Genomic DNA, 57,671 nt, shown 5'->3' with positions numbered 1-57,671 from the left:
AACATAGCACATTACTACCCCCGATTGGGGTGGATCATAGCCATAGTGGCGCTGGTTGGCGCCGCTATCTGGACTTACACAGACCGCGATAAACGCATCTCTTATGATCGCCTTTATTACTGGATCCGTGTAGCCGTAAGATACCGGCTGGCCATTGCATTATTTGCCTATGGCTTTCTTAAATTCTATCCGCTGCAGGCGCCATATCCTTCACTCAGTAACCTGAATACCTACTACGGTGATTATACAAGGTGGAAGTTATTCTCACTGAGCCTTGGCATTGTACCGGACTACCAGTCTTTCCTGGGCCTGGTGGAGATCATTACAGGCGGTTTACTATTATACAGGAGAACCGCGAGCGTAGGCGCCTTCATTGTATTGATCTTTACAGGAAATGTGTTCGTATCCAACATCGCTTATGAAGGTGGCGAACAGGTATACAGTTTATACCTGATCACATTGGCGCTCTTTGTGCTCAGCTTCGATCTTAAACGTTTGGTGCAGCTGCTCATCCTGCAAAAACCTGCTTTCCCCAACCGCTTCCATGTAACGCTTACTAAGAACTGGCAGCGTTATGGCAGGTTAGCCTTGAAATCGTTCGTGATCTTTTTCTTTGTACTCGCTTATGCCTTTAAGCTCTCCATGAGTCAAACCTACCAGTTCCCCAGCACCGCTGGTTTAGCAGGTGCTGAAGGCATCTACAATGTTACACAGTTCAGCAGGAACCAGGATACGCTGCCCTATTCCAAAACAGATCCCGTTCGCTGGCAGGATGTGGTGTTTGAAAAATGGGCCACCATCAGCATTCGTTCCAACCGCCCCGTGATCATTGATTCCAACAATACAGAAAGAGTATCCGCTGTGGAAAACGACAGGACCTATGAACTGGAAGGCACGGCAGGCAGGCACTATTACAGTTATGATGTGGACACGCTCAAACAGGTACTCACACTTCATAATAAAAACAAACACTATAAGGGAGAACAACTGGTATTGCATTACAGCAGGCTGAATGATTCAAAACTACTGCTCAGCAATGATTCACTTTATGTAGTGCTGGACAAGATCCCTAAAAAATGGTTGCTGGAAGAAGTGGCCCGCGAAGGCCGCAGAAAATCTATCAAACTATAAATCTATTACTATGTCAGTTATTGAAACTGTCCTTCAACAGGATGCCCGTACTACCACTGCACCAAACCCGGTGGATGCCTGGAAACCATGGCACAAAGTGCTCTTCCGGATAGCATTTATATTCTTCATTGCCATCTGCATACCTAACAGTACAGAATGGTATAAACTGGTACTGAATATAGACTGGACGCATCTGCATTACCGCGATCTTTATGACATCGCCCGCTTTGGTTCCGGCATCAACTTATTTGGCGACAGCATCTTTGGCAGCAATCTCCTGGGTTATGCCAACTGGATCACCACTGCCATCATTGCCATAGCCGGCGGATTCCTCTGGACGGCTATTGTGCAATGGCGGAAAACAGAACGGGAAGAATATAATGTAATGTACTACTGGTTAAGAGCGATCGTACGTTACAGGGCAGGCATAGGTATCATCGGTTTCGGTTTCACCAAATTACTGCCGGTACAAATGCCCTACCCTTCTCTCGGTATCCTCAACACCAACTTTGGCGATCTCACCGCACAGAAAATATACTGGCTGTCTGTTGGCATTGTGCCCTGGTACCAGATCTTTGCCGGTGTTGTTGAAATAACCGCAGGTTCCTTATTACTCTTCAGAAAAACCACCACACTCGGTGCCATCCTGTTATTCGCAGCACTGGGAGATATTGTGTATGTGAACTTTGCATATGACGGTGGTGTACATGTATACAGCAGTTACTTTGTATTACTGGCTGCCTTCCTGCTGGTAAATGACCTGCCCAAATTATACAACCTGCTCATCCTGGAACGTTACACCGTTCCCGTTAACTTCTACCCTGACTTTTCCGGATGGAAAAAGTACACCCGCTTTGGGATCAAAGCAGCAACCCTCTTTGTTTTCCTCGGCTGGTTCTTCTACCTGCAATTGATCAACTTCCTGTATGACCCCTACAAACAACCATCCGTTGCAGGAGAAAAAGAATTGCGTGGCAATTATACCGTAACGGAATTCCGGCTCAATAACCAGGTGATCCCTTATTCTCCCCTGGATTCTGTGCGCTGGCAGGAAGCCACCTTTGAAGACTGGACCACTTTCACTTTCCGTGTGAACCGCCCGGTATTCCTGGACCTCTCTAACGGTGGTGGTGATCCGCAAAGAGACCTTAACAGAACATTTGAAGTGGCTGGTGTAGGTGGAGGGCAAAGGGTTTTCCATTACTATGCAGATCCAAAGAACCATGTATTATACCTCCAGGATAAATTCAAAGCAAACCCTGAACGCAGGAACCGCGCAGCAGGTGTTGGCGGAGATGGCGGAACAGCCCGGAACCTGAAAACAGATAGCAGTCTTGCTGCTACTGCTGCATTACCGGATAACTGGATCCCCAAGGAAATATGGCAGGATGAAGTGAACAGGATAGATCCGCGTGCCGCTTCCACCCGCAGGAACAGAGAGTTTGCCACTGCAAAGAACAACGAGAAAAGGAACCGCATGATCCTGCAATACGATACGAAGGATGGCAACAGGATCATCCTGCATGGTATCAATGAAAACAAAGATTCCATTTATGTGGTGCTGGATAAAGTGCAAAGGAAATATGCGCTCTCTGAAAGCAGTTTAAAAGCCGGAAAATATTGAGATACTTATTGATCGTTTTTGCATTGCTGGCATGTAAGCAACCTGTACGTTTTAATTTAGGCAGAGCAGCTACTGCCTCAGAGATCAAAGCATGGGATATAGATGTCCGGCCGGATGGAACTGGTTTACCTGAGGGCAGCGGCACTGTTGGCAGGGGCAGGGAGATCTATGCTGCAAAATGTGCAATCTGCCATGGCAAAACAGGTACTGAAGGTCCCTACAACATACTGGTAGGTGCTATAGATGATACCACCAAAGCAAAAACCATCGGCAATTACTGGCCCTATGCCACTACCCTGTTCGATTATACGCGCAGGGCCATGCCGTATAACCTGCCTGGCTCTTTAACGGATAATGAAGTATACAGCATTACCGCTTTTTTATTGCATGCCAACAAGATCATTGATTCCACTACGGAGATGAATAAACGCAGCCTGCCTGCTATCGTAATGCCTGCACGTAAACATTTTGTGGATGACGACAGGCAGGGCGGGCCGGAGGTAAAGTAAGCACACATGGAAGAAAAGAAGATCAAACGCCGTACACTGTTAGCAGGAGCCGCAGCAGCAGCTTCGCTGGCCTTTATGAAAATAGCTTCCGGGCAATTGGTGCCCGTACAAACTGCCGACCCTACAAAAACACTCGGACCGCCTCCCGGAGAAATAGGTACACGCTCTCCTTTTGAGAAGCCGCTGAAGATCACTTCAGATACTTCTTCCCGCACACCGCTGCAGGACCTCTTCGGCACCATCACGCCTTCAGACCTTCATTTTGAACGGCATCACGGAGGGGTACCTGCCATTGATCCGCATCGCTATGAATTATTGATCCATGGCATGGTGGACAAACCCATGATCTTTACACTGGCAGACCTGAAAAGATTTCCTTCTGTATCACGCATTGCTTTTCTGGAATGTTCCGGTAACTTCAGATCGGGGAAAGAGAAAATGACGCCCCAGGAAATCTGTGGTTTGACCAGCCAGAGTGAATGGACGGGCGTAATGCTTTCCACCCTTTTCCGGGAAGTAGGTATACATCCAAAAGCCACCTGGTTTCTGGCAGAAGGATCGGATGCCGCTGTGATGACGCGCAGCATTCCTGTAAAGAAAGGCTGGGACGATGCCATGATCGCTTACGGCCAGAATGGAGAAGCCCTCCGCCCGCAGCAGGGATATCCTGCAAGGTTGTTCCTGCCTGGCTGGGAAGGGAACACCAATGTGAAATGGCTCAGGCGCATAGAGTTGTCAGACCAGCCGTTTATGACCCGTGAAGAAACATCCAAATACACAGAAGAGATCAAAGATGGCAAGATCCGCCAGTTCAGTTTTGATATGGACGCCCGTTCCATCATTACCTTCCCCGCCTACCCGGTACAACTGGAAAAAGGATGGGTAGAGATAAGAGGAATTGCCTGGAGCGGCCGCGGTAAAATAACAACCGTGGAGATCAGTACAGATGCCGGAAAGAACTGGTACCCTGCAAAATTACAGGAGCCGGTACTGGATAAAGCACATGTAGCTTTCCGGTATCTTTGGCAATGGGATGGCAGTGAAACAGCGATCATGAGCAGGGCTGTAGATGAAACAGGATACAGCCAGCCTACTTTAAAACAACTCGTAACCGCAAGGGGTAACGATATGGGAGGTTATCACCTCAACCCCGTAACGGCCTGGATCATAAAAAGAGACGGACAGGTATTATTCAAACCTGAAAAATGGAAATAGTATGGAGAAAAGGGATTATGACGCAATTGTTGTAGGCGCAGGACCAAATGGGCTTGCTGCTGCTATTACTTTACAACAGGCCGGCCTGGCCGTTCTGCTGATAGAAGCGAAAAGCACCATCGGCGGCGGTTTACGCTCCAAAGAGCTGACCCTGCCGGGTTTTGTACATGATGTTTGTTCCGCCATCCATCCCATGGCGCTCAGCTCTCCATTCTTCTCCGCCCTTCCCCTGAAAGATCACGGATTACAATTCATACATTCGCCTGTTGATGCTGCCCATCCTTTTGATGATGGAACAGCCGCAGTATTAAAGCATTCTATTGAAGACACTGCGCGCTTGCTGGGTGAGGATGCACAAAGCTATAAGCAACTGATCAGCCCACTGGTGAAAGACTGGCCGCTGATAGCAGACGATGCATTAGGTCCGCTTCATTTCCCTAAACATCCATTTGCCATGGCCCGTTTTGGCCTGAAAGCATTAACCTCCGCCACCTACCTGGCCCAACGTTTCAAAACACAAAAAGCCCGGGGCCTATGGGCAGGCATGGCAGCACATGCCATACAACCTTTAACCAATACTTCCACTTCCGCCATTGCACTGGCTTTAATGATCGCAGGGCACCGGCAGGGATGGCCCATTCCAAAAGGAGGGGCACAATCCATCGCCAATGCACTGGCCTCCTATTTCCTGTCCATCGGCGGCAGGATTGAAGTGGACCAATACATACGTTCTTTAGATCAGCTACCTTCTTCCCATACTATATTGTTTGATGTAACTCCCAAACAACTCCTGCAGATTGCAGGGCACCGCTTCTCTTCCATTTATAAATGGCAGCTGGAAAAATACCGCTACGGTATGGGTGTATTTAAAATAGACTGGGCGCTGGATCAGCCTATTCCTTTTACAGCTCCCGAATGCAGAGAGGCCGGCACGGTACACCTGGGCAGTACCCTGGAAGAGATCAGATTATCTGAACAGCAATCTTCCAATGGTCAACATGCAGAGAAACCATTTGTACTGCTGGCACAACAAAGCCGCTTTGATACTTCCCGCGCTCCCTCAGGCAAACAGGTAGCCTGGGCTTATTGCCATGTGCCTAATGGCTCTACTAAAGACATGACGAGCATTATCGAAAACCAGGTAGAGCGTTATGCTCCCGGCTTCAGGGATACCATCTTATCCAAACATGTGATGAACACCGCAGATATGGAAGCCTATAATGCCAATTACATCGGCGGAGACATCAATGGCGGGATCATGGACCTTGCCCAGCTTTTCACCCGGCCTGCCTTACGTTCCTCTCCTTACCGGACATCCGCCAAAGGCCTTTATATATGTTCCTCTTCTACTCCTCCCGGTGGCGGTGTACATGGCATGTGTGGTTATCATGCTGCCAAACGTGCCCTGAAAGATGTGTTCGGTAAATAATGTAATTTGCCGGCATGATTACCATCAGACCCATTCAGCCGGAAGACGATGCTACCATTGCACATATCGTTAGAAGTACGCTCACAGAATTCGGTGCCAATAAACCCGGTACTGCATTCGCGGATGCAGCTACTGATCACTTGTCTGTCGTGTTTGCCAAACCACGCGCTATTTACTTTGTAGCCCTGGTAGATGGTGTGATTGCGGGAGGCGCAGGGATCCATCCATTGGACGGAGGCCCGGATCATGTTTGTGAATTGCAGAAAATGTACCTGCTACCTGCTACCAGGGGGAAAGGTATTGCCCGCACCCTGATTGCCCAATGCCTTGATTTTGCCCGTGAGAACGGCTATACCCAATGTTACCTTGAAACAATGCCTGCACTGGAAAAGGCCCGGAAGTTATATGAACACCTTGGCTTCATTTACCTGGACGGCCCTATGGGGAATACAGGGCATTTTAGCTGTGATAACTGGATGCTGAAGGACTTATAATGCTAAAAAAGCCTCTTTTTCGTTCATTTTTGCAAATAAGTGTCCGCTTTTGAGAATGCCTTTTCCCACTCTCCCCTTAAATACACCCATTTTCAGCCCTCAACTACCCCTTTTTTGTCCGCTTTTGAGAATACGTGTCCGATTTCGAAAATCCCGTTTTTAGCATAACCAACCGTCCGTAACAACATAACATCCCCATCACTTTTCCAATCCCTCACAAACCTTTACCAGTAAGGCATTCAAAGCATTTCAACACCCCTTCGTGATGGAACCATTCCTAACTATTAGCTTGTTGCCCCCTTCATCGCGGATTACTTTTACATCATCAACAACAACACAAAATTTAAAACTCTAAAAACAAAATATTATGAAAAAGATCATCACTATCCTCGCTATCATGTTCACCGCAGGTGCAGCTTTTGCAAGTAATGACAACGTTACTGAAAACAAAAAAGCCATGAATACTTTCAAGAGGGAATTCGCAGGTGCTTCCGATGTTGCATGGTATCATTCAGAAGAAAGCACTATTGCCAAATTCAATCTGAAAAACTCCAAGGTAACTGCACACTTCAATAAAGCAGGTGAATTGCTCGCTACCTCCCGTTATATTACAGATACAGAGTTACCGGTAAATGTGATCAATAAGCTGATCAAACATTTCCCTGATCAAAATATCAGAACTATTGTTGAATACAATGTTGAAGGAGAAAATACTTACGTGATCACCCTGGAAAGCAAAACCCAATGGACCATCATAAAGGCTCAGAACGGTATTCCGCTGACCACACTCAAGAAACTGCAAAAAGCATAGGTTCTATCACGCCATTTTAACTTAGCACAGCTGTCTCTCTTTGCAGAGACAGCTGTTTTTTTTAACTTTAAGTATGACTAAAACCCGCATCACTGACCTGCTGATCTTCACGCACCCCACGTACAAGATATTGATAAGCCTTGGGCTGGCGCTGCTCACCTTCTTTTTTGTCAGGAATGCTGAACTGAATCCCCTGTTATTATACACCCTGCTTTGGGATGTGTTTGCCCTTACTTACATCATTATCAGCTGGACGGTCTTTTTCTACCGCCCGCCGGAACAGATCAGGAAAGTGGCCAGGGAAGATGATGGCAGCATGTTGTACGTATTCCTGATCATATTGATCGCCGCCTTTTCCAGCATGTTCACGGTATTGCTGCTGATGCTCTCAGAAGATACCAGTAATACAGCCAAAGCGCTTTATATACCCGTAGCCGTTGGAGGGATGTTACTTTCCTGGGCAATGGTACATACCACCTTCACTGTACACTACGCGCATTTATATTATGATGATGCCATCGGCGATAATACAAAACATGCAGAAGGACTTAATTTCCCTAAAGAGAAAAAACCGGACTACCTGGATTTTGCTTACTTCTCTTTTGTGATCGGCATGACCTTCCAGGTATCTGATGTACAGATAGAATCCCGCATTATCAGGCGGATGTCCCTTGTTCACGCCCTTTTGTCTTTTATCCTGAACACCTTTGTAGTAGCGCTTACCATCAACCTGATCGCCGGATTGAAGAAATAAAAAAGGCCCCGATATGATCGGGGCCTTTGAGATTATTTGATCAGTTTGTTTAGTGTTTCCTGTGCTATAGGATGGTAATTCTGTTTGTATTTTGAATAGATCCTCTTCGCCATCTCCTGCCCTTTCGGCGTTTTCATCATCTCTGTATATAAAGGCGTCAGGAATTTACGGCGCCCCACCGTACTCAGGAAGGTTTCCATATTCCTGAATGCAGGTGTGTAATCCGCCGCTACGGACATAATGAACCAAAGGTCCGCCACCTCACTATTGCCCGTTTGGGTAAAATGATATGCTTTATCCAGCTGCTCCATCTGTGCTACTGTTAAAGGTTTAGGCATTTTACGCAGGAAGTGCAGCCATTCGTGAGAAGTCCAGCCTTCCGTTGCTACCGGCGCTCCTTCCAGGAAGTGTTTGCGTTCAGCATCTACCTTTTCAAAACGTTTCTGCGGTACACGCGGGCAGTTAGCAGGTATGCCAGGTCCATATACCCAGGCATCGATATTGATCTTATTAGCTAAAGCCGTATCTCCTTTCAGGAGGTGCTCATTTAAATATTGCAGGAACTGTGCCGTGTGCATGGTTTTAAATGCATGGGTATCGAAGTAATTGCGCAGGAAAGAATCCAGCCTGGTACGGCCGGTAGTTTCTTCTGCCAGTCGCAGGAAGTGTGCACCCTTCTCATAGGCGATATCCGTTAAACCATCATCCGGGTTGCGGTTGGTAAGGTCCAGTTTTAACCAGGTATCCCTGCTGTTCTTACCCAGTTCATTCACAGTTTCTTCCAGGTCCTGGTAACCCAGTTCCCATAACATATCCGCATAATCCGCTCCCATCATGGCTTCCATAATGCGGCGTTCAAAGTAAACAGTGAAGCCTTCATTGAGCCAGAAATCTTCCCAGGTGGCATTGGTCACCAGGTTGCCACTCCAGCTATGCGCGAGTTCGTGTGCAATGAGGCTTACCAGTGAACGGTCTCCTGCTATGATGGTAGGTGTACAGAAAGTGAGGCGTGGGTTTTCCATACCCCCCAGCGGGAAACCGGGAGGTAATACCAGTACATCATAACGCCCCCATCTGTATGGGCCGTACAAAGATTCTGCCGTAGTCACCATCTTACCCACTTCAGCAAATTCGTAATGCGCTTTTTCCAGCATAGCCGGTTCTGCGTATACACCTGTCCGTTGGTCGATGGACTTAAAGCCAATATCCCCTACTGCCAGTGCCATCAGGTAGGCAGGCACGGGTTGTTCCATCTTAAAATGATATACACCGCTATCATTCTTCTGCTGTGCGTTCTCTGCACTCATTAAAGCCATCAGGCCTTTAGGTACCGTCACGCGGGCATTGTAAGTAAAACGGATACCGGGCCCGTCTGCACAGGGGATCCAGGTGCGGGCATAAATGGATTCAGATTGTGTATAAAGGAAGGGTTGTTTTTTACCCAGTGTTTGTGAAGGTTCCAGCCATTGCAGGGCTGTTGCTTTACTGCTTGTGCCATACCAGATCACCACCTGGTGCGAAGCCGCTTCCACAGGAATGTTCAACCTGCTGCCCAGGTTAGGTAATACAGCATCAAGGCTATGTGTTACTTTCTTTCCGTCTACCGTAACACTGTCAATCGTTAATCCATCCGTGTCCAGGTGTAGTGTGTCAGCCTTGGCTTTATTCTCGATCGTCCAGGCAGCGCTGCCGCTGATCAGGTGTTTATCAAAGTTCACGGCAATATCCAGGTCCAGGTGTTGCACGCTGATACTGTCCGCATTGGACAAAGTATGCCTGTCTTTTACATTTACAGCAGAGTCCTGGGCTGCCTGGGTTGCAGGAGGTTGATTACAGGCAGCTGCAGTGAAGAGCAGGGCCACCGGTATTGCGTATTTCATGAAGCAGATTTTGTTAAGTATCCGAAGATATTACAATTCAGGTATTAAAAAAGCCCCGATCGTACGATCGGGGCTTTACTTATTTTACTGGTTCCGGTGTTAGCTTAGAATTCTCAAAATAATAGATTCCCCGGGCTTTCAGCAAGGGTAGTGCTGTTTTAAGCCGCTTTTGAAATTGTACAAAATCCTTCTTAGCCGGTTGGGTCCATGCAGCTTCTGCCAATGCAATCAACCTGGGGAAAGTAAGGTAATACATCCGCTCCCTGGAAGCAATTGTTTCCGTCCAGAGATTAGCCTGTATACCTTCTATCAGCGGGCTGTTCCTGTTAACGTTATCGGGTAAACTATTCAGGGAAAAATCATACACGCTTTTCAGTTCATTGAACTGGTTACCCGGCCATCTGCGGCCAACCGTAGCGGCACTATCCTGCACAAAATCAAAATAGAAAGGAAGGCGCGGGCAAAGCACTACTTTATATCCTTTCTCCAAAGCATTCTTTAGTTCATCCTTTTTTTCATGGCGCCACCAGAAAACGATGGTTTTACCGGGAGGCAAAGCAGAAGCAGTTACTTCATCCCAGCCCAGGATGCTGTTGTTTAGCTTCACAACCGTATCGGCCATCCTTTTAAGGAAATAATGCTCTACATCCAGGAGGGAGTTCAATTTCTGGCGTTTCATCAGGTCCTGCACAGCGGGATCTGTTTTCCATTTCTCGTTTCCAAAACTTACTTCATCACCACCAATATGGATCATCTGGGAAGGAAAGAGCACATCCACTTCCTTCAGGATATTACTGAGGTACTGGTATGTTTCCTCCTTTCCGGGATTGAACGTGAATTCAGGATGTTTTACAGAGCCACCGCCACTGAATTGCGGATAAGCCCTGTTAGCGGCAGTTGCATGGCCCGGCATATCAATTTCAGGAATAACGGAAATGTGCAGTGCAGCCGCATAAGCAACAATCTCTGCTACATCCTGCTGGGTATAATATTGAGCAGGCGCAATGGAATCGTGGTAATTACCGATGCCGCCCACAAGGGCAAGACGGGGATATTGTTTGATCTCTATCCTCCAGCCCGGCTGATCTGTAAGATGCCAGTGGAAACGGTTCAGTTTATAGAAAGCCATTTCATCCAGGATCTTTTTCACTTCTTCTTTTCCGAAGAACTGGCGGGATTCATCCAACATAAAACCTCTCCACTTGTACAGCGGTGCATCCTTGATATTCCAGCAGGGAATGGGTTTACCGGGAAACTTCCTTGCGAGCTGTAAAAAAGAGATCGCACCGTAAAAAAGACCGGTTTCATTTCCTGCACTGATCACAACCGCCTTTTTACTCATCTGCAGGTTATACCCTTCCAGATTGCTTACTTTCTCCAGCTGAAAAATAATGGCAGGCTGCTCACTCTTATCCTGAATGGCAGTGCGAACACCTGTGTAACGCAGTAATAATTTTTGAAGGGAATGTGCAGTGCCCTGTAATGCAGGGTCATTGGCGATGATAGGGGTATTATCCTGCAATAAGAAATGATCCTGGGCAAAAGTGGCTTGGTCTGGCATAGGGATCACCGGGCAACTCTGCTCCTGTGCAACCACCACCCGGCTTGCGAAAATGCATACCAGTATTAGCAATAATGATTTTTTCATGTAGATTACTTCCTTGTTGATAAAGCATTAAAGATAATAATCTTCATGAAAAATTTCTATCGGACCTGCGACTGTGGAGTGGACTGCAATGATTGTACATATTGCTTCTCATCTTTCAGCCAGTTGAGCATCCGTGTTCTGATAGAAGATTGCATCTCACTTAATACAATGTCTCTCTCCGGCAGGCCCTTCAGTTCTTTTTCATGCCAGTTAAGGCAGGCTCTTTTTTCGCGGATAGTATGGAATCCTTTTAATTTTTTGCGCATCAGGTTTGTACAGTAAATAAAGTACTCCGGTGAGTTGAAATTGTATTCGTACAGGATGTAATGCAGCTGATCAATGTATTCTTCATTGGATAAGCTGCCGTGATCATTCAGCAGGAACAGTAATCTCCTGTAGTACATCACCATTCTGAAAGAAAGATTTCCTCTATGGTTCAGCATAGGACTGAACATGATATCCAGTAAAGGTTCTTCTACATTACGTTTACGCAGGAACGCTTTCATATCTGCAATACGTTCTTCCATCTGGCGGCTAACGATCACCACATAACTTTGCGGTAACTGGTAATCAATGGCGAGATATTCGGAGAAATGCTGTTCCAGGCCCATTAAGATACCATGCAGCATCCCTTCCAGCTCCAGATAAAAAGCAATCAGCGAATCATCCGAATGTTGTTGGTATTTATGCAGTATCTCCAGCCAGAGGATCATTTGAAACTGGCATTCCTGCACATCCTTTGTGATATGTTCTTTCTTACTGTCGTCATCAGAAAGTTCTTTTAAATTGGCTGTAATGGCCAGTTTCTGCGCTCTGACCTCTTCCAGCAGAATAGGCATTTGTTCTTTGGTACTGATCAATATGCCGGGGCATACTTTTTCTAAAATGATCTGTTGTAAGGTGTGCATACGGGTTCAGGTTAATTCAATCTGATTAAAAAAATGGCTGATAAAACAGCCAGTATTAATAAAAGACTGATACAAAATATTAACACAGGAACATTAGAGGCTGCGTTTTTTGTATTGGCTTTTTCACAAGCGTTTCCTTTACTTCGGGTTGCTTCCAGGTTGTTGACTGAAAGTAGTATAATGTTATGTTCTCGTATTTTTTATAGGTCAGATGCCTGATCTTACTTCTCGATGTACTCATGCATACCGGATATTTGAGGGCTACCAAACCGTTTAATCAAAAGGTAAGCCAGACCAGGAATAATCCGGCGCTACTCTTTATTAACCATAATAAATCTAAATCAAAACTCTATTGATTATAAGATGATCAAATTGAAAGTTAGGGGGAAGGTGTTTTTGTTAATGCCGGGAAAATTAACGTGAGGTGAATATGCATGATCTACCATAAGCGAACGAGGCAAACCAGTGCCGCGAGATTAATAAGGGTATCTATTCTTTTCCTGAAATAGCTTTTCCCTATACTAAGATGTGTTTTGATACTTTCTTTGGAAACGCCCATGATCTTCCCTGCTTCTACATAGGATTTATCTTCCATATAAACGAGTTCCAGCGCTCTTCTGCATTGGCGGCCCAGGTTGGATAGTAATGGTGTCATAACACGGCTGCGGGACTCTTCATTCATTTGCCGGAGCACCTCCGGAAGTTCGTTTTCATGACCGGCAACGAGATACTGGCCATATAGTTGTTCTTTCTTTGATTTGGACTCATGTGCAGAAAGTTCATGGAGGCAGGCATTGTTCACCATCCTGTAAAGGTAAGGACGCAGATCTGTGATACGTGCCCAGATGCCTTCATTGGTGAGTAGTACCAGGAAACGCTCCTGCACAATATCTTCAGCATCCTGAATATTTCCCATTTTTGTATAGGCAAAGGCAAATAGCGGCTTATAGTATTTGTCATACAAGTGATTGAAAGCGGCCGTATTACCTTTTTTCATTTCTGCTATGATGCATTTGTCGTCCATATGGTTTAAAATAGTACGTCTGGTTAATAAAGCAGTATGCGTGCTGTACAGAGAAGTTGGTTGATATTGTTGTGCTGTTATTTAGACAAAGATGTATGCTTTGATAGTCTCATCAAGTCGCAATTTTTATCAAAAAAACAAATTTGAACGTTAAATGCCCGTTAATGAAGACTAAAATAGGGATAAGCGGAAATATATTACACTTAAATTCACCCTGATATTTGGTAAATGGAATCTTATAAGCAGCATGGAGAATGAACTGTACATACGGGAATTAATCATAAAGGAACACTTCGGGATCATTTCCGAAGAGGAACAGCTTGAATTGGACGGCATACTGGCCACCAGTGAGGAAGCAAGGAAGATCCGCGAAGAAGTTCAGCAGGTTCCGGCAGATGATGCACGTGAATACCTGGAAAATGTGAACCTCCGGGCCGGCCTGGATAATGTTTATGAACGATATAATGCCCAAAGGGCCAGGCGGCGCAATCGTACCCGCTGGGTTTCTGCCGCTGCATTGCTGGCAGCAGTGGCTGTAGGCGCCTATATCTGGATGCCCGGTAAAAAAGCTAACCTGCAGCCACAGCAAATAGCCCAGGCAGCAGAAGGCTCCGCTACCCTGCAACTGGCAAACGGACAGGTGATCACCATGAGCGATTCCGGCCAGCAGAACATCAACCTGCAGAATACCAATGTTCAGAATAATAACCGCGTCCTGAAATTTGACGTACAGGATAATGAAGGCGCCACCGGCTGGAACACGCTTACTGTTCCTCCTACGCTGGACTACCAGGTAGTACTGTCAGACGGTACCCAGGTATGGCTGAACAGCACTTCCAAGATCCGTTTTCCTTTTAAATTCCCGGGTAATCAAAGGGAAGTGTTCATAGAAGGGGAAGCCTACTTCACCGTGAAACAGGACGCTGCCCGCCCTTTTATTGTACATGCAGGGCAGGCAGATATCCAGGTATTAGGTACTTCCTTCAACGTGAATGCTTACAGGGCCACACAAGTGATCACTTCACTGGTACAGGGTAAAGTGGCCGTTCAGTCTGGCTCCGGCAAACTGCTCCTGGATCCGGGTAAAGAAGTGGTGGTAGCTACCGGCGAACCACTGGTGATGCGTGATTTTGACCAGCAAACCACCCTTGCATGGCGCCAGGGCGAACATTACTTCAGGGATGCTTCTATCCGCGAGATAGGAGAAATGATGAGCCGCTGGTATGATGTAGACCTGGTGATTGATAACCCGGAAGCTGGTAATATGCGGCTGCGTGGTAAGTTATACCGGCACCGTCCCCTGCAAAACTTCCTGGACCAGTTGAACAGCCTTGGCCTGGTGCAGTTCTACTGGAAGAATAACGTTTTACATTGTAAATAGTCATCGTACAAAAAAAAGCCCCCCGATTTGGACTAGCCCCCAATAGTTGGACTTTTTTAATTTTTTAAGTATTGAGCTCGGTATTGTACCGGGCTCTTTCCTTTTAGGTTAATTCTAATCCTGGTATGATTGTAATAATGAATGTATTCTTTGATGTCACTGGCTAACTCCTGGATGGATTGATACTTTTTCAGGTAAAACATTTCTGCTTTGATTGTGCCGAAAAAGTTCTCAATGATGGCATTGTCCAGGCAATTACCTTTCCTGGACATGCTGGGAGAGATGTTGTTTTCCAGCAATATTTGCTGGTATTGTTTCATTTGGTATTGCCATCCCTGATCAGAATGCAGAATGGGTTTAAGATCGCTGGTAAGCCGCCTGATAGTGCCTTTTAACATCTGTGTTATTTGCTCGAAGTTAGGACGCTCAGATAGCTTATAGCTAATGATCTCACCATTAAACAGGTCGATTACCGGGGAAAGATATAGTTTCTGATCTTTTACTTTGAACTCGGTAATGTCGGTAGCCAATTTTTGCATAGGCCGGTCTGCTTTAAACTTCCGCTGCAGCAAATTCGGCGTAGTTTTCCCTACTTCCCCTTTGTATGACCGGTATTTCTTCCGTCGGATCACGCTTTTAAGCCGGAGCTGTTGCATGAGCTTTAGTACCGTTTTGTGATTGATCTTAAGTCCTTTTGAGCGTAAGGCCAGCAGTATCCGCCGGTAGCCCAAAAGCCCTTTATGACGTTGATAGAGTTGGACAATCCGGCATTTTATAACCTCATACCGGTCTGCAACGGGCTTGTGGTTGATGTAATAGTAGAAAGAACTGCGGGCCATGGAGGCTATATGCAGTAGTTGCGCTAAATTCCCTTTTTGCCTTAATTCAAGCACTATGAGCGCTTTTTCTCTTTGGCTTTCTCCTCCTGTTTCTTTTGAATTAAGGCCTGAAGCTTTTTTAGGTATTGATTTTCAAGCCGAAGATAAGCAAGCTCTTCTTCCAGTTCCTGTTCCCTTGTTTTAACTTTTGCGCCTTTTGTTGCAGGCTTCTTCGGTGCCATAGACTTACGTTTACCTCTTTTCTCCTGCTTTAACCCTACATTACCTTCCTGTTCGTATATACGAAGCCATCTGCTCAGTACAGCCGTACAAGGAATATGGAAACGTAGGCAGGTTGCTTTTAAAGATAAGCTTTCCTGCAAATAAGTCCTTATCACCTCCATTTTAAAAGAAGCAGGGTAACGGTTGTTCTGCCGCTCAAGCCCGGCTGTGCCGAATGCCCGGTAGTAGCTGACCCACCTGCGTAGCATATCAATATTGATCTGCAGCAGATCTGCCTTTTGGCGTACTGATGATCTACCTGCGACCACCTGCCTGACCGCATCAAGCTTATAGGCCAAACTATACTTTTGTTGTCTACTCATAAAAATGCCCCCAATAGTGTCTAACTTTTTGGGGGCACTCCAATTGTATCGGGGGGCTTTAATATTTTTATACAATATTCTTATGCTGTAGCGGCTACTGGTTTCATCCCCAGCATACGCATAAACCGGAAATGCGATCTTACTGCACTCATCATAGTAGGCATAGAATTATACTGCAAACCAAATTCTTTACACTTTGCTTCAACGATCTTGCTCAGTGCAGGATAATGCACATGGCTGATCCTAGGAAACAGGTGATGCTCTACCTGGTAATTCAGGCCACCTACAAACCATGATACCACTTTATCTTCCGGTGCAAAATTCGCAGTGGTTTTGATCTGATGAATAGCCCATTCGTTTTCTATCACCATATCATCTTCTCCAACTACTTCAAATGTGGTTTCTTCTACCACGTGTGCCAATTGGAATACGATAGCCAGCGTAAAGCCCATTACAAGGTGCATGGAAATAAATCCGATCAGCCAGGACTGAACACCTACCACCCAGATAGGCAATGCGATGTAAAATACCACGTATAATACTTTGCTACCCCAGAATACAAGATGGTCGCTCGCCTTCATGTTCTGCAATGGCGTTTTATATACTTTACGGCTCAGGTACTTTACAAAATCCATGATAAACACCCATGCAAAAGAAGAGATGCCATATACCAGCACTACATAAATATGCTGGATCCTGTGCATCGGCACCCATGTTTGGGTACTGCACTGGCGCATGATCGGGCTTTTTGCAATATCGTCATCTATACCATCCACATTTGTGTAAGTGTGATGGATAATGTTATGTTTCTGTTTCCAGATAAAGGCGTTACCGCCCAGTGCATTTAAAGTAAGCCCCAGCGTATCGTTCACCCAGCCTTTGGTAGAATAACTTCCATGGCAGGCATCGTGCATCACGTTAAACCCGATGCAGGCTAATACAAAGCCAAGCAGTGCACTCAGCGCTATCCCCGCTGCAGCATGAAAAGGAAATACCAGCAGGCTGACATAGAGCAAAACTGCTGCAGGCAACAGCACAATCGTTTTAAGATAGAGCTGGAAATTACCTGTTTTCTTCAGATTGTTGGTTTGGAAATACTCTTCCACAGACGCTTTTAACGAAGGAAAAAAAAGCGCGTTCTTGTTGTTGAATGATACTTTGGCCATAATTGTAACAGAAGGTAGGTATGATCAAAATGACGAATGAGTTTCATCATCCTTAAATAATATTTACCCTTTCTGTAAAACTAGCGAAAATATCCTCATAAAAGCAATATATAGCTGATTGAAAACCTATATATATTGTTAAATATTAGTCCCTCCGTCTATTACAAAACCGGCACCGGTTACATAACTACTCTCAGGACCAGCGAGATACGAAACCATACCTGCAATATCATCCGCAGTACCAAACGCTGAAAGTGCCATCAGAGAGCGTTGAAAATCAGCATGTGGGCCATTGGCCGGATTCATATCTGTATCGATCGGTCCGGGATGAACAGCATTCACCGTAATGCCTTTTTTACCCAGGTCTCGCGCCATACCTTTTGTGAGGCCGATCAATGCACTTTTACTCATTGCATATAAAGTGCCACCGGGGGTGGGCATCCTTTCCGCCTGGCAACTGCCGATATTGATGATCCTTCCACCTTTTTTCAGATAAGGCAGGGCAGCATGAGATCCGGCAAATACAGCACGGATGTTCACGGCAGTGATCAGGTCAAAATCCTCGATCGTCATTTCAGACACATCTTTGTAAGCTGCAATCCCTGCATTATTTACCAGGATATCCAAACCTCCCAATTCCTTAGCAGTCTGGTCCACTGCTTTTTTCACTGCCAGGGGATCTGCACTGTCTGCCTGAATGGCGATACTTTTCACTCCCAGTTGTTCTATTTCTTTCACCAGGGCGGTTGCTTTTTCTGCAGAAGCCTGATAGGTAATGGCTACATTGGCTCCCTCACGGGCAAGTCTTTTTGCTATGGCCGCACCAATACCGCGGCTTCCTCCTGTTACCAGGGCTGTTTTGTTGGCTAAATTTTTCATACCCCAAAAGTAAAATGGAATGATTAAATTTGCAGGTACAGCTAAAATTGTTAAGTACTAACAAAAAAGTAAGTATGCGGAAGGAAGAGTCTACCAATGCACAGAATGAGGCTGCACTGATCAGGAATTGTGGAATGGCTTATGCCCTTTCCGTGATCGGCGGCCGCTGGAAACCTAATATCCTGTATTGCCTGCTGAAAGGCAAAATGCGGTATAATGAATTACGCAAAGCCATTGATGGGGTTTCTGAACGAATGCTGGTAGCACAGTTAAGAGAACTGGAAGAATTTGGCCTGGTGAAAAGGATCATCTATCCTGAAGTTCCGCCAAAGGTGGAATATGAGTTAACCGAGCTGGGGTATTCTACAGAACCTATGCTAAACATGATGTCCGACTGGGGTAATAAGAACCGGGAAGTAGCCATCCTTTCCTAAGCTTCCGAGTTATTTCAAATATTTTTGGATTTATAAAGATTTCTCTTACCTTTGCCATCCCAAAAACGGCAAATGCCGCGTTGGTCAAGCGGTTAAGACGCCTCCCTTTCACGGAGGAATGACGGGTTCGATTCCCGTACGCGGTACCAGGGAAAGGTTGTTCTAAAAAGGACAACCTTTTTTATTATCCCTCTGTCCGTTTGGCAAAGTTTGCGAACAGCGCAGAATAGCCCCAAAATCGAAATACTATTGCGGAAAATTGTCTGGGTTTGTATTTTAGAATTATGATAAGATCAAAAACCTTGCTCGTTTCAGTTTTACTCCTATTTACATCTGTTGTAACAAACGCACAGCATGCCGATAAAGGGCTCAAAGACTATTACAAAAATTACTTCCCGGTTGGTGTAGCTATCACACCACGCCATCTACAGGACTCGGCCACGAGTGCTTTCATACGCAGGCATTTCAATAGCCTAACGGCCGAAAACGTGATGAAAATGGAGCCCATACATCCGCAGGAAGATCGGTACAACTGGTCTGGCGCTGATGCAATCGTTCATTTTGCAACGGAAAACGGTTTGAAGGTCAGGGGGCATACCCTCTGCTGGCATAATCAGGCTCCGAAATGGATGTTTTATGATTCCGAAGGCAAAATGGTAAGCAAAGATACCTTGTTGCACAGATTGCGCAAACACATCCATAATGTTGTGGGCCGTTATAAAGGTAAAATATATGCTTGGGACGTAGTAAATGAAGCCGTATCAGACAACCACAACGAGTTTCTCCGCAACTCCCTGTGGCACCAGATCTGCGGGGAAGACTTTATTGCTCAGGCATTTCTGTATGCGCATGAAGCTGACCCGGATGCGGTACTATTCTACAATGATTATAATACAGAAAGCCCGGCAAAAAGAGAAAAGATATATCGCCTGCTTAAAAAGCTGCGCGATGCAAACATCCCAGTTCATGCCATAGGCCTGCAAGGCCACTGGTCCATCAAAAATCCTTCCAGGGAATTGCTGGCGTCCACGATCGATCAATATGCATCGCTTGGCATAAAAATACAGATCACTGAGCTGGACGTATCCGTTTTCTCCAACGATAAAATGCCGGAGCATCACAATTTCACACCAGAACAGGAGCAGCTGCAGGAACAGCAATATGCCATGCTTTTCGATACATTCAGGAAATATCGTGACGTAATCAGCGGCGTTACTTTCTGGAACCTCTCAGATCGTTCGAGCTGGCTGGATAATTTTCCGGTAAAGGGCCGGAAGAACTATCCACTGTTATTCGATGAAAACCTGCAGCCTAAAAAAGCTTACCGGAAGGTTATCGACTTTTAAACTTCGCGGGCATATTGCAGCGTTCGCGGAAGTAAGAGCGTTTTCATCGTATTATCCGTTACTTTCTGCTTCTGATCACCAGGGCAATAAGCGCTGAGAAAACCGCGCCGGTAACTAACCCGCCAATAATGCTTTGCACAATAAAAGCCCCGGTGTTCAGCCTTGATGCTGCTTCCTCCGCTGACATTTGTTGTTTGGACACCGCAAATTCCCGCATATTCTCAAAATACTCCGGGGCAATAAGCCCCTGTGTGATGAGTTGGTTCACCGGACTAAGGATAACGATGAACAAGGTCAGCAACAGGCCGCTTTTAAAGGCCTGCCTGAAGGTGATTGCTCCCTGGAAGGCCTTCATTTTCTTTTCGCGTATGGCGAACACATAGATCAATAATGATGGCAAAAGAATAAACGTTGATACCAGCTGCTGGTACTGGATATGGCGCCCATGCAATCCACATAAATGCTCTGTAAACATCCAGGCCAGGTACATCAGAGAGAAAATCCCTGCCCATTTAAGTTCAGTTCGAATGTTTTTCATGGCTTATGATTTGTTCATGAGTTTAATCCATTGCTTAATAATAGCCTGGAGGTCTTTGCTTTTAGCCTTTACTTCTGCCATACTTTTGAATCTGGCATACGCTTTACCTTTGGGCGCCGGCTCCAGCACAGCGCCCGGCGTCAACCCTTCTGCCTGGTGAAAGACCAGTGTTGCTGCATCTTTCACCCGCGGGCTAAAAGTGGCAATGTCGCCTTTGTAATAGAAGCTGGGGCCACCCCATTTTACATCTTCTGTAATTTCAGGGTGGGTCTTCATAATTATCTCCCGCAGTGCTGCGAGCTCTTCTCTTAATGGATGGTCCAGTTTTGCCAGGAACTCATCTACTTTTTTTGAACGCATATTTTATAGTATTTGTAAATGCTAAATTCACAAACCCGGCCCGGAAAAACATTTACATATGTTGAGAAACGAAAAAAGGGCTCTCCGTTATAGAGAAGCCCTTTTTTCTATTATAATAATATAACGTTATCAGGGATGAATGATCAGAAATATAAACGCTGCTAAATTCACCAGCAATACTGCTCCATACACAATATTCGTCCGCCCGCTGGCGAGTGACAGCATCACCGTGAACACTGAAAGTCCCAGTAAGATCATGGACTTGATATCCAACCCTAAAATGATATTCATATTATACAGCGTGCTCACGATGGAAACACAGGGAATGGTCAACCCGATACTCGCCAGTGCAGATCCCAATGCCAGGTTCAGGCTTGTCTGCAGTTTGTTCTTCCTGGCTGCGTTGATCGCCGCAATCCCTTCCGGCAAAAGTATTACTGCCGCAATGATCACACCTACCAGCGTTTTCGGAAGATTGTAACCGATCACGATCTTCTCGATCGTTGGGGAAAGGGTTTTAGCCAGCAATACCACAATGCCCAGGCTGAGCAACAGGAACACAAGACTAACGATCATCTTCTTACCGGAAACCACTATTGCATGGGCGTTATCTGCGCCATCTTCCGCCAGGAAATATTCACGATGCCTGCGGGTTTGCGCCAGCAGGAAAAAGGAATAGATGACCAGGCAGGCGATGGAAACGAAAATGAGCTGCGGCGTTGAATAATAAGGTCCTTCTACACTAGTCGTAAACGTAGGGAACACCAGCGTGAGGATCACGATGGCAATCAGCGAAACGAGTGCAATGGTGGCGGAATGTTTAGTGAAGATCTGTTCCCGGAATTTCAGGCCGCCTAAGAATAGACAAAGGCCCACAATACCGTTAAGGATCAACATGGTTGCAGAAAAGATGGTATCGCGTGCAAGGGAAGCCGCTTCGTTGCCCCCGGCCACCATCAGTGAAATAATGATAGATACCTCGATGACGGTAATTGCCACCGCGAGAATAATCGTACCGTAAGGTTCCCCTACCCGGTGCGCGATCACTTCAGAGTGATGTACTGCAGACATCACACTGCCGATCAATAACACGCTTGCAATGATCTGAAAAATACTGCTGTCGTAGACCAGTCCTGTAAAGAATAAGGCCCAGGCCAGTATTGGTGTAATAGCCGTCCATTGTAATAATAATCTCATCTGCTGGGTTTTATGCCGTTTGTAAATGTGGTTACTGTCTGATAGGGCGACAACTACAGCTTGTAGCACTGTCCGGGTAAAAATAGCCAAATAAACAGGAAATCGTTGCCGGAATTAATTCCCGGGCACACAAAGAGGTCACTCCAAACGGAGTGACCTCTTACCTTTTAAAATCTTTATTGCAGGGCGCAGAGTCCGTCTGATCCTATTCCCAGCGCAAGGTTCATGGTATTATAGTATACTTCGGATGCCATGAGAAAAGTGATATAGATGATCTGTTCCTCATTGAAATGTTTCTGTAGCTCCCGGAAAACAGCATCCGGCACCTGTTTGTGCAGTGTCGCTTCCTTTACATAGTTCAGGCAGGCGCGTTCTGCAGGTGAGAACAACTCACTGGTGGCAAAATTGTGGATCTCGCCCAATTTCTTCATAGAACTTCCTTTGCGCATGGCATATGCCTGTGTAATATCGATGCAGAAGGTGCAATTGTTCAGATCAGATACCATTGCCTTTAACATAATTTTCAGGTCGTCACTCAGCGGTGCCTGCTCGCTGACCTTATAGAAAAGGGAGGCTACTTTCATAAGTTTGGGCACTCTCGCATATACAACCTTGGCGGGCGTGATCACTTTGCCGATCATTTTCTTAAGATACCAGTATCCCAGTTTCATGTATAGTCCTTTGGGCTTCTCGATGGGCTGCAGTCTTAATTGATGTTCCATTGTAAACAGTATTTTACAGGAAGACAAGCCCTAACCCATTTCGTGACAATTTTTATCCCTGGTAGCGGATATTTTTTAATTTATCCGGGTTCCGGATAAAATAGAAGCTAACGATCGCCTCACCTTCATGCTCAAAACACATACAGGTAATAGGTTCCCTGGTAATGGCATCGAAGAGCGCCAGTGCCGGCAATCCATTCACCATCAATACGTTATATAAAGGAGTAGGTACCGGAACTTTACTGAAAAGCCCCAGTACCATGCGGGACACCACATCCCGGCCAAACAGCGGTTTGGTAGCGGAACTAACTTTGCCCCCACCGTCTCCATAAAAGCTGATATCTTCTTTCAGCAGGGAGATCAGTTTATCCTGATCCTGGTTCATGCAGGCCACGATGAAGGCCTCCAGCAATTGCTGGTGACGGGGCACATCTGATTCAAAGCGCTTTTTATCCTTTTGGAGTTTTTCTTTCGCGCGATGCAGGTGCTGGCGGCAGGTACTTTCGGGAATATCGAGGATAGCCTCCAGCTCTTTATAGGATAGATCAAAGCTTTCCCGTAGCAGGAAGACGGCCCTTTCCAGCGGGTTCAGCTTTTCCAGGAGAAAGAGGAAGCCAATAGAGAGATCATTACCGGTATCCGGGAAGATCTCTGGTAATGCTGTATCCGTTATCGGCTCAGGCACCCAGGGGCCTATGTACAACTCTCTTTGCCGTTGCAGTACCTTGAGGCGGTTAATGGAACGGTTGGTGACAGCCCGCATCAGATAATGACGGGGTTGCTCCACCCGGTTGGTATCCATTTCCAGCCAGCTGGTATATACATCCTGTACAATATCTTCCGCTTCCTGCTGCTCTCCTATCATACGGTAAGCAATGGCGAAAAGCAGGGGACGGTGTTCAAAAATATCGGAGAGCTGTGTAGTCATACCTGTTAGTGTTGTAAAGATAGCGGCTCTTACATAAAAATAACAAAGCGGGAAAGAATAAAGATTCCTCCCCGCTTTGTTATTTTTCCGCTACCTGATCAAGCATCCGGTATTTCAGGCTCAACCAGTCTCATCAGCTTATCCAGCGATTCCTGCCAGCCTAAATAACAAAATGCTTCGGGGATAGCATCAGGAATTCCTTCCTGCTTGATCTTTATATCCGTACCTGCTATGGTTTTCTCAAGCCAGATAGAAGTAACGATCTGACCCGGTAAATTAGGATCATCAAATTGATCCGTATACTTCAGAAATTCGTTCGGTTTGATCTCTAAATACTCCCCGCCAAATGAATGGCTATTGCCTGTAGAAAAATTCTGAAAAGACATCTTATATGTACCGCCTTGCTTCACATTCATTTCATGAACAACGCAAAGAAAGCCGTACGGTGGTATCCATGAAGCAATTGCCGTAGCTTCAGTAAATGCGCGATATATCTTTTCGGGTGATGCTTTAAGCATTCTGTGTAATGAAACAGTACCTGGCATAAAATCATTTTTTTGTTCCCTACTCATCTGGCTTTTCGGTTTCGCCCGTTTTTTGCAGTGGTTGCTGCTCCACTTGTAATGATCAATTGACACTACAAATGTGGCAGTAAAATTTGATTCTGACGGGGGCCGCGTACGACAATTTATGGGGTTAATTGCGACCAGCCCCATGGTTGTTGCTACGGCTGATAATCAGCGTTCCGCTCTTATTAGTAGCAGGAAGGGTGATCTGCAGCACACCTTTCTCCAATCGTTTGAGAACAACCAGCTCTCCATTGAACTGCGCCTGGTAGTCAAACGCCGGATTCATTCCTGCCAGTATAGCGCGTTTATGCGGAAGGGTTGCTTCATCAAAAGAAATATTCGCTTTATACGCGCTATAATCATCATTAAATGACTGTTCGTTGATCCAGATCTCAAATCCCGGAGTGATGGTTCCTGTTTTATAATATGCGTCAAACCAGGCCAGCACGGGTGTTGACAAACCGGAGAACTGATGCCAGCCTGCACCTCTGCCGGATGCTGCCAGAAAGTGTTCAAAGGTATAATAGGAGGCATCTGTTTCTTTTTTATAAACATCCAGGCCCTTCGCAGCTACTTTATAGGCAAGATCACTTCTATCCATATCCAGCATGCTCTTCCACACAAACCACTGATGCGGCATCCATACAGCTCCGTTCCAGTAACCATCTATCCGGTAATACGGAGCCGACTGGTCCACAACCGTAATCCCGGAAGGGCTCCACAAGTGTTGGGGTGAAAAGATCTTATCTATTAAAATTCCCTGTTGATCCTGCGTACACATCCCTGATATTATTGGGTAAGCGCCATCCAGGCCCATATTGAAGTTAACTCCGGATACAGGGTCTTTATAAAAGCCTGCGGCACGCCCGGTAGCATCGTGCATCACATATGAATAGTAACCACTCTTTGCATCCCAGGAATGCTTTTGCAACGCCGCGCTAAACCGGTTGATGTCTTTGTCGTATTCTTTAAGATCAGCACCCTTATTGAGTGCCCTGGCTGCCATCCTCAGTATCTTAGCTACACGGATCACATGTGCTGTAGTCACTACCGGGGTTACCTGTTTCTCCAAACGCTGACTATGAACGCCCACTTGCGGCGGATAATCATCCCAGCCTCCGGAATTGTAAAAATAGTCCCAGGTTTTCAGCAGATCTGATGACAGTACATTGGTGGAAGAACTTCCGTAACGCCCCGCCAGGAATTGATAATATTGTTTAAGCCGGGGATAAAAGTAACTGAGTAATTCCCTGGATTGCGTTTTATTCCACAGCTCCAGGAACACATAGATCTGAACAGGCAATGGAGATCCGTGGTGAATGAATGCAGATTGGCTGCCCGGTGGTGTTACATAAGTATTGATACATTCAGCAGCAAGTGCCGGGTTAAATGTTGAAAGACCAAGAGCAACAAAACCAAGGTCCCAGGTATAAAGGCTGTTCCACCACTTACCCGGTGTAAAATGTTTGATATACTGATTTTGTGTATAAGTGGGATATACCACATTTGAAAGCAAGGTACTTTTCAGCATCTTATGGCTGAACTGGTATTTCTTTCCCTCTTCCAGTATTCCCTTTTCTTCCGTGATGGTATCTTTCAGTTGAATATTTCTTTTCAATGCAGTCAGCACCCCATCATGTGTTCCGCATGCAAGCAGCGCCGTACAGGTTTGCGAGGAAAATGGCGCCAGTTCTACAGGCCTGATAAAAACATTGGCATAATCTCCTTTCGTGTTTCCGTTCAGCACCTTAGCCACATGGTTATGTGTTTCATTCCGGAAAAAGATATCCAGTTCATCATTCCTGATACTACGGATCTTAAAAGGTTCTTTATCCCATGTGATCCCGTAATGCACCGGTACATCCTGATATTTCAGCAGTAGCGTGCGGGCTTTGAGATCTTCTTCCGTTACAGGTGTTTTAAGCAATGGTGCCGGAACGATCTTAAAAGGTGTGCCGGACAGCGTTGTGGTGACAACAAAGCCATTCAACAATATCTCCTCACCACCAAGTGATGTAAGGGTTAAACGCCGGTTATTGTTGCCTGTTACTTCAAACGGAATGTCCAGTACAGTAAGTGTATCTCCTGGCAAAAAAGTAACTTTCTGATTGATCAGCCCTGAGAGTTGCACGGCTGATCCCTTTCCGCCTTTCATTGTGTAAATAAAAAGAAGCCTGGCCTTTTTGGTACCGGGTGATATGTCTACATCGTACTCGATCTTATCACCTGGCTGCCGGCCAAATTCTTTTCCAACGCCGCGGCCATTTATAAGCCGGGAATCCCGTACTTCTCCACGCATCCACCCATCGTAAACAAGATCGGTAGCAGGTTTTTTGGTAGCAAACGAAAGGGAACGATAGTCCACTGCGTTATACCACTTCGTTCCTTCACCAAATTTTAATTGCTGCATCCCGTAATTATCAGGGTATTCTATGGATGCCACCAGGTTCAGGGAAAGGTTTTGTGGAAGCGCTGTATTATTAACACAATGCATAGACACCAATACGGAAGCTGTATCGATCAACATATACGTAACATCTGTATACACCTGGTCCTTCCATTCCAGTTCATACCGGTAAGTAATAGCACTCCCGTCATTTTTCACATTCCAGGGAAAATACAAAGATTCAAACCGTACGTTTGGAACGAGGAGTTTATTGCGGTAATAACCAGGCAAAACGGAGAAATCGAACCGCATGCCGGATGCAACATCCGGAATATGGGAAATGCCCGCATAATGTTTGGAGTAAGGTCCCCAGGCAGGTAACTGAAGGTCATGCGTGCCATTCAGCTTTGTGGTATCGGGAAGTTTTATCTGTGCAGCACTGTCTGTAGCCAGTAAGAATACCAGGCAGAAAGCGAACCCTGCTATTAGTTTCATGGTGGAAGTTTTGAGAGAATGCCTGTCAACGGGAGATCGACAGGCATTCTTTTATTTTAGTTGGACCCTTCGTTCTGGGTGATCTTTGTTTTATTGATGTCTATCTGACTTTGTGGGATAGGGAATACCTGGTTCTGCGGGGTAACCGGATTTACAAGGTTGATCTGCGCAGATTTTCCGTTGAGTACGGTAATGGCGCGGTCTGTTCTCACAAGATCATACCAGCGCAGGTTCTCAAAGGCAAACTCCACTCTCCTTTCATGTTCCATAACCAGTCGGAATGCTGCCTGGCTGGGCACTTCCACAGCAGTGAGATTACCAAGTCCTGCACGCCTGCGCACCTCATTCAGATAAGCGAAGGCATCTCCGTTGGCAACAAAACCAGCTTCATTCAAACATTCTGCATACATCAGCAACACATCTGCATAACGGATAATGGGAATATTATTCCCATTATCATTATTGACAGTCGGAACATCGTAATATTTCTTAACGAAATTGCCCGGAATGGTAGCTCCATTGGCATTCACATAGGAAGTGGCAATGGTGGCAGCCTTTCGCTGATCACCCGCTTCATAGTCATTTATGAGATCATCTGTTGGCACATTATTACCGCCGCCACCAAACATGATGACAGCATTTCCTGAATTCTGCGGCGCAAATGAATTGGGCCAGGGATTTCCCTGCCCTATACCGCCGGATTTGTATTGCACATCAAAGATGGCTTCTTTGTTGTTTTTGTTGCTCACCTTGAAGAAATCTGCATATGCCGTGGTCACCAGCGCATACTGGTTCAGGTCAATCACTGCCTTCAGTTGCACAGCAGCCGGGGCGTATTTCTTCTGCGTCAGCAACACGCGGCCAAGAATGGCTTTGGCAGCTCCCTTTGTGGCCCGGCCAACATCTGCACCGGTATAAGAGGGAGGCAGTGCCTCTGCAGCTTCTGTAAGATCTTTTTCTATTTGCGCATACACATCCGCCTTGGGGTTTCTGCCGTATTCATATCCTTCATCCGGGTTGCTGATCTCTTTTAACACCAGTGGCACATCGCCAAATGTGCGTACAAGGTTGAAATAAAAGAGGGCACGAAGGAATTTAGCTTCCCCTATGTACCGGTTCTTCAATGCATCACTTATTGCAATAGGCGTGATACGGTCCAGAATAGCGTTGCACCTGGCTATGGATGTGTAACTATTACTCCAGCGGCTATTAATAAACGGATTGGTGGTACGGATATAGAAGCGGTCAAACTCATCCTGGTCCGTCACGGAACCAGAAGCTACAGGAAAGGAATTATCAGACCTGATCTCTCCAAAAATATAGCTATCAACGCCATAAGTACCACCAGTTCTGAGTGCATTATAAGCACCACTGATGGCATTCCTGAAATCTTCTTCCGTCTGGTAGAAATTATCAGTAGTAATGGTAGATATAGGCTTCAGATCTATAAAGCCTTTACCGCAGGAAGACAGCAAAAGCGTAACTAAAGCGGCCTTGTATATAAAGTGGTTATTGAATTTCATGAGATGTCAATTTTGAAGTTTAACCTGAACATTAGAACCCTACATTGATGCCAAAAGTGACTGTTCTTGCCAGCGGATAGCTGCCATAGTCAACTCCGCCTGTAAGCGCCCCTTCATAGTTACTTACTTCCGGATTGAAATTCGTATAGTTCGTCCAGGTATAAAGGTTCTGCGCAGAAGCATAGATCCTTACCTGCTCTAATTTAAGCCGGTTGATAAGCGACTTTGGCAGTTTATAACCCAGGCTTATGTTCTGAATACGGAGGTAGGAACCATCTTCCACCCAGCGTGATGAAACGGCATTATTATTACCTGTTGTACGTGCATTGGCTCTCGGCACTTTACCATTGCCAGGGTTTTGCGGGGAACGCCAGCGATCCAGTGCTATGCTAAGATTGTTACCTCCGCCTTCCAGGTTATCAAAAAAGCGGCGGCTGAGATTGAGTATCTGCCCTCCCTGTGTACCCTGTATGGAAATGTTGAGATCAATGTTTTTATAAGAGAAGGAGTTGTTCATACCATAAATGAAATCAGGCTGGTTATTACCAATGAGGGTTCTATCCCGGGCATCAATTATCTTATCTCCGTTCACATCTTCATATTTCACATCTCCCGGCCTGGTGGTATTATCATGAGGATTAGTATTCAGGTCTGCTGCATCTTTGAATATCCCTATTTGCTTGTATCCGAAAAAGCTGCCGATAGGCTCCCCGATCATCGTAACATTTGTTTCGCCAACACCGCTGCCGCTGAGGATACGGTCACCTGTTGGCCCGAGTGCCAGTACTTTATTTCTGTTAAAAGAAAGGTTGGCACTTGTATTCCAGGTAAAAGCCCCGGTAAGGTTATAACTGTTCACTCCAAACTCGAAACCTTTGTTGCTCATTCTGCCAATGTTCTTGTTGGCGGAACTAAAACCGGTAAGCGTGGGCACATTTACGGAAAGTAACAGGTCTTTGGTGGTGCGATCGTAATAATCAATAGTAAGAGAGATCCTGTTTTTTAACAGTCCAATGTCCACACCAAGGTCCAGTTGCTGGTTGAGTTCCCAGCTCAGAGCGGGATTACTGAGTGTGCTGATGGCAAGGCCGGTGGACACGTTATTATAAAAACTATAGTTGGTAGTGCCTACATTTCCTGCATAGGGATAGTTACCGAATGCATTATTACCGGAAAGACCATAGCTAGCGCGTAGTTTCAATTCTGACAACACAGGCAGGTTTTGCATGAAGGGTTCTTCCGTTACCCTCCAACCGGCAGAGGCAGCCGGGAAGGTACCAAACCTGTTATCAGGCCCGAAAACAGAAGAACCGTCACGGCGAACCGATACGTTAAACAGGTATTTACCTTTATAATTATACCCTACCCTTGCAAAGTAAGAAACTGTTGCATTTTCTGTTTTCTGGGAAGTAACAGATGCTGGTTGCCCTGCGGCATTCAGCGTTTGTACAATATCGTTGGCAAAAGTATTGCCCGCAGCGTTGGAAGACTGGTATTGTACTTTATTGGATTCTGTACCCACCAGCGCTTCTATATTGTGTACATCTTTGAAAGATACATTGTACGTCAATACCTGGTTAACCAGCCAGCTTAAACCCTGCTCTGAAAATGCGCTTCCTGCTGCTGCTGTAGGTGGCAATTGCTGGTTAAGCGGCATCTTTGAAGTGGTATAAGCGTTTCTCCTGTTCTGATAAAGATTGGCATTACCGGAAACCCTGTATTTGAGATTAGGAAGGAATGCGTATTCTGCGTATGCGTTGGACAGCAGGTTGGTTTGATTAAACTCGCCGTTGTATTCCGTGATATTGGCAACAGGATTGGTGATGCCCGGCAGGTTGTATGGGGCTGCCAGTTCCGCCATGGAAGAATAACTGCCGTCTGCTTTGTAAATAGGGGCCATGGGCATGGTATTGAGCGCGGCATTGATGATACCGTTATCCGCCCAGTGCCCATCTGTTCTTACTTCCTGTGTTACTATATAAGATGGATTGATGTTAATGCCGATAGTCAGTTTCGGCGCAGCTTTAATCGCTACGTTTGCCCGCAGGGTATAACGGTCCATCGCTGATTTTTTGATGATACCATCCTGCGTCAGATAACCTGCACTAACAGAATACTGCGCATTTTCAGAGCCGCCGCCAACAGAGAACTGATAGTTCTGGATAGGTGCTGTACGGAAAATGAGGTCCTGGTAATTGTGGTCTGGCAGTGCCGCTACTTTTGCCGGATCATCAAAGTTAAGCCAGGCATAAAGATCCCCGCGTGGATACCGGTAACGCAGGAAATTGGAAGGCCTTGCACTGTTGGGATCTGATATCTGTGCACCGGCCACATTGTCCAGGTAAGCATTGTTGGCCGCATCTTTGGCAAACTCCGCATACTCTTGTGAACTCAGTACATCCAGCTTTTTAGTCACCTGCTGAAAGCCGGTGTATACATTCAGGTTCATGCGTGTTTTGCCGCTGCGGCCTTTTTTTGTTGTGACCATGATCACACCATTGGAACCACGGGAACCATAAATAGCTGCTGAAGAAGCGTCTTTCAATACATCTATCTTGTCAATCTCTTCTGCATCCAGTAAACCAAATACAGAGGCTGAAACAATGTTACCATCCACCACTATCAGCGGGCTTGTTCCTGCTGTAATAGAACCAAAACCTCTCACCTTGATGGCTGGTGTTCTGCCAGGGCTTCCGGAATTCTGTTGTACTACCACACCGGCTATTTTACCCTGCAGGGCGGTAGCGACATTGGAAACCGGCATATCACCGATCTCATGCATGGGAACAGAAGTAATGGCGCCGGTCACATTTTGTTTCTTTTGCGTGCCATACCCTACCACTACTACATCGTTGAGGTTACTGGAAACCGCCAGCAGTGTTACGTTGAGCGTTGTTCTGCCAGCCAGGGCCTGCTGTTGTGACGCAAACCCGATATAGGAAAATACCAGCGTATCATTGGCTGATGGAACATTGAGCGAGTAACGCCCGTCCACACCAGAAGCGGTGCCGATTGAAGTTCCTTTTACATTAATGCTCACGCCGGGCAGCGCTTCATTCTTATCATCCGTTACCAGCCCGGTAATAGTAACCTGGGCATTGCCGGCAGCGCCCCAGCTCTTTTCAGGCGAAATAACGATCAGGTTATTCCCCATATCGTGATACCGGAGACCTGAGTTCTCCAGTAACTTACTGAGGGCCTCAGTAACCTTCGCATTCTTCACAGAGAAATCCATTTTTTTGGACAGCCCGCTGAGATCGTAATTATAGAGAAATCTGATTTTGGCTTTTTTCTCGATTGCATTCAAAACTGTGCGCAGTTCAACCTGTTCAAAACTGACCGTTATGGTCTGGCTGAATACTTTCGATGCATTGACCTGGGAAGCCGTAAAAAGAATAATGAACAAGGAAAGCTTCATACATAGAAGGAATTTAAGCAGACGTGGCGTCATAACTCCCCTGCCAGGAGGTATGTTTTTTTTCATAACTTTGGATTTACGGTTTAAAAAGAAAGAAACCCCTTGATTTTGCCGATCGGAAGGTTTCTGGAACATTAGACTTTTCGGGGAATGTTTCCGCATTTCCCGATTTTTTTTGCTGTTACTTGTAGATGTTTACCTCATTATTGTTGATTTTAAATGTGAAAGGCAGCGATAGCCGCAGGGCTGACAGCACTTCGGAGATACTTTCGTTTTCAAATTTTGCGTGGAACCTGTACCCCGCTACCGTTGAATCATTGATAACTATTTTTACATTATACCATCTTTCTATTTCGGCGGACATCTCCCGGAAATCCTCTCCGTCAAAAACCAGCTTATTGTATACCCAGGCTATTTCTGCCATGGAGGTATCCTGGGTGCTTTCTTTCAGCTGTTTTATGATCATATTATTCGGGGCAATAACCCCGGTATTGGAGGAAACGCTCTCCAACGTTCTCCCTATCACTACTTTTTCATGTGGATGAAGCAACAGCGGTTCCTGATGGCTGCCGCCTGTTTTTGATATCTGTACCAGGCCCCTGACCAGGGTAGCCTCCGTTTTATTGTCTTCCGGATAACATTTCACATTGAAAACGGTACCCAGCACCTTTATATTAATGTCGCGTGTAAGCACAACAAAAGGACGTTTGGCATCTTTAGCCACATCAAAATAGGCCTCTCCCTCCAGCTCCACTTCCCGCAGGGAATCCGTAAAATTCGCAGGGTAGCTGATCCGGCTCCCTGAATTAAGCCATACAACGCTGCCATCCGGGAGTAACAACCTCGACTTGGCACCTGGTTTTGCGATAGTTTCTATCCGGGATAATGCTGGTACACCGGGCTGGCTTCTCATGTACAACCAGGAAAAAAAGATCACCCCTGCCAGCACAGCGGCCATGGCAAGGATATTACGTAAATAAAGCGGGCGGCGGCTATATACAGGTTCAAATACAGGTTCCGGTTCGGACCCGGACTCCGCTGTTTCGCTGGCTGCGGAGTTCAGTATATGGCGGAAATGGGCTTCCGGGTCTGCATCTTCATCAGCAATAGAGGAAACGGGGCTGGTCCAGTAATCCGTTAGAATGGAAAGAAAATAGGCGTCCTCCGGATACTCCTTAAAAAGGGCATCCAGTTCCTTTATTTCTTCGGGAGACGCTTCTCCGGATAATTTTCTGGCAATTAATTGCGCAATCCTTTCTTTATGCATTGAACCTCGGTTAATGATAAAGACAGGAAAAAGGAAGGATGACCTTAAAAGAGAAGGAAATTATTTTTTGGCCGTTTTTCTGGGGAAGGCGGTAAAATGTGCCTGTACTTTTTCAGAAATACGTTTAACAGCAATTACCATCTGGGCATCTACCGTATTTACAGTGAGGTTCAGGATTTCGGCCACGTCCTTATAGCGGAGGCCATCTTCACGTACCAGCTTAAAGATCATCTTGCACCTGGGTGGCAGGGATTCAATGGCGGACGTGATCTTTGCCTGTAATTCAGCGCTGATCATTTTTTCATCTGGCGCCTGCTCGCGGCTTAAGGCTATATCAAAATGGTTGAAGGGCTCCGTAATTTGCCGGTGGGCCTTGGAAGAAAGATAATTCAGGGAGCTGTTTTTTACCGCCACATAGAGGTAAACACGGATATTGGAAATGGAAGGCACATTTTCCCTCTGTTTCCAGAGCTTGATAAATACATCATCCACTATTTCTGTGGCTGCCTCCTTTATTTTAACGATGGAATAGGCGAACTGGTTGAGCCGGGGGCTATAGTATTGAAACAACTGGCGGAATGCCTGTTCATCACCATCCCCGATGCGCTGAAGCTCTACTGGCGGCTCCTCACTTATATGGTGTGAAGTATTTCGCAAGTAATCGATTATTGAATTTTGATTGATAATAGAAAATCGCCGGACTCCTGGAAAACAGGAAATACAGCGCATGATGTTAGGTCAATAAATAATACTATCCAAACCCCAAAGTACACTTTTTTTGTAAAACAATGATGTTGCCCCGAATAAGACAATCATCTATTTCTTCAAATACGGCAAAGCAGTATTCAGCACCTCATCTTCCCCCCCTCTGATCGTCCATCATAAAAAACATCCAATCTTCCGTATATTGGTGGTATGCGGTATCTAATCATACTAATTCCACTATTCGGCCTTCTCTCAGCAAATGCCCAGGAAATGTCCAAACTGGACTCTTTGGCCCGCAGCCTGGAAACCTATTCGGACAGCACAGAACGTATATCCCTATATATAAGGACCAGCAAGGATACCTATGAATCTATGGAAGACCTTTGGTTCAAAGCCTATGCGGTAAACGCACAGCATCAGCTGCTCTCTGCTATTGATCAGACCCTTTACGTACAACTGATCCATGAGAAAAAGGACAGCATTGTATGGCAGGAAAAATACCCCATTGAAGACGGCATTACCAGCGGGCATATTTATCTTGATGATCTGCTACCTGAAGGAAATTATTGGTTATGCGCTTATTCCGCTCATTCCCTGACCGCGAAGGCGACACGAAGAATAAGAATAGTAAAGAATGTAACAGAACTGCTGCGGAAGAAAACATACACCGATAGCATGCCCAGAAAATTGCAGTTCAACCTTCTGCCCGAAGGCGGTCACCTGCTATCTGGCGTAACCAACCGTATTGCCTTTAAAGCGGTGGCTGAAAACGGCTTGCCTTGCCCTGTTTCAGGAACCCTGCTTGATGGTGATAAGATCATCGCACATTTTAAGAGCACGCATGCAGGCATGGGCAGTTTCCGCCTTAGGCCAGCATCCGGCAACACCTATTACGTTCGTTTGGATGCTCCTTTTGCAGATACCCTTTATCCCTTGCCCGAAATCAGGAAACAGGGAATGTCCTTCCGGCTGCTGAACAATAACCAAGACAGTATCACCTTCCGGATCTATCACCAGGGAACAGAAAAACAACTCTTCTATTTCAGGTTGCAAACAAGAGGCATAACCCAGTTAATGGCCTCGGCTGAAATAAAAGACAGCATGGATATTAAACTGCCTTTACAGGAAGTAGCAAGCGGCATAGCTGAAGCAACCCTTTTCGACCATCGTGCGGTACCCGTAGCGGAAAGGCTACTCTATATAAAGCAGGATAACCGCTTATCCATTACCGCAAAACTTTCCCAGGAAAGCTATGGCACAAAAAGGAAAATTGCCCTGCAAATACACGCAGCCGATGAACAAGGCAAACCGGTGATTGCCCAAATAGGAGCAACAGCATACGACCGGATCTACCACCGGCCAACAGAACCGAACGATATACAAACACATTACCTGCTGTTCACCCAACTAAAAGGCAATATTTACGATCCGGGGTATTATTTCGATACTACAAATACAGACCGTAAACAGGCGCTGGACCTGTTATTGCTCACGCAGGGCTGGCGCTCCTATTCATGGAGTGAGGAAGCATTAAAAAGAATGGATAACCTGGCATTATCCGACAGTACGGTTGTGGAACTCATTGCGCTTAAAAAGAAAACAAGATCTTCCCAACAGGCTGTTATGCTTTTTGATGCGGAACAGCAACGCAGTCAGCTAAGCACATTGGATACCAGGGGATCGTTACTGCTTTCGCCGGAAATCCTAAGTCTATCCGGCAATATCTATATCAGGCACTATGGTGAAAAACGGGATTTTGAATGGAAGGTATACGATCCTTTTGAACAGATCAATAAAATAAAGCCCTGGCAAAAAATAAACTATCCTTTGGAAGGACCACCCAAACAAGCAACAGCAGAAGATCAACCGCTACTGGCACGTGGAAGTATTAAACTCAAAGCTGTGGAAATACAAGGGAAAACAGCCACCGTGTTCCGGGATAAATACATAGGCCACCTGGACAGTATGGCGAAATACGATGGCCTTACAGACAGGGCACACGGAAGTTGGTTAAATTGTCCTGTTGCAGGCTGCAGCAAGGAACTTCCCATCGAAGGAAAGCGATATATCACATGGAGTGGGCCCAATCCCCCGGTTTCTCACCCCTTCTCTTTCAATTCAACGAATACCAAATACGTTGTCTATCATTATCCTCAATACACAGAGGAGGAATTATTAAAAATGAATGGTCTGGCCAGGGTAAAAGGTTATTATCCGAAAAAGGAATTCTATCAACCCGATTACGATAAAGAACAGGATCCCCTGCCGGATTACCGGAATACCCTGTTATGGGCACCCAATATCATAACGGATGAGAACGGAAATGCCAGCCTGGAATTCTTTACCTCAGATATCAATTCCGCTTTTTATGGTTTAGTAGAAGGTATCAGTGCCAATGGCATGTTAGGTAAAGCTACTTTCCAGTTTATTGTAGCAAAATAAGTTAATAACTAATCTCCACCTTCACCCCCTCAGGACTATTATCAAACTGTAAAAAAACGGTTTTGGAGGATTCATCCCAGGAGGTAGAGACAGGCGTTATCTTCTCACCACCCGATCCATGCAGCACTGTTTCTTTTGGTGCAGCCGGTAACAGGATGCGCATGGCATTCACCGTTTTAGCCGGGCTCTTTGCAACGAAGCTATATGCCCCCGCTTTTCTCTCTTCATTATAAATGCGTGATGCGGCCGCAAGCACCTGGGGCTTGCCAGGTTCCTTCACCCTCGCCACATTCAACAAAAGTGCCTGTTTGCCCGGTGTTACAGATTTGCTCGCCAGCACAGGAAGGGTAGGATCAAAAAGATCGATCACGGGCCCCTTCACAACAAAAGCATTCTGATCATTATTTTCATCCATCACTGCTACCACATCATACATCCCCCTGGACACATAAAGACTATTCCTGAACAACAGCTTACCGGCTTTGGCACTTTCTTCATAAGCCTTTTTGATCAGCGCCACATAAGACTTCTCCCCGGCTTCATTCATTACAAACTCTTTAGGATGCTGCCGCACAATATATACATATCCTTTCCCTACCTGGGCTTGTGACTGATCCGGTTTTACTCCCAGCAGGCGGAATAAATGTTCTGAAGGTGCCCTGAAGGTATTACCTTTTGTATTCCACCATTCCTGCACAGATTGATAAGGATCATCGTCACGCCCGCAATAGATAAGCACACCACCTTTTTTCACCCATGCTGCCAGATGTTGATGCACTTCTGCTGACATCGGCTTCATATTAGAGTAACTCATCACCAGCACTTTGATATCTTTCAACGTTGCTTCAAAAGGCAGATTTTCCATATGCACAGTCTGCACAGGAACGCCCAGTTTAACCAAAGGCAGCGTTTGCCCGTAGAAGTTGGAGAACTGCGGATCTTCAAATCCCTGGTGGGTCGGGAAACGCTGGAACATCATGGAATTACCCATCAGCACACCAATACCATTCACGCCAGACACCCTGTTTTCGGTTTCAGGCATACTGTTCAACGCATTCACCATGATCTGCATCTGGGTTGAATAATACTTCGGGATCAGAATACTTGAATCACTATTAGGCAATTTATAAGGACGGGTGTAGATCCTTTCCGGCCAGGGCATTACTTCATAATTTGCTACCATTGGGTACAACAGTTTAGCAGTAAAGGTAGCTTCGTAATTACGTTTGTAATCTCCCCAGTCACGCGGCCAGTCTTCGATCGGATCGGTGAGCAGGAATATCTTACGGCCGGTAGGTGCCGTCATGGAGATCATGGAACCATATTCCAGGAATGCATTTTCAAATACACGTTCCTTACGCAGTCCATTGAAATAAGTTGGTTCACGCGAGGTACCTGTCCATACCTGTGCAATGTAACCATCAATACTTGGAAGAGAAGCCAGGCTTGCCTCCGGACTAACAATCCTCCAGGAAGAATAATTCACCAGTGAATGCGTGGGAATATACACCTTCACATCCATCCCTTTCTGCTTACCGTAGGCCTTCGCGTATTCGGACACTTCTTTAATGGCATTGTAATACAGGTGATACTTCAGCTTGCTGGACAGGTAAGTATTCTCCGGTGAAGTATGCTGCGGCTGCCAGGGAAACCCATAATACCGCTGCCATTCCTTTTTAAAAACCTCGCTGTAACCAGCACGCGCCCAAAACTCAGGCTCTTCCAGGTGAATGTGACTGATACCGGCATCAATCACTTTCTTGATGATTGCTTCCTTCATGTAAGCAATGAAAGTACTTTCCGGCACTACATAAGGCACGTTCCTGCCATGCCAGATCGTATCTCCATCCTGCTCTACCTGCCCGATGCCGAAGTGATTCTTACCATCCCATTTACCGGTGAAGTAATCTTCGTAATTACCCCAGGCAATGCCTGTCATAAAATGAGTCTGATACCCTCTTTCCCTCCACGACTTCACGCGCGCTTCGAAGGTCATGCCGCGACGGTCGCCGGCACCATAAACGATTGCGATATCCGAACGGACATCTATTTCCGGGGTCCACGCACTGCTGGTCTGAAAGGCCGTTTTCTCCTGTGCCATAGCGGCTGCAGAAAGGCATAAGCTGCAAACAAAAATGAGCGTTCTTCTCATCATGGTATATTGATGGTTTTAACCGTTGTATAGTTGTAATACTTTAAACCATAATCTATACGTGCTCCCACCCGCAGGAAAAATGAGCGGGAACCCGGGAGTACATCTTTTGTAGTGAGCGTAACGGTTTGCCCCAGCTGATCATTCCCGGATGTTCCACCGTAATTCACCTGCACGGAATACTTGTTATCGTAGTTATTATTGCCCACGTAATTATTAGGACTTACAAAAAGGAATACATCCGTCACATTCTTGTGAAAGGCAGCATTGGCCGTACCACGTGTAAACCTTACCTGAACGGAAATAGTCTTGTTTGTAGCATTATAGGCAGGTTCTCCCACCCATTCTACATTCAGGAAGGGTTCCACTTCAAAGTCCACATTGGTGGTTCCGGCAATATCCATGGTCTTCCGTTTATCCACAGTTACCTGGCCGGAGCCATCGTATTGTACAAGCGGCACAAAGGGGCCTTCCACCGAAATTCGGTAATTGCCTTTGAAGATCTTGGTATTGCGGAAAGAGCCATCCTGCATGGCGAAGAAATAATAAGGTGTTGGTGTACTGCTCCAGCTCAACTCCTCCAGTACAAGACGCATTCCCCTGTCTCCAGCTTCAGATTGCAGGTTGTTTTTGGAACCTGCATCTTTTATATTCCCGGCGAGCGTTTCAGCCGGTTCCGGATAGTCATCATATTTCTTAGTGCAGGCACTGGCCAGCAATATCAATATACAAAAACTTATATGGCAGATCTTATTTTTCATGACGTTAAATTTTTACAAACATTAATAGCCTGGGTTCTGGATCAGGTTCTGGCTTTTGGAGATCTCCGAGCCGGGGATCTCCTGGTAATACCATCTGGTGTCGAACGTATAACGTGAATTGCGTTCATCCAGCCGCGCATCAAAGAAATATTTGCCGGCTTCTGCTGAGTAGAACGCCATGAGTGTACGGTAAACAGTACCATTCTGCTCCTTATCCAGGATACGCCATCTTTTAAGGTCCCACCAGATCTTATTCTCAAACGCCAGTTCCTTTCTTCTTTCATTGCGAACAATATCAATAGTGTTGAGGGCAGCAGTAGAAGCCAATAATACAGCTCCCGCCCTTTCGCGGATCTGGTTGATAATGTTGAATGCATCCTGCAGGTAACTGCCTCCCTGCCCTGCTGCATGTAATTCATAAGCAGCTTCCGCACGGTTCAACATTACTTCTGCATAGCGCATTTCTATCCAGGTCTGGTCTGAACGATTTTCCAATACTTCAGCAGTAGGCCTGTTCGGATCGAGGTATTTCCTCACAGAAAAGCCTGATACGGCTCCTGTTCCATCAGCCGTAAATACACCACTCCTGCCGGCAGGGTTTTTCTTTGATCCATCAGGTAATGTGAAAGGCGTTTGCTGTGCGTTAGGAGAAGATACAATGTTAGCAGAGGGATAAGGCGCAGTAGATCCTTCCGGCAACAAGCGGCTGATACCACCTGCTGTACTGCCTGTATAAATACCACGATAGATCTCAATACTCTCATTCTTGAAAATGTCTCCCGGAACAATCACTGTAGCACGCAGCCTGGGTTCTGCATTTGCAAAGAGATCGAGTGTATTTGTGTAGAGGATATATTTACCGCCGGCATCCAGTGTTTGAATGGTGCCATCAGGGTTCTTAGGAATACCATCATACAGTTCCACCAGGTTCAGTGTAGGGTTCACTTCAGCAGAGTATCCATTTCCACCCATCAACTGGCGGGGAACATTGTAAGCATCATAGCCATGCACTGTTTCAGGATATTTGTATCCTTTTATCAGGATGTTCTCCGGGCTTGTTGCATCAAAGAACAGGTTGATGTAATTCTGCATCTGCGCCTGCTTGTCTCCGGCAGCCCAACTCTTTTTATACAGGCTGTAATGACCATCCACCAGACCTGCTGCATCGTAGGCCGCTTTGAAATAATCATTTGCTTTGTTAGCAGGTATCCCTACCAGCCGGTTTTGATTACCATCGAACAACTGCGTCTGGTTGTATTTTGCAATTGAACCCGCATACAACATGGCACGCGACTTAAAGGCTGCTGCTGCATATTTATTAGCACGGCCGGATTCACTGGAAGCCTTCATATTGTTATAGGCAAAGTCAAGATCCGCCGCAATAGAATCATACACTGCCTGTTCTGATGCCCTTGGTATCTTCAGCTCCTCTATGCTTTGTTCCGGGTAGTTCAACACTTTATTGATGATCGGCACACCACCATATCTTTTCACCAGTGCCATATACGTTACCGCACGGATGAACCGGGCTTCTCCCAGCCAGTGATTCACATCCGCCGGCTGGAAATTACCTGCATACGTTGGCAGGGTTTGCAGGAAATAATTCGCTTCCCTTATCAGTGGATAGGCGCGTTCCCAAAAGTTGAATCCCTCAGTAGTAGAACCATTCAGATCACGGCTCAATGCTTCGCCGGTATTGGCAGGTTGAGGATTGATGATCCAGAAGTGATTGGTACCCCTGGTAGGTGAATACCGGAAATCTTCAAATGGCAGCTCGCTGTAACAGCGGGCCATATATATTCTGATCCCACCCTCTGTGGTAAACACATCTTTATCCTGGATCACGTTCATGGGTGGAATATCCAGATCGGTGCAGGCAGTCTGCCCAATGAAGCATACAATGGAAAGTAAGAATATCTTCAGTTTCATAACATTAAAATTTAACGTTCAGACCTACGGAGAAAGTCCTGTTGAGTGGATACAGGTAGCTGTACAAAGTAGCAGGATGCTCAGGGTCCACATACTTGATATCAGTGATGGTGATCAGGTTGTACCCGTTCACAAAAGCCCGCACACCTTTAAGCCCTATCCTTGTAGCTATTCTTTCCGGAAGGGAATAACCGATCTCAGCACTTTTAAGCCTTAAATAGGCGGCGTTCTGCACATTGAATGCGGAATTCTCATCAGGCACTGTACCTGTATAACCATACTTCCCTGGCACCCATTGCGTATTGGGATCATAAGGATCTGCTTTAGGATCTGCCGGATGCCATCTGTCCAGGAATAAAGCCAGACCACTGCCACCGCCCCATAACGATTCACGCAGTTGTTCATTATATCCAACATTCACCATACCGGAACCCTGGAAAAGGAAATTGAAGTCCACACCTTTCCAGGAGCCGCCCAGCATAATACCGTAATTGACAAGCGGAATGCCGTTATAAGCAATGGGATGTACATCCAAATCACTGATCATACCATCACCGTTCCAGTCTTCATACGCATAGTCACCAGGCAGTGTACCTCTTCCTACATAATTCTTGCTGTCCAGGATACTTTGCCAGGATTCAAAACGGCCACCGGCACCAAGTCCCCAGCGCGCATTATTAAACCGGTTGTTGGAATTCTGCCGCCAGTTTTCGTAAGAATTACCAGCCCCGGAACGTTCTACAAAACGGTTGCGGGTACGGGTGTAAGAATAGATGGCTTTGGCGTAGTACTCAAAGTCTCCTATTTTATTGCCATGGTTGAGCTCCAGTTCTATACCCTGTGAGCGATTGCTGTTGAGGTTTTCCTGGGGGAGGTTGGCACCTACAACTCCAGGCAGGCTTTGCGCACGGGTGGTCAGCAAACCTGTTCCATCTCTGCGGAATATATCCACTGTAAGGCCGAGCATTCCTCTCCATGCATTGATATCGATACCAAAGTTGGTGGTTTTGGCTACGAACCAGGTAATGAAAGGATTGGGGATACCTTTACTTTGCAGCCCGTTGATGAATTCATCATCGAAGATATGGCCCGGAGGCAGTTGGTTATTACTACCGGAAGCAGGGTAAGTATATCCTGTGATAAACTGGTAAGCAGCAGCCCCATCATCCCCCAATTCACCATAAGACGCGCGGATCTTCAGGTTATCGATCATGCGTAACGCCTGCGTATTCTTCCAGAATCCTTCTTCTGATACCCTCCATCCAACAGATACGCCGGGAAAGAAACCAAACTGTTTATCTCCCGGGAATTTAGATGATCCATCACGGCGGAAACTTGCTTCCAGCAGGTATTTAGATTTGAATGCATAATTTATCCTGCCTACCAGTGCACGGTTGGCATTGCGGTAAAGATCATTGAGGGAAGACGACATATTCCCCTGCTGATTAGTACTGTTGCCTGCCATCAATTGGTCCACTGCCAGGGAAAGCTCCCGCATAGCATAAAAGTTATCTCCTGAACGCACACTGTTCTCATACAACAGCAATGCACTTACATCATGCACTGAGTTGAACTTTTGATCGTAGCTGGCGGATAATTGAAACAAAGTATTAGGTCTTTCATAGTACTCCCTCCGTAAACTGGAAGGCGACTGTTGTGGCCTCGCGGTATAAGCATCCGAAGCTCCATCGTAAGTATATTGATTGTATTCTCTTTGATAAAGTTTATTGGTATAGCTGTTATAATCGTAGCTATACATCCCTTTAAACTTTAACCCTGTAAGAAAAGGTGCCTGATAAGTAGCTGATACGGATGACTGGAACCACCTGTTCAGGAATTGCTTATACCCTGCGATGTCTTTATTTGACATAGCTACAGGGTTGGTACCATCTACAGGGGTATGTGCTAAATAGTCTGGATTATTATTGGCATAAACAGGTTCCAGCGGATTCTGGCGCCAGAAGGAACGGATGATCCACCAGGTATCCTGGTAGGGCTGGTTCTTCTGATCGAAGATGCCATTTACGTTAAGGTCTACAGTGATGTCCCTTGTTACCTTACCGGTAATATTGGAGCGTACATTATAGCGTTTATAGTTAAGGTCACCGCTTCTGAGAAAGCCCTGCTGCTCTGTGTACCCGAGGCTCACATAATAACTGATGTCTTCACTGCCACCTGAAGCATTGAGGTTGTGTTGCATCTGCGGAACCACATCCTTTATGGTGGGCGTGTACCAGTCTGTGCTTTGTTTGGAACCATTACGGTAAGCTTCAAAATCAGCATCGGTATATGCCAGGCGGCCACCATTTACATTATGCATCAGTTTCTCATTCACAAGGGTCATATAACCGATCGCATCCAGAGAGCGTGGCAGGCCGGAAGGTTTTTGCCAGGTATAACTTCCATTGTAAGTTAGCTGGCGCCCTATCTTTCCACGTTTGGTGGTCACCAGTATCACACCATTTGCTGCGCGTACACCATATACAGCAGCTGATGCATCTTTCAGCACCGAAATATTTTCAATATCGTTAGGATCCAGCCGGGCAATGTTATCGCGGGGAATACCATCTATGATCATGAGTGGTGCACCAAAACCGCGGATATCGAAGTTGTTGTCGAAAGAGCCGGGTTCACTGCTGTTCTGCACAATGCGGAGGCCGGGTACTTTACCTGTTAGCATATTCAGCACGCTTTCATTTTTGGTGGTATTGATCTCTGCATTCGTAACCGCTGCCACAGATCCGGTGAGGGTGGCTTTCTTTTGCACACCATATCCCACTACCACCAATGTGGTCAGTGCTTTGTTTTCCACCGCTAATTTCACATCAACGGTAGTCCGCTTTTGAATAGGTACTTCCTGGCTGATGTATCCGATGAAGGAGAACACAAGTGTTTCAGTTCCCAGCGGCACTGATAGTACATAACTTCCATCCTCACGGGTAACCGTACCTTTGGAAGTTCCTTTCACCGCTATATTCACACCCGGCAGTGGCTCCTGGTTCTCTCCCACCACTTTTCCCTTTACGGAGAAAACCTGCTGAGCACTATTGCTCCTGGGCTTCACCACAATCGTATTTTCACGGATGGCATAATCCAGCGGCTGGCCTGCAAAACAGAGGTCCAGCACTTCTTCCACCGTAGCCTTTTCAACGGAAATGCTGACGGGTTTGGTGGATGCCAGCTGGGCATCGTTGTACAGCAGTTTGTAACCGCTTTGTCTTTTCAATTCTTTCAACACTTCTTCAATGGAAGTGTTCTTTACGTTCAGCGTAACCAGTTGGGCAAATGCAGATGCCCTCGCTTGCATGAATGCAATCATGCATAACACGAAAGTCAGCTTTCCGTAGAATAGGAATTTCAATGTGTGGAATCGTTGCATAGCAAACTTTTTGGTTGTTATGGTATATTGTTGCGCATATAGAGGATTAACGAGAAACTTGTATAGTAGTACCTTTCAGTCCGAAACGAACGCTTTCAGTCATTTCCAGCATATTGAGCACACCGGATACATTGCCGTAACGAGACACGGTACCGGAGAAAGTTAAACCCTTCATTTCGCCTGTGTATTCAGGCTTTACATTGTACCAGCGGGAGAGTTTGCGCATGATGCTGTGAATGTCCTCATTATCAAAAATGAAAAGACCATTCTTCCAGGCCACTGCTTCTTCCACATTAGCCCGGCTCATAGTAATGGTGTTACCAACGAGCGCCTGCATACCTGGTTTAAGGATATGCCGGCCGGAAAGATTGCTGACAGCCACGCTGCCTTCAAGAAGTGTAACTTTACTTTTAGCTTCATCTGCATAAGCCATCACATTGAAATGAGTTCCCAATACCTCAACGGCGTTCCCGTTGAAAGCAACTTTGAATGGCATACGTTCGTTGTGCGATACTTCAAAATAAGCCTCGCCGGTAATTTCCACAGACCGGTCCTGCCCCTTGAAAGAAGAAGGGAATTTCAACGTAGAAGCTGCATTCAGCCAAACGCTGGTACCATCGGATAAGGTGATCCTGAACTGTCCGCCTATAGGGGTGGATAAGGTATGCATCTGTACTTCATCAGATGCGCCACCCATATTATAAGCCAGGCTTCCGCTATCCAGTTTCACGCATTGTACTCCTCCCTGGTTGAATAGGGTACCGTTAGACGCACTGTCCAATACAATACGCTGGCCATTACCAAGTGTTAATACAGCACGGTTGCCACCGGGTGCAGGATCATTATTATTCTCTGCCAGGGGTACAGCAGCAGGAATGGAAGGAGAAGGATTTAAAAGCCACCAGCCAAGAACAGCTATCAGCAATATGGCTGCCGCAGCAGCAACGGATCTGAAAACCCGGATACGTGCGGATTTCTTCCAGCCGATGTTTTGCTCAATGGCACCCAACAGTCTTTTCTCGTGGAGCTCACGGCTTTCAGCCATAGTGGGAGGCACTTCCAGGAATTGTCCATCATCATGCGCCAGCCACTGGGCCAGTTCAGCAGCCTCATCAGGTGAAATCGTGCCCTGCAATTGCTTTCGGGCCAGTTCTTGATAACGTTTATTCGTGGAATGGTCTTGCATCAGCAAAGGGTTTCTGATACAAGGTCAATTGAAAAGAGGTTTTCCCTGAATGGGAGAAGAAATTTTTTTTGAGGCGTATTAAAAGAACATCATCCACATCCGGGAGATCAACTGCCCCAGGCCGGAACGCAGGATCTTGAGCGCACGGCTGATATGGGTTTCCACTGTTTTTTCAGATACTTTCATGTACCGGGCTATTTCCCGCTGGCTATATCCTTCCCCCCGGAGCCTGTAAGCAAGCTGGCATTTCTCCGGAAGAGCGGCCACTATTTTCTCAAGCCAGCCCCTCAATTCCTCAAATCCCAGCCACTCTTCAGTAGAATGGTCTGCAGGAGACAAGCTGCGTGCGGTATCCCGGAGATAAGCTTCAGCTTTATGTTGCCTGGCAAGGAAGTTCAGGATGCGGTACCTGACCGCAACAACAAGATATCCCGCCAGCTGCTCCCGTATTTCCAGTGTTTCACGGCGTTGCCAAAGGTCAACAAATACGTCTTGTACAATGCTCTCCGCTTCGGAGAGGTCCTCCAGTTTTTTTCCTGCTATATAAAGCAATTTGTCCCAATATCTTTTATATATTTCCCGGAAAGCATGATGTTCCCCGCTCTGTAGCATAAGCAACAGTTCCTCATCCCTGTGGAATTGTAAATTAGCGGAACCCATCTACGTAGGTTTTAAATTTCGGGTGATGTATTAACGTCTCTCAGCGATCCTATCTATTGCAAACATACTGCTAAATCGTTAATGCAAGGTGCTAAAATTTGGGGGACTATTTAGTAAGCTAACAAACGGCCGCATGCAATAATGGCTATCCATAACAAAAGGGAAAGTACCGCTATTACTTTTACAGCGGCAGGGGAAGCTGCACCTCCATTCCTGAGGGACCGGAAAACAAACGCATTACAGGCGGCCAATATAAGCAGGATCATCTTTGTCCAAAACACCGGATCATATCCAAGGGTACTTGCATTGGTTATAAAAAGCAATATACCGGAAGGGATCACCAATAGCAATCCCCTTACAGACCAGGGTAACAGGAGATGCCCTAATCCATCCAGGGGCAGATGTTTTGAAAATCCCAATAAACGAAGATCAAATATAAAGGCTGGCCCTACCAATAACACAATTCCTATAATATGCACAATTTCAAGGCAAGGGTAAAGCCAGGCAGATTGACGAATGGCTTCAGCCCAGGAAGTATGCTCCAGCAACTGCAACCAATCTGCCATTACAAGCATTAGCGCAATTCGTATTTGGTGCCGTTAATAAAGATCCTTTCGGCACGCATTTCGTTTTTGATCTCTTTGTGAGGATATCCTACCACACGCAATGAGGCCCCCTTTTTTATCATATCAGCAGTAACCCCACGGGCGCTCATCCGGCTGACGGGAGCCAGTACTACGGTCCAGATCACCTTATCCTGATTTACTTTAATAATGCTATGAGGATTTTCATAAGCAGACGATTGAATGGTTCCTGTGTAGTCAAGCGTTTTACTCTGGTCGTAATTGGCCCATCCATGGTGGGGTGGGGTGAAGGAAACACAAAACATGAAGAGCAAGACTGCGAAGATATTTTTTAGTAAGGTCATACTACCCGTATTTAAATGTTACTAATAAATTCTTATCTGTTTCAATATAGTGAATTCATCCATTTTTTACAAGCGTAGCTCATGCACTTTGCCCAAAAAATCATCCCCCATAGTATGAATAGCAACACCTGCTCTATCCTGCTCTTTCCGCAGCCTGTTAAGGGCCGTTTTATTGCCGGTATTACGGTCAGTTAACAACTCAGCAGCTACTGTTGTATCATGCCATTCACCAATTGCATCCTGCAGTTGGTCCAGATAGGCAATGTTTATTTTCAACGTGTGTGTTAATCTTTTATGAAGCATCCCATAAATATATATGAGCCGTTTTATCTTCTTGCGGGCCAAATGGAACTGATCCGTAGATGATGCAGCAACAATGCCGGCTATTGCCTTTAGCTGCCGGGAGAACCAATGTTTGATACTCCTGTTCCGTATAGGACGTATTACTTTTAGAAGGGACCTGATATTATTCCTGATATGTTTTTCGTAACGGCCGGGATGTAAATGGAACCGCTCGGACTCCCGCTGGATGGCATGTTTTTCTTCAGCATTAAATACAGGTTGTTCAATATGAAGCCGTTTCATCATTTGCAGGTTAATATTCGCTTCCCGGATAATACCCGCCCGGTGAAAGATCTTCCTGACAGCCTTCAGCTGACCTGTGGTCGCTATCTTTCCTTTATATAATTTTACAAAAGCCCTGATCTTTTTAATCTCCACACGTAGCTTGTGCAACGCATCATGATTTCCGGAACCTGAAAAGGCATATAATTGCCTCCGTATTTCCAGCCATCTCTTAATGAGGTATTTTTGTTGCCTTTTCTTTTTAAGCATACCCGGGCTTTGTAAATAAAGTTAACACTATTGATTATATTAGTTCAATGAATCCCTATGAAAGAATAATAAAGGCACTGGAACAGGAAGAGCTGCATCCTGAAGTAAAAGAGGATAAGTCAATAAAATGGCAAAACAAGCATGGAAATCAATGCCGTATTTTTGAGCAGGATATGACTGTTGAAGAAGAAAGATTAGCCTGGTTTGAATCAGATGGCTGGGCGCATCATTTACTAAGAGTGATGGAGAACGGAGAATTTTTCAACTGGACTCCTGAAACCTACAATCCCGTATTTGGCTGCTTCTGCCTGTTGCTGGAATGGTATAACGATCACCTGATCTTTATTTATCAGGAAAAACATAAAATATACATCTGCTCCATTCATAACCAGCAGGTTAAACATTTCAGTTTCTCCGGAGAAGAGATAGAACGAAAAGGAAATCTCATTTCCTTCGCTGCCCATGGCGATTTACTGAAAAACAAAGTTAGCATTATTCAAATCCCGGAACTCATTCTGCAGGAACCCATCAGTGAAACAACAGCGGAGCAAATGGGATTATTGCCTCAGGGGCTAAACAGGCCCGATGGGTTTTTAAAAGCAAAATAAAAGGGAGCGGTATGGTACCGCTCCCTTTTATAATATATTGTATTTTATCACTTTGCCACCCAGGCACTTTCATAAGCTCCTACAAGTATGCTTGGCTTATTACCTATCTCACTGGTATTGGAATTCGCAAATACTGCGACCTGTGTTTTACCAAAATCGAATATCATCGTTTCTCTGTAATTGGCGCCGCCATTCTTCCAGTAATATTTCCCGAATTTACCGTTCACTACAGCATCAAAGCCCAGCAAAGCATCTTTCATCTTTTGATAACCGGCTGCACTTACAATAAGCCCCTGTGTTGCACTGCGCTGTATCTTGCCAAATTCAGCAGTGCTGATATAAAGTCCGCCTGCACCGCCATTCCTGCGATAGTCTCCGTTGTTAGTACCTGCTTCACTACCGTTTGCAGTAGCATATCCTTTGGAAGCACTCTCAGGGCTGATGAGGCCATTGTTGTTCCAGGGAGCAAACGTAGCAACACTCCACTGTGTCATGCCTGCAGGTTTAAAAACATTCACTCTTACTATGCCTACATACCGTACGCCTAAAGCATCATAAAGCTGATCCGGTTTATTTTCCAGGGACTTTAATACATTATAGTCCGCAGGGAATTCTTTTTTAGCAGCAACATAAGGTAACATAACAGCCAGTAAAGCAAAATTGACATTGTTATAAACCCTGCTTTGATTTTCAAATTCATCTTGCTTCATCGGGCCTTCCACTGTTTTCTTCAGTTCTTCCCAGTCGCCACCGTATTTGATAAGGCCGGTACGATGAGAGAGCAGGCGTTCAAAGGTCAGCTCCTTAAAGCTTTCAGAAGGTTGCCAATTAGTAGGCAGGTATTTGTACACAGGCTCAGCGAGAGACATATTGTACTTTTCCAGCAGGGCTATGGTAGCCAGCGCCGTCACGAACTTAGTGGAGCTCGCAATATCCTGCCGTTGTTGTGCAGCGTGCATAACAGCAGGTGCATCCACAGGGCGCCTGAGCCATCCACCACCACCACTGCCACGGTAGTAGATATTTCCTTCATGGAAAATGGTGTAACCATAACCGGCTACCTTTCCATTCATGTACGCTTCAATGTTGCCCGCAAATTTGTCAACATCAAATTGTAGAATAGCCAGATCGCCAATGGCTGCTTTTGCATTTTCTAAAGATACCTGGGAATCGGGTTGAACATTTTCTTTTTTGCAACTGGTAGCGAATAGGATGGTACCTGCTACGAGTCCGAACATCACATTTGTTTTCATAATTCTGAATAATTGGGGTTATAAAATTTTAACGAAGCAAAGATAGGGGCATGCAGAAGCAGGTATTTCACCCGTTTAACGGATAGGGTGTTTGGGTTAACGGAAATAAGACTTCATTTAAAAGAGAAGGGCTTCCTGCGGGAAGCCCTTCTGTATATTAAGGCACAACAGCAATAGCTTCTATGCCTACCAAATGTTCCGGCCGCCCGAGGGCGGCAACAAATATTACAGTTATTAAAGGCGGGTTGGGTCGTTTACCCCATACTTTCTGAAAGGCCTCAAATCCAGGCTGTATATCCTGGCCTTGTACAATATATACCGTCCACTTTATCAGGTTCTCCCAGTCTGCACCGGCAGCTTGCAAAGCAGCACCTATATTTTTCAGCACCTGCTCCGTCTGCGTTTTCATGTCTTTGCCGATAACTTCTCCTGCTTCATTATTGGCATTGATCTCTCCTATATATATTGTTTTTGCGTTTCCCTGAACGGTAACAACATTAGTGAATGCCGGATTCTTAATTAGTCCATCCGGATTGATGTGTTCTATTTTTAAGTTTCCCATACCAAACAGGCAACAATCATTGTGCCAGTGATCAATCAGCCATTTTACTTTGCAGGAACTTTTCTATCTCTGGCAGTGAAGCATTCTTCAGAATGATATTTCCACCGGGGCCTATTAAAAATTTAGCAGGAATTGCTGTTATTTGCAACATCGTTGACACTGCTCCATCTGCCCCCTCCAGGTCGGACAGGTTAGGCCAGGTAATATTATGCTTAATGATTGCCTGCATCCAAAGGTCTCTTTTCGTGTCCAGTGAAACGCCTAACACCTGTAAGCCTTTTGTTCCGTAGAGACTATCGAGCCTTTTAACAGCTGGCAATTCATCTATGCAGGGACCACACCAGCTCGCCCAAAAATCGAGTAGTACATACTTTCCGCGGAATTCGGAAATGCACCGGATCATATTTGTGGTATCCGGCAGAGAAAAATCAGGTATCGGCTTCTTTACACTAATCAATTCCGGGTAGTCGAAGAGCTCGTATTTAAGCCTTCTGCCAACCGTGTTTTGCTGCATTTCATCGGATAATTTTAAGAAATATTTCTTTGCGCTGTCTATCGGTATATACTTCGAATGACCCTGTAATTCATATAAGGCACCAAAATTAGAGGGGTGCTCCTCAACGAACCGATATATATTAGCCTCTATCCTCCTGTTATAAGGCTCAATAATTTCACGCTCTATTCGTTTCTTCTCTGTTGTATCTCCGGTCTTTCTTAAGCTGTCAGCAATATCATTATATACCCGCGCCTCTCTGACAAGAGGATAATAAACCTTATCTATATAGTGCATATATGTATCCTGCTGCAGAGACCCCGTAACGGCAGATCTATATATCGAATCCTTACTGCCGGTTATTTTTATCTCATTATTACCCAGAATAAAACCAACCCACCCCCTGGCTTTGTCAGGAACTTCGATTGAATAAAAAGCTAACTCATCAACATGCCCCTTAAAAGTAAAGTGATCATTTACACTCATGCAGGAATCAAAGTACCGGACTTTAAAACCACTCGCATACCCCCTGTCAGGCTTGTTCCCTAACAATACCTTGGTGTTACCGATACCATCTATCTTTCCTGAAATGGTGAATCCCTTTTTCTCCTGCGCTATTCCTCTTGCACTAAGGATCAATAATAATGCTGTTGTAAGTCGAATTAGAAACATAATTGCATGGTTTACCTCCAAAGGATCAAATTAACAGCCAATAAAAGTTAAGGATATTCAAATACAACTAAGGGGTTAGTTAACCAGCATCTGCTTTACCCCCTCCGTCATAAATACCTTCAGTGCCCCATCTGTTCCATGGTATACAAGATAAGCATCCAGCTCCGGATGTTCCGACAGCAGCTTTTTGGTTCCTTCCAGTCCAAGTACCATACACGCCGTATCATAAGCATCCGCTGTCATACAATCTGTTGCAATGATCGTTACACTTAGCAGGTCACTGGTGGCGATGCCTTTTTTGGGGTGCAGGATATGATTGAAGGTTTGCCCTCCCGCGGAATAATGATCATTATAATTGCCTGCTGTGGTCATGGAACGGTTATTCAATTTCAGTAAAGCCAAACGGCCATCAGGATTTGTAGGGTCTTCAATGCTAACAGTTCTGGTATTGCTGCAGCGCAACTCCCCTCCCACTTCTACCACGTAATCAATGATCCCCTTTGTTTCCAGGAAAGTGGCAATCACATCAACCGTATAGCCCTGTGCAATACCATCAAGGTCCAGCCGTACATGTTCCTTCGAGCTCTGTACCGTTTCTTTATCAAAAGTGATGAATTCAAAACCAACATACTGAAGCAGGGAATCCACCTGTTGTAACCAGGGTTTACCGGTAGCTTTACCTTTCCGGTAAGCTTCCGTTAATGGCATAATAGTGGGATCAAAAGCACCATGGGTAGCTTTATAAACTTCATAAGCTTTTTGCAGTACGGGATAAAAATGAACGGACTGAAACCGAAAGGCCTCGAACTGGTTAAAGGTCGAGATTTCGGAATCAGTCCGGTAAGTAGATAAACTTTTATCGATCTCCGTGAGGATGGAATCAATCTGTACTTTCAGGTTGCGTTGCGCCTCATCGAAGTAACTGATATGATAAGTAGTTCCCTGTGCGGTTCCTTCAAAACGCACTTCCGGTGTATGCAGCACACCGCATACGTAAAACAACAACAGCAGGTTATTCACCCTTGAGGATATTCATGAGTTCCGGCAAATGCTGCTGGTAAACACCTCTTGGAGAAGTTTTGTATTTCTTCGCTAAGGAAGCCGCAAAGCCCACCACTTCTCCCATCATGCCACAGGTACGCATTACGCGTGTGCTGCCAAATGCAACGTGTGTAGTGCTGATATTACGGCCTGCCATAAACAGGTTACTGATATTCTTTGAATAAAGGCAACGGTAAGGAATGGTGTAAGGTGCTACCCTGATATGTTTGGTGCTGGCGAAGAACTCCTGCCCCTCAAAGTATTTGCTGTTTTTCGCATCGGGGAAATGCAGGTCAATTGTCCAGGTGGCGGTTACACTGCCATCAGGATATAATTTCCCTTCCTGGATATCCATCTGCGTGAGGATATGATCTCCTATGATCCGCCGTGATTCCCTTTTACCACCAATATAAGCAACCCATGCCAGTTCCTGTTTTCCATACTTAGCTGGCTTGCTTTTTTTCAGGTAAGACCAGTTACCATAAATAGCACGCAGGTTATGGTCGCGGATCTTTTCCGCATCCATGATGGTATTGAAATTACCAAAACCGGTTTCCCATTCCCAATCTGATTGCGTCTGATCTATATGGTACTCATCTGAGAATTGCAATGCCCAGGGTGTTTCAGGGAAAGAAGAAACAGTATCCTTTGCCACAGAGGCCCAGAGGTTGGAGGTGCCAAGCGTAAAACTATCTGATTTTTCAGCTGCGAGGGACTCCCCTGTTTCTGCCTTACTTTCTCTTCCCATGCGGAAGTCCGCACCGGCTAAATAGCCAACTGTACCATCGCCGGTACAATCAGTGAAATAGGTACCGGTAAACCGTAATTCTTTATTGGTAGAAATATCGCGGCCTGTTACCGCAATGATCTTATCTTTTTCCTTTTCCAGTTTATACACATGGGTATTGAGGAAAAGAGAAAGGTTCTTTTCTGCCTTTACGATCTGGATCTTCCTGGCATCGCCATATTCATTTGCATCGGGGTTACCGTTCCCCGGATCTCCATTGTCCATTTCTCTGACAATACGCCCCAGTTTAGGATAATGGTTTTTATCCACATCTCCCTTCAGGTGTACCCGTACCTCTGAGCTGTTATTTCCTCCGAGTACAGGCCTGTCCTGGATAAGTGCGGTTTTCAGCCCCATACGGGATGCAGAGATTGCAGCGCAGGTGCCTGCAATGCCACCACCGATCACTACAAGATCATAATGCCCGCCATCACCTGGTTCTGCTGATTGATGCAATAATTTACGGCGTAAGGCATTCAGGTCTTCCAGTTTATTGGGTGGAGTAAATTTAGCGGCATCGGTAAAGAACAGTGCATCACAACGGCCGTTGAACCCTGTCAGGTCTTTTAAGCTAAGCTGCACTTTTTCATTTTGAATATCTACCATGCCGGCATCATACCATTTCCAGGCAACATCACCGCTTTCACCAAATACCTGCCCTGCCTGTTTGCCATCCAGCCAGATGGTGAATTTACCAGGCCCGGTAGGGAATGGTGCCCAGTCTTTTGTTCTTACCCACATCCTGTATTTTCCTTTTGCGGGAAACGTTACAGTGGTGCTCGCATCTTTTACAGGTTTTCCCATACCATGCGCCATCAGGTAAGAAGAACCGATCACTACAAATGATTGCTGATCCACTACCCAGCCACCTTTGTTCTCAAAGGATTCCGCTTCTACATAAACATGCCGCTGTGCAGTAGCATGCAATGTGATGAAGAGGAAAAGGATCATCAGATTTCGTTTCATATCCATTTCAGTTTGAATGTTTCTTTATGGTCCATTTATTGAATGTCCTTTGCATAAGGCCCCAGCTGAGCTTTTACAGCCTGCGACAATTTGGGCTGTGCAGCCAGGATAGCCAGTTTGCTCTTCACCTGTTCCTGGTTACCCGTAAGTGATTGTGCCACTTTAAGTGCTACCTTATCAGTAAGCACCAGTGTTGCCATCCTTTTATAGATAGCCATTTGCAAAGGGTATAATGCTTTATTAGCTGTTTCCAAAAGCCATAGCTGTCTATCCGAAAAGAAATCAGCATCTGCCTTTTGTAAGGCATACTTCGCCGTGAAAATATTATTGCCTTCAATGATCCGGGTTATATCATCTTCATAAGATGCTGTAACATGCCCTGCGGCATCAATCACTTTATCCATTGCCCAGTACTGGTAATGGTGATTGTTACTTTGCAGGAAGTTATGCAGTAAGGTGCTGTCCGTTAATTTTTCCGTGATGCCGGAGATCTCTTTTGTGATCTTTCCATGTGCAAGATGCCAGAGTGTATAACAGGTAAAAACTGCGCCTTCTATCACTTCATTCTTAATTGTTTTGAGCGTAGCACCAGTTTTCATATCTACGGAATCTGAGATCTTCTCTGTGCCTTTTACCACCAGGTCTTCCATTTTTAGTTCTGAGAAGATGGATGTTTCCTTTGCAATGATCTCCTGCAATTTGGCATAGTCCTTCTCCTGGAATTCCCGGTGATCTGTTTTGGTCAACACTTCATTGGCTGGCATGGTAAAGCGGGTATAGTTGCCTAACAGGTCCCAGTAAAAATTGATATATACAGGTTTGCATTCCCCTGTATTACATACCGGCGTATAAATATTCCGGAAGTAATACAGGGGCCTGCCGTTATTATCCAATGCGAGTTTTAAAGTATCCTTTTCCGCTGTGAGGTACACACGTTCAGTCTGCCCATGGGCAAAACTGCATAAGAACAATAAGATGCCTGTAAGAATTCTCTGCATACTATTTATATTCCAGCAAAGCAGTTGCTTTGCAATCGCTGTTACTGCTGAACCTGATCCAGCGAGCCTGAACACCTGCGGGGAAATGATGGATATATGTTTCACCCGGAGCCACCGTCACTTCTTTATATTTCATCCATTGACCGGTACCAACAGGGTCTGCTTCAATCTTAAATACAACAGCCTGTTTTGCGGTATGCGATAATTTCAAACTGCGGTCGTCATAAAATCCGATCAGGTAGGGATCAGAAGCCACTCCACTCTTTACATCGGTGTTCTTCCAGGGACCGCCATGCCCTACCGGTTTACCCATTTTCCACAGATCATCTATTACTCCGGCCCATACTGCGGCCTTTCCATCACTGGAATAGATAAGATGATCATTTCCTTTCACCTGCCCCTCAACTCCGGTGAGGATCAGCAAACCTCTGTAAGAAGCATAATCCTTGATCCGGAAAGAATGGGAGGATATAGGCCTGATCTTGGCATATCCATCTGCATTCTCTGCCGGCAACTCATAAAAGGTGCCATGACAGTCGAACAGGTCACGTTCAGTAGCTACCTCCCTGCAAACACGCAGGCTGGTTCCTGTGAACGCATCGTTGCCCAATGGCAAACGCCAGCGGCGGCCTTTATCATCAACTACCAGTACTGATGCTTCATCTATGATAACCGGCTGTTCAGGAATGGCAAACTTGCTTTTGATAAACTGATCAGTAGTTACATCTTCCTTTTTTACCAGCGCCATTTTTTCATCCAGTTCATAATATCCATGAGCTGTGCTAAGCCCCAATGTGCGGCGATCATCTCCCAACGCATACAACAAACCTTCTGAAGCTGGCGCTCCTGTTACTTTACTGAGGCCATTGAATATTGTTGCTGGCTTTGTACTGCGTGCATCATCTGCAGCATAACAGAACTGCAGGGTAACATTGGTAGCATTGTTCGTTCTAACGCGGATCCACTCTCCCGGTGTGGTTACCGGAAACAATATAGAAGTTGCACCTCCCGGGGCTAAGATAATCGTTTGGGTTTTAATTTTAACCCAATGTCCATTCCCATTATCGGTTTCAAAGGTAAATGTTGTGGGAGCCTTCCCATTGTTCTGCACCCATGCGGAACGATGTTTCCAGCCTGCAAAGAGGAAAGGATCAGAAGGTTCATTTGCCTTTACATCTTCCTTTATCCAAACAGCTCCTTCAGCCGTAGTGGGCCCCAATTGATCAGGCAGGTTAAAGGACGTGAACCAGAGATTGGAATTGGACTCACCCGGCCCTTCAATACTTCCTTTCGCTTTACGTTTATTCAGAAATTCTTTCTGCGCAGAATCATCACAACCAAAAACCAATTGCTCATTCCAGCGGGTATAATCACCGATCACTTTCAGATAAGCAGAACGCGGACGAATACCGGCTGTATTAGCAGCGGAAAAATTCCCGGGGAAACGCCAGAACATACCATGCATGGTCATCAGGTAATCCGGCTTTTGTGCCGTACCAATGTCTCGTATCCTTGGCCATTCTGTATTCCATCCATGTGCACCATCATAACTATGACTGGCTTTGGGCAATCTGTAAAAATGCCATTTCCCTGCATCACGCACGCCCAGTAATACGGATTTATAATCCCAGCCGGTAGCCCAGATGGGATCTGTTGCAGGATGTGCATTACCGTTGATACCTCCCGGGCCGGTCACTTCCACAAACTGGTTGCGGCGGACTACTTTCCAGTTCTTTCCGTCCCATTCAGACAAAGAACCTGATTCAATATCAAAATCTGTCAAAGCTTTCGGTCCCTGTTCTCCATTGTTGGAATAGATCATCACACCCTGCCCGGAATACAATCCTTTGCCATGT

At 45.7% G+C, this 57,671-nt stretch carries 48 protein-coding genes and 1 tRNA gene (2 of these 49 only partly in view); 14 read left to right on the top strand and 35 right to left on the bottom strand.

Features of this window, described 5'->3' with window-relative positions:
- From AAHN97_RS28560 to AAHN97_RS28525, 8 genes are all read left to right on the top strand, one after another.
- Positions 1-1,131: the 3' portion of a DoxX family protein gene (locus AAHN97_RS28560; protein WP_343305475.1), read on the top strand. The gene continues 162 nt to the left of window position 1, outside the view; the window shows 1,131 of its 1,293 coding nt (coding positions 163-1,293); the start codon falls outside the window, past its left edge; it ends in the stop codon at positions 1,129-1,131.
- A 10-nt stretch (positions 1,132-1,141) separates the two neighbouring features.
- Entirely contained in the window at positions 1,142-2,755 is a 1,614-nt protein-coding gene (locus tag AAHN97_RS28555; protein ID WP_343305474.1) for a hypothetical protein, read from the top strand.
- A complete protein-coding gene (locus AAHN97_RS28550) occupies positions 2,752-3,264 on the top strand; it encodes a c-type cytochrome (RefSeq protein ID WP_343305473.1) in 513 nt (170 codons plus the stop codon). Before AAHN97_RS28555 ends, AAHN97_RS28550 begins: the two co-directional genes overlap by 4 nt.
- Positions 3,265-3,270: 6 nt before the next feature.
- Positions 3,271-4,479 (top strand): sulfite dehydrogenase, encoded by a 1,209-nt coding sequence (gene soxC, locus AAHN97_RS28545; protein WP_343305472.1) that lies wholly within the window; start codon positions 3,271-3,273, stop codon positions 4,477-4,479.
- Position 4,480: 1 nt separating this feature from the next.
- A complete protein-coding gene (locus tag AAHN97_RS28540; protein ID WP_343305471.1) occupies positions 4,481-5,908 on the top strand; it encodes a phytoene desaturase family protein in 1,428 nt (475 codons plus the stop codon).
- A 14-nt stretch (positions 5,909-5,922) separates the two neighbouring features.
- Positions 5,923-6,402 carry a GNAT family N-acetyltransferase gene (locus AAHN97_RS28535; protein WP_343305470.1) on the top strand — a complete coding sequence of 160 codons (480 nt, stop codon included), beginning with the start codon at positions 5,923-5,925 and terminating at the stop codon, positions 6,400-6,402.
- 367 nt (positions 6,403-6,769) lie between these two features.
- Positions 6,770-7,213, top strand: coding sequence for a hypothetical protein (locus AAHN97_RS28530; protein WP_343305469.1), 444 nt, complete (start codon positions 6,770-6,772; stop codon positions 7,211-7,213).
- A gap of 73 nt (positions 7,214-7,286) precedes the next feature.
- Positions 7,287-7,967 (top strand): DUF1345 domain-containing protein, encoded by a 681-nt coding sequence (locus tag AAHN97_RS28525; protein WP_343305468.1) that lies wholly within the window; start codon positions 7,287-7,289, stop codon positions 7,965-7,967.
- Between the two features lie 32 nt (positions 7,968-7,999).
- Here AAHN97_RS28525 and AAHN97_RS28520 read toward each other — a convergent pair whose 3' ends face one another.
- From AAHN97_RS28520 to AAHN97_RS28505, 4 genes are all read right to left on the bottom strand, one after another.
- Positions 8,000-9,847 carry a M1 family metallopeptidase gene (locus AAHN97_RS28520; protein WP_343305467.1) on the bottom strand — a complete coding sequence of 616 codons (1,848 nt, stop codon included), beginning with the start codon at positions 9,845-9,847 and terminating at the stop codon, positions 8,000-8,002.
- Between the two features lie 79 nt (positions 9,848-9,926).
- Positions 9,927-11,495, bottom strand: coding sequence for a beta-N-acetylhexosaminidase (locus AAHN97_RS28515; RefSeq protein ID WP_343305466.1), 1,569 nt, complete (start codon positions 11,493-11,495; stop codon positions 9,927-9,929).
- Positions 11,496-11,551: 56 nt separating this feature from the next.
- The gene (locus AAHN97_RS28510; RefSeq protein WP_343305465.1) at positions 11,552-12,403 is read right to left on the bottom strand and encodes a hypothetical protein; all 852 of its coding nucleotides are present in this window, start codon (positions 12,401-12,403) and stop codon (positions 11,552-11,554) included.
- 439 nt (positions 12,404-12,842) lie between these two features.
- Complete coding sequence (locus AAHN97_RS28505) at positions 12,843-13,427, bottom strand: RNA polymerase sigma factor (protein WP_343305464.1); 585 nt, start codon at positions 13,425-13,427, stop codon at positions 12,843-12,845.
- Between the two features lie 247 nt (positions 13,428-13,674).
- On the opposite strand from AAHN97_RS28505, the gene AAHN97_RS28500 reads away from it, so the two are divergent.
- Entirely contained in the window at positions 13,675-14,808 is a 1,134-nt protein-coding gene (locus AAHN97_RS28500) for a FecR family protein (RefSeq protein WP_343305463.1), read from the top strand.
- Between the two features lie 56 nt (positions 14,809-14,864).
- Here AAHN97_RS28500 and AAHN97_RS28495 read toward each other — a convergent pair whose 3' ends face one another.
- The 4 genes from AAHN97_RS28495 to AAHN97_RS28480 all read right to left on the bottom strand — a co-directional run bounded on the left by AAHN97_RS28495 (position 14,865) and on the right by AAHN97_RS28480 (position 18,276).
- Positions 14,865-15,773 (bottom strand): IS3 family transposase, encoded by a 909-nt coding sequence (locus AAHN97_RS28495; protein WP_343308271.1) that lies wholly within the window; start codon positions 15,771-15,773, stop codon positions 14,865-14,867.
- The gene (locus tag AAHN97_RS28490) at positions 15,701-16,306 is read right to left on the bottom strand and encodes a helix-turn-helix domain-containing protein (protein ID WP_343305462.1); all 606 of its coding nucleotides are present in this window, start codon (positions 16,304-16,306) and stop codon (positions 15,701-15,703) included. The genes AAHN97_RS28495 and AAHN97_RS28490 overlap by 73 nt, the downstream gene beginning before the upstream one ends.
- A 5-nt stretch (positions 16,307-16,311) precedes the next feature.
- On the bottom strand, positions 16,312-17,397 hold the full coding sequence (locus tag AAHN97_RS28485) for a fatty acid desaturase family protein (RefSeq protein ID WP_343305461.1): 1,086 nt from the start codon (positions 17,395-17,397) through the stop codon (positions 16,312-16,314).
- 138 nt (positions 17,398-17,535) lie between these two features.
- Positions 17,536-18,276, bottom strand: coding sequence for an SDR family NAD(P)-dependent oxidoreductase (locus tag AAHN97_RS28480; protein WP_343305460.1), 741 nt, complete (start codon positions 18,274-18,276; stop codon positions 17,536-17,538).
- Between the two features lie 74 nt (positions 18,277-18,350).
- Between AAHN97_RS28480 and AAHN97_RS28475 the strand changes: the two genes are divergently transcribed.
- The 3 genes from AAHN97_RS28475 (at position 18,351) to AAHN97_RS28465 (ending at position 20,056) form a co-directional block, all read left to right on the top strand.
- A complete protein-coding gene (locus AAHN97_RS28475; RefSeq protein ID WP_343305459.1) occupies positions 18,351-18,710 on the top strand; it encodes a winged helix-turn-helix transcriptional regulator in 360 nt (119 codons plus the stop codon).
- Positions 18,711-18,784: 74 nt separating this feature from the next.
- Positions 18,785-18,859: transfer RNA gene (locus AAHN97_RS28470), tRNA-Glu, on the top strand.
- 135 nt (positions 18,860-18,994) lie between these two features.
- Positions 18,995-20,056: an endo-1,4-beta-xylanase gene (locus AAHN97_RS28465; RefSeq protein ID WP_343305458.1), complete on the top strand. Its 1,062-nt coding sequence runs from the start codon at positions 18,995-18,997 to the stop codon at positions 20,054-20,056.
- A 58-nt stretch (positions 20,057-20,114) separates the two neighbouring features.
- Here AAHN97_RS28465 and AAHN97_RS28460 read toward each other — a convergent pair whose 3' ends face one another.
- The 11 genes from AAHN97_RS28460 to AAHN97_RS28410 all read right to left on the bottom strand — a co-directional run bounded on the left by AAHN97_RS28460 (position 20,115) and on the right by AAHN97_RS28410 (position 34,116).
- Positions 20,115-20,594 (bottom strand): DUF4199 domain-containing protein, encoded by a 480-nt coding sequence (locus AAHN97_RS28460; RefSeq protein WP_343305457.1) that lies wholly within the window; start codon positions 20,592-20,594, stop codon positions 20,115-20,117.
- Between the two features lie 3 nt (positions 20,595-20,597).
- Positions 20,598-20,954, bottom strand: a complete 357-nt coding sequence (locus AAHN97_RS28455; protein WP_343305456.1) for a DUF1801 domain-containing protein — start codon at positions 20,952-20,954, stop codon at positions 20,598-20,600.
- A gap of 129 nt (positions 20,955-21,083) precedes the next feature.
- Positions 21,084-22,151 carry a calcium:proton antiporter gene (locus tag AAHN97_RS28450; RefSeq protein WP_343305455.1) on the bottom strand — a complete coding sequence of 356 codons (1,068 nt, stop codon included), beginning with the start codon at positions 22,149-22,151 and terminating at the stop codon, positions 21,084-21,086.
- A gap of 176 nt (positions 22,152-22,327) precedes the next feature.
- Entirely contained in the window at positions 22,328-22,873 is a 546-nt protein-coding gene (locus tag AAHN97_RS28445; protein WP_343305454.1) for a carboxymuconolactone decarboxylase family protein, read from the bottom strand.
- 52 nt (positions 22,874-22,925) lie between these two features.
- Complete coding sequence (locus tag AAHN97_RS28440; RefSeq protein WP_343305453.1) at positions 22,926-23,801, bottom strand: sigma-70 family RNA polymerase sigma factor; 876 nt, start codon at positions 23,799-23,801, stop codon at positions 22,926-22,928.
- 98 nt (positions 23,802-23,899) lie between these two features.
- The gene (locus AAHN97_RS28435; RefSeq protein WP_343305452.1) at positions 23,900-24,373 is read right to left on the bottom strand and encodes an SRPBCC family protein; all 474 of its coding nucleotides are present in this window, start codon (positions 24,371-24,373) and stop codon (positions 23,900-23,902) included.
- A gap of 124 nt (positions 24,374-24,497) precedes the next feature.
- Positions 24,498-27,251, bottom strand: coding sequence for an MGH1-like glycoside hydrolase domain-containing protein (locus AAHN97_RS28430; RefSeq protein ID WP_343305451.1), 2,754 nt, complete (start codon positions 27,249-27,251; stop codon positions 24,498-24,500).
- Positions 27,252-27,307: 56 nt separating this feature from the next.
- A complete protein-coding gene (locus AAHN97_RS28425; RefSeq protein ID WP_343305450.1) occupies positions 27,308-28,774 on the bottom strand; it encodes a RagB/SusD family nutrient uptake outer membrane protein in 1,467 nt (488 codons plus the stop codon).
- A gap of 31 nt (positions 28,775-28,805) precedes the next feature.
- Positions 28,806-32,192, bottom strand: coding sequence for a TonB-dependent receptor (locus AAHN97_RS28420; protein ID WP_343305449.1), 3,387 nt, complete (start codon positions 32,190-32,192; stop codon positions 28,806-28,808).
- Positions 32,193-32,373: 181 nt separating this feature from the next.
- A complete protein-coding gene (locus AAHN97_RS28415) occupies positions 32,374-33,459 on the bottom strand; it encodes a FecR family protein (RefSeq protein WP_343305448.1) in 1,086 nt (361 codons plus the stop codon).
- Between the two features lie 60 nt (positions 33,460-33,519).
- Positions 33,520-34,116, bottom strand: a complete 597-nt coding sequence (locus tag AAHN97_RS28410; protein ID WP_343305447.1) for an RNA polymerase sigma-70 factor — start codon at positions 34,114-34,116, stop codon at positions 33,520-33,522.
- 318 nt (positions 34,117-34,434) lie between these two features.
- On the opposite strand from AAHN97_RS28410, the gene AAHN97_RS28405 reads away from it, so the two are divergent.
- The gene (locus AAHN97_RS28405; protein ID WP_343305446.1) at positions 34,435-36,606 is read left to right on the top strand and encodes a hypothetical protein; all 2,172 of its coding nucleotides are present in this window, start codon (positions 34,435-34,437) and stop codon (positions 36,604-36,606) included.
- Position 36,607: 1 nt separating this feature from the next.
- On the opposite strand, the gene AAHN97_RS28400 is transcribed toward AAHN97_RS28405, so the two are convergent.
- The 9 genes from AAHN97_RS28400 to AAHN97_RS28360 form a co-directional block, all read right to left on the bottom strand.
- Positions 36,608-38,761, bottom strand: coding sequence for a hypothetical protein (locus tag AAHN97_RS28400; RefSeq protein WP_343305445.1), 2,154 nt, complete (start codon positions 38,759-38,761; stop codon positions 36,608-36,610).
- Complete coding sequence (locus tag AAHN97_RS28395) at positions 38,758-39,519, bottom strand: DUF3823 domain-containing protein (RefSeq protein WP_343305444.1); 762 nt, start codon at positions 39,517-39,519, stop codon at positions 38,758-38,760. The genes AAHN97_RS28400 and AAHN97_RS28395 overlap by 4 nt, the downstream gene beginning before the upstream one ends.
- Positions 39,520-39,540: 21 nt before the next feature.
- A complete protein-coding gene (locus AAHN97_RS28390) occupies positions 39,541-41,448 on the bottom strand; it encodes a RagB/SusD family nutrient uptake outer membrane protein (RefSeq protein ID WP_343305443.1) in 1,908 nt (635 codons plus the stop codon).
- A gap of 4 nt (positions 41,449-41,452) precedes the next feature.
- On the bottom strand, positions 41,453-44,827 hold the full coding sequence (locus AAHN97_RS28385; RefSeq protein WP_343305442.1) for a TonB-dependent receptor: 3,375 nt from the start codon (positions 44,825-44,827) through the stop codon (positions 41,453-41,455).
- A 46-nt stretch (positions 44,828-44,873) separates the two neighbouring features.
- Positions 44,874-46,013, bottom strand: a complete 1,140-nt coding sequence (locus AAHN97_RS28380; RefSeq protein ID WP_343305441.1) for a FecR family protein — start codon at positions 46,011-46,013, stop codon at positions 44,874-44,876.
- A gap of 78 nt (positions 46,014-46,091) precedes the next feature.
- Entirely contained in the window at positions 46,092-46,673 is a 582-nt protein-coding gene (locus tag AAHN97_RS28375; RefSeq protein WP_343305440.1) for an RNA polymerase sigma-70 factor, read from the bottom strand.
- 110 nt (positions 46,674-46,783) lie between these two features.
- Entirely contained in the window at positions 46,784-47,239 is a 456-nt protein-coding gene (locus tag AAHN97_RS28370) for a DUF6644 family protein (protein ID WP_343305439.1), read from the bottom strand.
- Positions 47,240-47,247: 8 nt separating this feature from the next.
- Positions 47,248-47,601, bottom strand: a complete 354-nt coding sequence (locus AAHN97_RS28365; protein WP_343305437.1) for a DUF6152 family protein — start codon at positions 47,599-47,601, stop codon at positions 47,248-47,250.
- A 66-nt stretch (positions 47,602-47,667) separates the two neighbouring features.
- On the bottom strand, positions 47,668-48,435 hold the full coding sequence (locus AAHN97_RS28360) for a CHAD domain-containing protein (protein WP_343305436.1): 768 nt from the start codon (positions 48,433-48,435) through the stop codon (positions 47,668-47,670).
- Positions 48,436-48,482: 47 nt separating this feature from the next.
- Between AAHN97_RS28360 and AAHN97_RS28355 the strand changes: the two genes are divergently transcribed.
- A complete protein-coding gene (locus AAHN97_RS28355) occupies positions 48,483-49,043 on the top strand; it encodes a hypothetical protein (protein ID WP_343305435.1) in 561 nt (186 codons plus the stop codon).
- A gap of 47 nt (positions 49,044-49,090) precedes the next feature.
- Here AAHN97_RS28355 and AAHN97_RS28350 read toward each other — a convergent pair whose 3' ends face one another.
- The 7 genes from AAHN97_RS28350 to AAHN97_RS28320 form a co-directional block, all read right to left on the bottom strand.
- Positions 49,091-50,296, bottom strand: coding sequence for a serine hydrolase domain-containing protein (locus tag AAHN97_RS28350; RefSeq protein ID WP_343305434.1), 1,206 nt, complete (start codon positions 50,294-50,296; stop codon positions 49,091-49,093).
- A 157-nt stretch (positions 50,297-50,453) separates the two neighbouring features.
- A complete protein-coding gene (locus AAHN97_RS28345) occupies positions 50,454-50,858 on the bottom strand; it encodes a RidA family protein (RefSeq protein WP_343305433.1) in 405 nt (134 codons plus the stop codon).
- A 31-nt stretch (positions 50,859-50,889) separates the two neighbouring features.
- Positions 50,890-52,023 (bottom strand): TlpA disulfide reductase family protein, encoded by a 1,134-nt coding sequence (locus AAHN97_RS28340; protein WP_343305432.1) that lies wholly within the window; start codon positions 52,021-52,023, stop codon positions 50,890-50,892.
- Positions 52,024-52,098: 75 nt separating this feature from the next.
- On the bottom strand, positions 52,099-53,043 hold the full coding sequence (locus AAHN97_RS28335; RefSeq protein WP_343305431.1) for an FAD:protein FMN transferase: 945 nt from the start codon (positions 53,041-53,043) through the stop codon (positions 52,099-52,101).
- Positions 53,036-54,817 carry an FAD-dependent oxidoreductase gene (locus AAHN97_RS28330; protein ID WP_343305430.1) on the bottom strand — a complete coding sequence of 594 codons (1,782 nt, stop codon included), beginning with the start codon at positions 54,815-54,817 and terminating at the stop codon, positions 53,036-53,038. Before AAHN97_RS28330 ends, AAHN97_RS28335 begins: the two co-directional genes overlap by 8 nt.
- Positions 54,818-54,852: 35 nt before the next feature.
- A complete protein-coding gene (locus AAHN97_RS28325) occupies positions 54,853-55,815 on the bottom strand; it encodes a hypothetical protein (protein ID WP_343305429.1) in 963 nt (320 codons plus the stop codon).
- 1 nt (position 55,816) lies between these two features.
- Positions 55,817-57,671, bottom strand: the 3' portion of a protein-coding gene (locus AAHN97_RS28320; protein ID WP_343305428.1) for a hypothetical protein. It continues 536 nt past the right edge of the window; only the last 1,855 of its 2,391 coding nucleotides appear in the window; its start codon lies beyond the right edge, outside the window; the stop codon is at positions 55,817-55,819.

It is taken from the genome of Chitinophaga niabensis (assembly GCF_039545795.1).
Taxonomy (GTDB): domain Bacteria; phylum Bacteroidota; class Bacteroidia; order Chitinophagales; family Chitinophagaceae; genus Chitinophaga; species Chitinophaga niabensis_B.
This window is presented reverse-complemented; position numbering and strand designations above follow the sequence as displayed.

Excerpts from the sequence above, each read along its gene's own strand:
- AAHN97_RS28375 (WP_343305440.1), bottom strand. The coding sequence starts at position 46,673 with ATGGGTTCCGCTAATTTACAATTCCACAGGGATGAGGAACTGTTGCTT.
- AAHN97_RS28510 (WP_343305465.1), bottom strand. The coding sequence starts at position 12,403 with ATGCACACCTTACAACAGATCATTTTAGAAAAAGTATGCCCCGGCATA.
- AAHN97_RS28445 (WP_343305454.1), bottom strand. The coding sequence starts at position 22,873 with ATGGAACATCAATTAAGACTGCAGCCCATCGAGAAGCCCAAAGGACTA.
- AAHN97_RS28360 (WP_343305436.1), bottom strand. The coding sequence starts at position 48,435 with ATGCTTAAAAAGAAAAGGCAACAAAAATACCTCATTAAGAGATGGCTG.
- AAHN97_RS28420 (WP_343305449.1), bottom strand. The coding sequence starts at position 32,192 with ATGAAGCTTTCCTTGTTCATTATTCTTTTTACGGCTTCCCAGGTCAAT.
- AAHN97_RS28520 (WP_343305467.1), bottom strand. The coding sequence starts at position 9,847 with ATGAAATACGCAATACCGGTGGCCCTGCTCTTCACTGCAGCTGCCTGT.
- AAHN97_RS28540 (WP_343305471.1), top strand. The coding sequence starts at position 4,481 with ATGGAGAAAAGGGATTATGACGCAATTGTTGTAGGCGCAGGACCAAAT.
- AAHN97_RS28330 (WP_343305430.1), bottom strand. The coding sequence starts at position 54,817 with ATGAAACGAAATCTGATGATCCTTTTCCTCTTCATCACATTGCATGCT.
- AAHN97_RS28395 (WP_343305444.1), bottom strand. The coding sequence starts at position 39,519 with ATGAAAAATAAGATCTGCCATATAAGTTTTTGTATATTGATATTGCTG.
- AAHN97_RS28480 (WP_343305460.1), bottom strand. The coding sequence starts at position 18,276 with ATGAAAAATTTAGCCAACAAAACAGCCCTGGTAACAGGAGGAAGCCGC.
- AAHN97_RS28400 (WP_343305445.1), bottom strand. The coding sequence starts at position 38,761 with ATGATGAGAAGAACGCTCATTTTTGTTTGCAGCTTATGCCTTTCTGCA.
- AAHN97_RS28350 (WP_343305434.1), bottom strand. The coding sequence starts at position 50,296 with ATGAAAACAAATGTGATGTTCGGACTCGTAGCAGGTACCATCCTATTC.
- AAHN97_RS28440 (WP_343305453.1), bottom strand. The coding sequence starts at position 23,801 with ATGACTACACAGCTCTCCGATATTTTTGAACACCGTCCCCTGCTTTTC.
- AAHN97_RS28530 (WP_343305469.1), top strand. The coding sequence starts at position 6,770 with ATGAAAAAGATCATCACTATCCTCGCTATCATGTTCACCGCAGGTGCA.
- AAHN97_RS28425 (WP_343305450.1), bottom strand. The coding sequence starts at position 28,774 with ATGAAATTCAATAACCACTTTATATACAAGGCCGCTTTAGTTACGCTT.
- AAHN97_RS28340 (WP_343305432.1), bottom strand. The coding sequence starts at position 52,023 with ATGTTTCTAATTCGACTTACAACAGCATTATTATTGATCCTTAGTGCA.
- AAHN97_RS28435 (WP_343305452.1), bottom strand. The coding sequence starts at position 24,373 with ATGAGTAGGGAACAAAAAAATGATTTTATGCCAGGTACTGTTTCATTA.
- AAHN97_RS28405 (WP_343305446.1), top strand. The coding sequence starts at position 34,435 with ATGTCCAAACTGGACTCTTTGGCCCGCAGCCTGGAAACCTATTCGGAC.
- AAHN97_RS28505 (WP_343305464.1), bottom strand. The coding sequence starts at position 13,427 with ATGGACGACAAATGCATCATAGCAGAAATGAAAAAAGGTAATACGGCC.
- AAHN97_RS28485 (WP_343305461.1), bottom strand. The coding sequence starts at position 17,397 with ATGGCCAAAGTATCATTCAACAACAAGAACGCGCTTTTTTTTCCTTCG.
- AAHN97_RS28325 (WP_343305429.1), bottom strand. The coding sequence starts at position 55,815 with ATGCAGAGAATTCTTACAGGCATCTTATTGTTCTTATGCAGTTTTGCC.
- AAHN97_RS28345 (WP_343305433.1), bottom strand. The coding sequence starts at position 50,858 with ATGGGAAACTTAAAAATAGAACACATCAATCCGGATGGACTAATTAAG.
- AAHN97_RS28385 (WP_343305442.1), bottom strand. The coding sequence starts at position 44,827 with ATGCAACGATTCCACACATTGAAATTCCTATTCTACGGAAAGCTGACT.
- AAHN97_RS28475 (WP_343305459.1), top strand. The coding sequence starts at position 18,351 with ATGCGGAAGGAAGAGTCTACCAATGCACAGAATGAGGCTGCACTGATC.
- AAHN97_RS28555 (WP_343305474.1), top strand. The coding sequence starts at position 1,142 with ATGTCAGTTATTGAAACTGTCCTTCAACAGGATGCCCGTACTACCACT.
- AAHN97_RS28370 (WP_343305439.1), bottom strand. The coding sequence starts at position 47,239 with ATGGCAGATTGGTTGCAGTTGCTGGAGCATACTTCCTGGGCTGAAGCC.
- AAHN97_RS28415 (WP_343305448.1), bottom strand. The coding sequence starts at position 33,459 with ATGCATAAAGAAAGGATTGCGCAATTAATTGCCAGAAAATTATCCGGA.
- AAHN97_RS28525 (WP_343305468.1), top strand. The coding sequence starts at position 7,287 with ATGACTAAAACCCGCATCACTGACCTGCTGATCTTCACGCACCCCACG.
- AAHN97_RS28450 (WP_343305455.1), bottom strand. The coding sequence starts at position 22,151 with ATGAGATTATTATTACAATGGACGGCTATTACACCAATACTGGCCTGG.
- AAHN97_RS28500 (WP_343305463.1), top strand. The coding sequence starts at position 13,675 with ATGGAGAATGAACTGTACATACGGGAATTAATCATAAAGGAACACTTC.
- AAHN97_RS28465 (WP_343305458.1), top strand. The coding sequence starts at position 18,995 with ATGATAAGATCAAAAACCTTGCTCGTTTCAGTTTTACTCCTATTTACA.
- AAHN97_RS28455 (WP_343305456.1), bottom strand. The coding sequence starts at position 20,954 with ATGCGTTCAAAAAAAGTAGATGAGTTCCTGGCAAAACTGGACCATCCA.
- AAHN97_RS28430 (WP_343305451.1), bottom strand. The coding sequence starts at position 27,251 with ATGAAACTAATAGCAGGGTTCGCTTTCTGCCTGGTATTCTTACTGGCT.
- AAHN97_RS28365 (WP_343305437.1), bottom strand. The coding sequence starts at position 47,601 with ATGACCTTACTAAAAAATATCTTCGCAGTCTTGCTCTTCATGTTTTGT.
- AAHN97_RS28380 (WP_343305441.1), bottom strand. The coding sequence starts at position 46,013 with ATGCAAGACCATTCCACGAATAAACGTTATCAAGAACTGGCCCGAAAG.
- soxC (WP_343305472.1), top strand. The coding sequence starts at position 3,271 with ATGGAAGAAAAGAAGATCAAACGCCGTACACTGTTAGCAGGAGCCGCA.
- AAHN97_RS28535 (WP_343305470.1), top strand. The coding sequence starts at position 5,923 with ATGATTACCATCAGACCCATTCAGCCGGAAGACGATGCTACCATTGCA.
- AAHN97_RS28515 (WP_343305466.1), bottom strand. The coding sequence starts at position 11,495 with ATGAAAAAATCATTATTGCTAATACTGGTATGCATTTTCGCAAGCCGG.
- AAHN97_RS28355 (WP_343305435.1), top strand. The coding sequence starts at position 48,483 with ATGAATCCCTATGAAAGAATAATAAAGGCACTGGAACAGGAAGAGCTG.
- AAHN97_RS28460 (WP_343305457.1), bottom strand. The coding sequence starts at position 20,594 with ATGAAAAACATTCGAACTGAACTTAAATGGGCAGGGATTTTCTCTCTG.
- AAHN97_RS28390 (WP_343305443.1), bottom strand. The coding sequence starts at position 41,448 with ATGAAACTGAAGATATTCTTACTTTCCATTGTATGCTTCATTGGGCAG.